Annotated in this window: 69 protein-coding genes and 4 tRNA genes (2 of these 73 running past the window's edge); 27 read left to right on the forward strand and 46 right to left on the reverse strand. The window is 71.3% G+C overall.

What is annotated here, in order from left to right:
- Positions 1-26, forward strand: the 3' portion of a protein-coding gene (locus AMO33_RS00855; protein WP_060589814.1) for a hypothetical protein. 547 nt of this gene lie to the left of the window's left edge; 26 of the gene's 573 nt are visible here — the last part of the coding sequence; its start codon lies beyond the left edge, outside the window; it ends in the stop codon at positions 24-26.
- 22 nt (positions 27-48) lie between these two features.
- Positions 49-966, forward strand: a complete 918-nt coding sequence (locus tag AMO33_RS00860) for a LysR substrate-binding domain-containing protein (RefSeq protein ID WP_082668542.1) — start codon at positions 49-51, stop codon at positions 964-966.
- A 13-nt stretch (positions 967-979) separates the two neighbouring features.
- On the opposite strand, the gene AMO33_RS00865 is transcribed toward AMO33_RS00860, so the two are convergent.
- Both AMO33_RS00865 and AMO33_RS00870 read right to left on the reverse strand, forming a co-directional pair.
- Positions 980-1,675, reverse strand: a complete 696-nt coding sequence (locus AMO33_RS00865; protein WP_060589818.1) for a response regulator — start codon at positions 1,673-1,675, stop codon at positions 980-982.
- Positions 1,672-3,099, reverse strand: a complete 1,428-nt coding sequence (locus AMO33_RS00870) for a sensor histidine kinase (RefSeq protein WP_107103073.1) — start codon at positions 3,097-3,099, stop codon at positions 1,672-1,674. The genes AMO33_RS00865 and AMO33_RS00870 overlap by 4 nt, the downstream gene beginning before the upstream one ends.
- 142 nt (positions 3,100-3,241) lie before the next feature.
- Between AMO33_RS00870 and AMO33_RS00875 the strand changes: the two genes are divergently transcribed.
- From AMO33_RS00875 to AMO33_RS00885, 3 genes are read left to right on the forward strand one after another with little or no spacing between them, the layout of a single operon-like run.
- On the forward strand, positions 3,242-3,916 hold the full coding sequence (locus AMO33_RS00875; protein WP_086840819.1) for a phosphatase PAP2 family protein: 675 nt from the start codon (positions 3,242-3,244) through the stop codon (positions 3,914-3,916).
- On the forward strand, positions 3,913-4,821 hold the full coding sequence (locus tag AMO33_RS00880; protein ID WP_060589821.1) for an ABC transporter ATP-binding protein: 909 nt from the start codon (positions 3,913-3,915) through the stop codon (positions 4,819-4,821). The genes AMO33_RS00875 and AMO33_RS00880 overlap by 4 nt, the downstream gene beginning before the upstream one ends.
- A gap of 5 nt (positions 4,822-4,826) precedes the next feature.
- A complete protein-coding gene (locus tag AMO33_RS00885) occupies positions 4,827-5,555 on the forward strand; it encodes an ABC transporter permease (protein WP_220276481.1) in 729 nt (242 codons plus the stop codon).
- 59 nt (positions 5,556-5,614) lie between these two features.
- Here the strand turns inward: AMO33_RS00885 and AMO33_RS00890 are convergent, their stop codons facing one another.
- On the reverse strand, positions 5,615-6,469 hold the full coding sequence (locus AMO33_RS00890; protein ID WP_060589824.1) for a hypothetical protein: 855 nt from the start codon (positions 6,467-6,469) through the stop codon (positions 5,615-5,617).
- 2,932 nt (positions 6,470-9,401) lie between these two features.
- Here AMO33_RS00890 and AMO33_RS00895 point away from each other — a divergent pair.
- On the forward strand, positions 9,402-10,358 hold the full coding sequence (locus AMO33_RS00895; protein WP_240327363.1) for a hypothetical protein: 957 nt from the start codon (positions 9,402-9,404) through the stop codon (positions 10,356-10,358).
- A 9-nt stretch (positions 10,359-10,367) separates the two neighbouring features.
- Here AMO33_RS00895 and AMO33_RS00900 read toward each other — a convergent pair whose 3' ends face one another.
- Positions 10,368-11,576: a hypothetical protein gene (locus tag AMO33_RS00900; RefSeq protein WP_060589826.1), complete on the reverse strand. Its 1,209-nt coding sequence runs from the start codon at positions 11,574-11,576 to the stop codon at positions 10,368-10,370.
- A 131-nt stretch (positions 11,577-11,707) separates the two neighbouring features.
- Between AMO33_RS00900 and AMO33_RS00905 the strand changes: the two genes are divergently transcribed.
- Complete coding sequence (locus tag AMO33_RS00905; protein WP_060589828.1) at positions 11,708-12,106, forward strand: DUF1304 family protein; 399 nt, start codon at positions 11,708-11,710, stop codon at positions 12,104-12,106.
- A gap of 101 nt (positions 12,107-12,207) precedes the next feature.
- Here AMO33_RS00905 and AMO33_RS00910 read toward each other — a convergent pair.
- The 3 genes from AMO33_RS00910 to AMO33_RS00920 form a co-directional block, all read right to left on the reverse strand.
- Positions 12,208-12,282 (reverse strand) — tRNA-Val (locus AMO33_RS00910).
- Between the two features lies 1 nt (position 12,283).
- Positions 12,284-12,354: transfer RNA gene (locus AMO33_RS00915), tRNA-Cys, on the reverse strand.
- Positions 12,355-12,397: 43 nt separating this feature from the next.
- A tRNA-Gly gene (locus tag AMO33_RS00920) sits at positions 12,398-12,470 on the reverse strand.
- A 380-nt stretch (positions 12,471-12,850) separates the two neighbouring features.
- Between AMO33_RS00920 and AMO33_RS00925 the strand changes: the two genes are divergently transcribed.
- Positions 12,851-12,925: transfer RNA gene (locus AMO33_RS00925), tRNA-Val, on the forward strand.
- A gap of 337 nt (positions 12,926-13,262) precedes the next feature.
- On the opposite strand, the gene AMO33_RS00930 is transcribed toward AMO33_RS00925, so the two are convergent.
- Entirely contained in the window at positions 13,263-14,231 is a 969-nt protein-coding gene (locus AMO33_RS00930) for a peptidoglycan-binding domain-containing protein (RefSeq protein ID WP_159005655.1), read from the reverse strand.
- Positions 14,232-14,441: 210 nt separating this feature from the next.
- Here AMO33_RS00930 and AMO33_RS32410 point away from each other — a divergent pair, with 210 nt between their 5' ends.
- A complete protein-coding gene (locus AMO33_RS32410; RefSeq protein WP_107103074.1) occupies positions 14,442-14,849 on the forward strand; it encodes an AlpA family phage regulatory protein in 408 nt (135 codons plus the stop codon).
- Positions 14,850-14,864: 15 nt separating this feature from the next.
- Here the strand turns inward: AMO33_RS32410 and AMO33_RS00940 are convergent, their stop codons facing one another.
- Complete coding sequence (locus AMO33_RS00940) at positions 14,865-15,092, reverse strand: DUF7240 domain-containing protein (RefSeq protein WP_060589832.1); 228 nt, start codon at positions 15,090-15,092, stop codon at positions 14,865-14,867.
- A 41-nt stretch (positions 15,093-15,133) separates the two neighbouring features.
- Positions 15,134-15,808, reverse strand: coding sequence for a hypothetical protein (locus tag AMO33_RS00945; RefSeq protein WP_060589834.1), 675 nt, complete (start codon positions 15,806-15,808; stop codon positions 15,134-15,136).
- Positions 15,809-15,903: 95 nt separating this feature from the next.
- Between AMO33_RS00945 and AMO33_RS00950 the strand changes: the two genes are divergently transcribed.
- Positions 15,904-16,164, forward strand: coding sequence for a hypothetical protein (locus AMO33_RS00950; RefSeq protein ID WP_060589835.1), 261 nt, complete (start codon positions 15,904-15,906; stop codon positions 16,162-16,164).
- An 8-nt stretch (positions 16,165-16,172) separates the two neighbouring features.
- Here AMO33_RS00950 and AMO33_RS00955 read toward each other — a convergent pair whose 3' ends face one another.
- Positions 16,173-16,763 carry a hypothetical protein gene (locus tag AMO33_RS00955; protein ID WP_139337561.1) on the reverse strand — a complete coding sequence of 197 codons (591 nt, stop codon included), beginning with the start codon at positions 16,761-16,763 and terminating at the stop codon, positions 16,173-16,175.
- Between the two features lie 84 nt (positions 16,764-16,847).
- On the opposite strand from AMO33_RS00955, the gene AMO33_RS00960 reads away from it, so the two are divergent.
- On the forward strand, positions 16,848-17,231 hold the full coding sequence (locus AMO33_RS00960) for a helix-turn-helix domain-containing protein (protein ID WP_139337562.1): 384 nt from the start codon (positions 16,848-16,850) through the stop codon (positions 17,229-17,231).
- A 13-nt stretch (positions 17,232-17,244) separates the two neighbouring features.
- Here AMO33_RS00960 and AMO33_RS00965 read toward each other — a convergent pair whose 3' ends face one another.
- From AMO33_RS00965 to AMO33_RS01015, 11 genes are read right to left on the reverse strand one after another with little or no spacing between them, the layout of a single operon-like run.
- Positions 17,245-17,853: a DUF7172 family protein gene (locus tag AMO33_RS00965; protein WP_060589840.1), complete on the reverse strand. Its 609-nt coding sequence runs from the start codon at positions 17,851-17,853 to the stop codon at positions 17,245-17,247.
- Entirely contained in the window at positions 17,850-18,437 is a 588-nt protein-coding gene (locus AMO33_RS00970) for a DUF7172 family protein (protein WP_060589842.1), read from the reverse strand. Before AMO33_RS00970 ends, AMO33_RS00965 begins: the two co-directional genes overlap by 4 nt.
- Positions 18,434-19,054, reverse strand: coding sequence for a DUF7172 family protein (locus AMO33_RS00975; RefSeq protein ID WP_060589844.1), 621 nt, complete (start codon positions 19,052-19,054; stop codon positions 18,434-18,436). The genes AMO33_RS00970 and AMO33_RS00975 overlap by 4 nt, the downstream gene beginning before the upstream one ends.
- Positions 19,051-19,716, reverse strand: coding sequence for a hypothetical protein (locus AMO33_RS00980; protein ID WP_060589845.1), 666 nt, complete (start codon positions 19,714-19,716; stop codon positions 19,051-19,053). Before AMO33_RS00980 ends, AMO33_RS00975 begins: the two co-directional genes overlap by 4 nt.
- Positions 19,713-20,720 (reverse strand): hypothetical protein, encoded by a 1,008-nt coding sequence (locus AMO33_RS00985; protein WP_060589847.1) that lies wholly within the window; start codon positions 20,718-20,720, stop codon positions 19,713-19,715. Before AMO33_RS00985 ends, AMO33_RS00980 begins: the two co-directional genes overlap by 4 nt.
- Positions 20,717-21,967 (reverse strand): hypothetical protein, encoded by a 1,251-nt coding sequence (locus tag AMO33_RS00990; protein WP_060589849.1) that lies wholly within the window; start codon positions 21,965-21,967, stop codon positions 20,717-20,719. Before AMO33_RS00990 ends, AMO33_RS00985 begins: the two co-directional genes overlap by 4 nt.
- Positions 21,968-21,977: 10 nt before the next feature.
- Positions 21,978-27,671: a hypothetical protein gene (locus AMO33_RS00995; protein WP_062954255.1), complete on the reverse strand. Its 5,694-nt coding sequence runs from the start codon at positions 27,669-27,671 to the stop codon at positions 21,978-21,980.
- Positions 27,672-27,707: 36 nt separating this feature from the next.
- Positions 27,708-28,112, reverse strand: coding sequence for an HK97 gp10 family phage protein (locus AMO33_RS01000; RefSeq protein WP_060589853.1), 405 nt, complete (start codon positions 28,110-28,112; stop codon positions 27,708-27,710).
- A 2-nt stretch (positions 28,113-28,114) separates the two neighbouring features.
- Entirely contained in the window at positions 28,115-28,363 is a 249-nt protein-coding gene (locus AMO33_RS01005) for a hypothetical protein (protein WP_139337563.1), read from the reverse strand.
- Between the two features lie 11 nt (positions 28,364-28,374).
- Positions 28,375-28,926, reverse strand: coding sequence for a hypothetical protein (locus tag AMO33_RS01010; RefSeq protein ID WP_060589856.1), 552 nt, complete (start codon positions 28,924-28,926; stop codon positions 28,375-28,377).
- 4 nt (positions 28,927-28,930) lie between these two features.
- Positions 28,931-29,623 carry a hypothetical protein gene (locus tag AMO33_RS01015; protein WP_240327364.1) on the reverse strand — a complete coding sequence of 231 codons (693 nt, stop codon included), beginning with the start codon at positions 29,621-29,623 and terminating at the stop codon, positions 28,931-28,933.
- Positions 29,624-29,839: 216 nt separating this feature from the next.
- Between AMO33_RS01015 and AMO33_RS01020 the strand changes: the two genes are divergently transcribed.
- From AMO33_RS01020 to AMO33_RS32280, 4 genes are all read left to right on the forward strand, one after another.
- Entirely contained in the window at positions 29,840-30,391 is a 552-nt protein-coding gene (locus AMO33_RS01020) for a hypothetical protein (protein WP_060589857.1), read from the forward strand.
- A 58-nt stretch (positions 30,392-30,449) separates the two neighbouring features.
- The gene (locus AMO33_RS01025; protein WP_060589858.1) at positions 30,450-30,902 is read left to right on the forward strand and encodes a hypothetical protein; all 453 of its coding nucleotides are present in this window, start codon (positions 30,450-30,452) and stop codon (positions 30,900-30,902) included.
- On the forward strand, positions 30,899-31,501 hold the full coding sequence (locus AMO33_RS01030; protein ID WP_060589860.1) for a hypothetical protein: 603 nt from the start codon (positions 30,899-30,901) through the stop codon (positions 31,499-31,501). The genes AMO33_RS01025 and AMO33_RS01030 overlap by 4 nt, the downstream gene beginning before the upstream one ends.
- Positions 31,502-31,708: 207 nt before the next feature.
- Positions 31,709-31,864, forward strand: coding sequence for a hypothetical protein (locus tag AMO33_RS32280; RefSeq protein ID WP_197657712.1), 156 nt, complete (start codon positions 31,709-31,711; stop codon positions 31,862-31,864).
- Between the two features lie 60 nt (positions 31,865-31,924).
- On the opposite strand, the gene AMO33_RS01035 is transcribed toward AMO33_RS32280, so the two are convergent.
- From AMO33_RS01035 to AMO33_RS01090, 12 genes are all read right to left on the reverse strand, one after another.
- Complete coding sequence (locus AMO33_RS01035) at positions 31,925-32,320, reverse strand: hypothetical protein (protein WP_060589863.1); 396 nt, start codon at positions 32,318-32,320, stop codon at positions 31,925-31,927.
- Between the two features lie 9 nt (positions 32,321-32,329).
- A complete protein-coding gene (locus AMO33_RS01040; protein WP_060589865.1) occupies positions 32,330-33,034 on the reverse strand; it encodes a hypothetical protein in 705 nt (234 codons plus the stop codon).
- Positions 33,031-33,426, reverse strand: a complete 396-nt coding sequence (locus AMO33_RS01045; RefSeq protein WP_139337564.1) for a hypothetical protein — start codon at positions 33,424-33,426, stop codon at positions 33,031-33,033. The genes AMO33_RS01040 and AMO33_RS01045 overlap by 4 nt, the downstream gene beginning before the upstream one ends.
- 15 nt (positions 33,427-33,441) lie before the next feature.
- Positions 33,442-33,945: a hypothetical protein gene (locus tag AMO33_RS01050; protein WP_060589869.1), complete on the reverse strand. Its 504-nt coding sequence runs from the start codon at positions 33,943-33,945 to the stop codon at positions 33,442-33,444.
- Positions 33,946-33,954: 9 nt separating this feature from the next.
- Positions 33,955-34,737 (reverse strand): LtfC-like domain-containing protein, encoded by a 783-nt coding sequence (locus AMO33_RS01055; RefSeq protein ID WP_060589871.1) that lies wholly within the window; start codon positions 34,735-34,737, stop codon positions 33,955-33,957.
- Positions 34,738-34,739: 2 nt separating this feature from the next.
- Positions 34,740-35,858 (reverse strand): hypothetical protein, encoded by a 1,119-nt coding sequence (locus AMO33_RS32155; protein ID WP_076573989.1) that lies wholly within the window; start codon positions 35,856-35,858, stop codon positions 34,740-34,742.
- A gap of 91 nt (positions 35,859-35,949) precedes the next feature.
- Positions 35,950-36,393 (reverse strand): hypothetical protein, encoded by a 444-nt coding sequence (locus AMO33_RS01065; protein ID WP_060589873.1) that lies wholly within the window; start codon positions 36,391-36,393, stop codon positions 35,950-35,952.
- A gap of 4 nt (positions 36,394-36,397) precedes the next feature.
- Positions 36,398-36,676, reverse strand: coding sequence for a holin (locus tag AMO33_RS01070; protein ID WP_060589876.1), 279 nt, complete (start codon positions 36,674-36,676; stop codon positions 36,398-36,400).
- A complete protein-coding gene (locus AMO33_RS01075; RefSeq protein ID WP_060589878.1) occupies positions 36,666-37,085 on the reverse strand; it encodes a hypothetical protein in 420 nt (139 codons plus the stop codon). Before AMO33_RS01075 ends, AMO33_RS01070 begins: the two co-directional genes overlap by 11 nt.
- A 3-nt stretch (positions 37,086-37,088) precedes the next feature.
- Complete coding sequence (locus AMO33_RS01080; protein WP_060589879.1) at positions 37,089-37,823, reverse strand: hypothetical protein; 735 nt, start codon at positions 37,821-37,823, stop codon at positions 37,089-37,091.
- A gap of 115 nt (positions 37,824-37,938) precedes the next feature.
- Positions 37,939-39,978, reverse strand: coding sequence for a major capsid protein (locus AMO33_RS01085; protein WP_060589881.1), 2,040 nt, complete (start codon positions 39,976-39,978; stop codon positions 37,939-37,941).
- Positions 39,979-40,139: 161 nt separating this feature from the next.
- Positions 40,140-40,358, reverse strand: a complete 219-nt coding sequence (locus AMO33_RS01090) for a hypothetical protein (RefSeq protein WP_060589883.1) — start codon at positions 40,356-40,358, stop codon at positions 40,140-40,142.
- On the opposite strand from AMO33_RS01090, the gene AMO33_RS01095 reads away from it, so the two are divergent.
- Positions 40,357-40,680 (forward strand): hypothetical protein, encoded by a 324-nt coding sequence (locus AMO33_RS01095; RefSeq protein WP_060589884.1) that lies wholly within the window; start codon positions 40,357-40,359, stop codon positions 40,678-40,680. The two genes, AMO33_RS01090 and AMO33_RS01095, sit on opposite strands and share 2 nt — an antisense overlap.
- A gap of 77 nt (positions 40,681-40,757) precedes the next feature.
- Here AMO33_RS01095 and AMO33_RS31235 read toward each other — a convergent pair whose 3' ends face one another.
- Positions 40,758-40,928, reverse strand: coding sequence for a hypothetical protein (locus AMO33_RS31235; RefSeq protein WP_159005653.1), 171 nt, complete (start codon positions 40,926-40,928; stop codon positions 40,758-40,760).
- Positions 40,929-40,965: 37 nt separating this feature from the next.
- Positions 40,966-41,211 (reverse strand): hypothetical protein, encoded by a 246-nt coding sequence (locus tag AMO33_RS01100; protein ID WP_060589886.1) that lies wholly within the window; start codon positions 41,209-41,211, stop codon positions 40,966-40,968.
- A 111-nt stretch (positions 41,212-41,322) separates the two neighbouring features.
- Here AMO33_RS01100 and AMO33_RS01105 point away from each other — a divergent pair, with 111 nt between their 5' ends.
- The 10 genes from AMO33_RS01105 to AMO33_RS01145 all read left to right on the forward strand — a co-directional run bounded on the left by AMO33_RS01105 (position 41,323) and on the right by AMO33_RS01145 (position 45,686).
- On the forward strand, positions 41,323-41,739 hold the full coding sequence (locus AMO33_RS01105) for a hypothetical protein (RefSeq protein ID WP_060589888.1): 417 nt from the start codon (positions 41,323-41,325) through the stop codon (positions 41,737-41,739).
- 58 nt (positions 41,740-41,797) lie between these two features.
- Complete coding sequence (locus tag AMO33_RS31240; RefSeq protein WP_159005651.1) at positions 41,798-41,962, forward strand: hypothetical protein; 165 nt, start codon at positions 41,798-41,800, stop codon at positions 41,960-41,962.
- A gap of 121 nt (positions 41,963-42,083) precedes the next feature.
- Complete coding sequence (locus AMO33_RS01110; protein WP_060589890.1) at positions 42,084-42,326, forward strand: hypothetical protein; 243 nt, start codon at positions 42,084-42,086, stop codon at positions 42,324-42,326.
- Positions 42,319-43,128, forward strand: a complete 810-nt coding sequence (locus tag AMO33_RS01115) for a hypothetical protein (RefSeq protein ID WP_159033813.1) — start codon at positions 42,319-42,321, stop codon at positions 43,126-43,128. Before AMO33_RS01110 ends, AMO33_RS01115 begins: the two co-directional genes overlap by 8 nt.
- A complete protein-coding gene (locus tag AMO33_RS01120) occupies positions 43,121-43,684 on the forward strand; it encodes a hypothetical protein (protein WP_060589894.1) in 564 nt (187 codons plus the stop codon). Before AMO33_RS01115 ends, AMO33_RS01120 begins: the two co-directional genes overlap by 8 nt.
- Positions 43,677-44,093 carry a hypothetical protein gene (locus AMO33_RS01125; RefSeq protein WP_060589896.1) on the forward strand — a complete coding sequence of 139 codons (417 nt, stop codon included), beginning with the start codon at positions 43,677-43,679 and terminating at the stop codon, positions 44,091-44,093. Before AMO33_RS01120 ends, AMO33_RS01125 begins: the two co-directional genes overlap by 8 nt.
- Positions 44,094-44,197: 104 nt before the next feature.
- Positions 44,198-44,395: a hypothetical protein gene (locus tag AMO33_RS01130; RefSeq protein WP_060589898.1), complete on the forward strand. Its 198-nt coding sequence runs from the start codon at positions 44,198-44,200 to the stop codon at positions 44,393-44,395.
- Entirely contained in the window at positions 44,392-44,604 is a 213-nt protein-coding gene (locus tag AMO33_RS01135; RefSeq protein WP_060589900.1) for a hypothetical protein, read from the forward strand. The genes AMO33_RS01130 and AMO33_RS01135 overlap by 4 nt, the downstream gene beginning before the upstream one ends.
- On the forward strand, positions 44,601-45,077 hold the full coding sequence (locus AMO33_RS01140; protein ID WP_060589902.1) for a hypothetical protein: 477 nt from the start codon (positions 44,601-44,603) through the stop codon (positions 45,075-45,077). The genes AMO33_RS01135 and AMO33_RS01140 overlap by 4 nt, the downstream gene beginning before the upstream one ends.
- A gap of 231 nt (positions 45,078-45,308) precedes the next feature.
- Entirely contained in the window at positions 45,309-45,686 is a 378-nt protein-coding gene (locus AMO33_RS01145) for a hypothetical protein (RefSeq protein ID WP_060589903.1), read from the forward strand.
- A 52-nt stretch (positions 45,687-45,738) separates the two neighbouring features.
- On the opposite strand, the gene AMO33_RS01150 is transcribed toward AMO33_RS01145, so the two are convergent.
- From AMO33_RS01150 to AMO33_RS01165, 6 genes are all read right to left on the reverse strand, one after another.
- Complete coding sequence (locus AMO33_RS01150) at positions 45,739-45,969, reverse strand: hypothetical protein (RefSeq protein ID WP_060589904.1); 231 nt, start codon at positions 45,967-45,969, stop codon at positions 45,739-45,741.
- A 160-nt stretch (positions 45,970-46,129) separates the two neighbouring features.
- Positions 46,130-46,267: a DUF7196 family protein gene (locus tag AMO33_RS31245; RefSeq protein ID WP_159005564.1), complete on the reverse strand. Its 138-nt coding sequence runs from the start codon at positions 46,265-46,267 to the stop codon at positions 46,130-46,132.
- Between the two features lie 35 nt (positions 46,268-46,302).
- Complete coding sequence (locus AMO33_RS01155; RefSeq protein WP_060589906.1) at positions 46,303-48,351, reverse strand: structural protein; 2,049 nt, start codon at positions 48,349-48,351, stop codon at positions 46,303-46,305.
- Positions 48,348-50,174, reverse strand: coding sequence for a hypothetical protein (locus AMO33_RS01160; RefSeq protein WP_060589908.1), 1,827 nt, complete (start codon positions 50,172-50,174; stop codon positions 48,348-48,350). Before AMO33_RS01160 ends, AMO33_RS01155 begins: the two co-directional genes overlap by 4 nt.
- 42 nt (positions 50,175-50,216) lie before the next feature.
- Positions 50,217-50,381 (reverse strand): hypothetical protein, encoded by a 165-nt coding sequence (locus AMO33_RS31250; RefSeq protein ID WP_159005562.1) that lies wholly within the window; start codon positions 50,379-50,381, stop codon positions 50,217-50,219.
- Complete coding sequence (locus AMO33_RS01165) at positions 50,378-50,707, reverse strand: hypothetical protein (RefSeq protein WP_060589910.1); 330 nt, start codon at positions 50,705-50,707, stop codon at positions 50,378-50,380. Before AMO33_RS01165 ends, AMO33_RS31250 begins: the two co-directional genes overlap by 4 nt.
- 257 nt (positions 50,708-50,964) lie before the next feature.
- On the opposite strand from AMO33_RS01165, the gene AMO33_RS01170 reads away from it, so the two are divergent.
- Positions 50,965-52,089, forward strand: coding sequence for a helix-turn-helix domain-containing protein (locus AMO33_RS01170; RefSeq protein WP_060589911.1), 1,125 nt, complete (start codon positions 50,965-50,967; stop codon positions 52,087-52,089).
- Here the strand turns inward: AMO33_RS01170 and AMO33_RS31255 are convergent.
- From AMO33_RS31255 to AMO33_RS31260, 4 genes are all read right to left on the reverse strand, one after another.
- Entirely contained in the window at positions 52,086-52,241 is a 156-nt protein-coding gene (locus AMO33_RS31255) for a hypothetical protein (RefSeq protein WP_159005560.1), read from the reverse strand. The genes AMO33_RS01170 and AMO33_RS31255 overlap by 4 nt on opposite strands.
- Before the next feature lie 78 nt (positions 52,242-52,319).
- Complete coding sequence (locus tag AMO33_RS01175; protein ID WP_139337541.1) at positions 52,320-52,823, reverse strand: hypothetical protein; 504 nt, start codon at positions 52,821-52,823, stop codon at positions 52,320-52,322.
- Positions 52,824-52,896: 73 nt separating this feature from the next.
- Positions 52,897-53,355 (reverse strand): hypothetical protein, encoded by a 459-nt coding sequence (locus AMO33_RS01180; RefSeq protein WP_060589914.1) that lies wholly within the window; start codon positions 53,353-53,355, stop codon positions 52,897-52,899.
- Positions 53,356-53,474: 119 nt separating this feature from the next.
- A protein-coding gene (locus AMO33_RS31260; RefSeq protein ID WP_159005558.1) for a hypothetical protein crosses the window boundary here: on the reverse strand, positions 53,475-53,512 show its final stretch. Its footprint extends 106 nt past the window's final position; 38 of the gene's 144 nt are visible here — the last part of the coding sequence; its start codon lies off the right edge, out of view — the gene reads right to left on this strand; its stop codon occupies positions 53,475-53,477.

Here is a 53,512-nt window from a genome sequence, read left to right on the forward strand (position 1 = left end):
CCGAGCGCAATGCCGGGGATCGATGATTGCGTCTGTGATAATCCGGGAGTGGCGCCCCTCGACCTCAACCTTCTGGTTGCTCTCGATTCGCTGCTGGACACCGGCAGCGTGACCGAGGCGGCGCGCCGGCTGCACACCTCGCCGTCGGCGATGAGCCGCACGCTGGCCCGGTTGCGGCGGCTGCTCGACGATCCGCTGCTGGTGCGGTCGGGCCGCCACCTGGTGCCCACCCCGCGCGCACTGGCCCTGCGGCCGGAGGTGGCGGCGCTGGTCGAGCACGGCCGCGCGGTGCTCGCGCCGCGCGGGCGGGTCGACCCCGCGACCCTCGCCCGCGGCTTCGCCGTGCGGGCCGACGACCTCGTGCTCGCCCGGCTCGCCGGACCACTGGTGCGTGCGGTGCGCGCCCACGCGCCCGGCGTCACGATCCGCTTCCTGCCCGACGCCGGGAAGGGGGCGGCCGACCTGCGCGACGGCCGGGTGGATCTGGCGGTCGGCGTGCTCGAACCGGCCGATCCGGAGATCGTCGTCCATCGCGTCTTCGGCGATCGGCTGGTCGGCGTGGTCGCGCCCGGTCATCCGCTGGACGCCGACCGCGTCACCGTCGCCGCCTACGCGGGCGCCGCCCATCTGGCGGTGACCCGGCAGGGCCGCCCGCGCGGGCCCATCGACGACCGGCTCGCCCTGCACGGGCGCACCCGCCGCGTCGTCGCCACCGTCCCCGACCTGCCGTCGGCGCTGCTCGCGGTGCGTGGTGGTGAGCTGGTCTGCCCGGCACCGGCGCACCTGGCCGCCGACGCGGTGGCGGCGCTCGGCCTTGCCACGTTCGAGATCCCGCTCCCGCTCCCCGAGATCCCGGTCGGCCTGACCTGGCACTCCCGCAACACCGCCGACGCCGCCCACCGCTGGCTGCGCGAACTCGTCGAAACCCTGCTGGCGCCACCGGGTCCGGGCCGACGACGCCGCTGACCGCGCCGATTGCTCAGCAATTGCGGTGCGGCGGATCTCCGGGGGTGTCGAGCTCGTCCGCGTGCACGGCCACGAGTGCCGCCTCCACCCGATTGCGGGCGCCGGTGGTGCGCAGGATCGACGACACGTGCACCTTGACGGTGCCCGGCGCCAGGTGCAGGTCGGCGGCGATCTCGGCATTGGACCAGCCGCGGCCGACCAGCCGCAGGATCTCCTGCTCGCGCGGGGTGAGCGCGGCGAAGCGGCGCCGCGCGGCCACCGCCCGGTCGAAGCGGGCGGTGGGTCGACCGTCGAGGAGCCGGCGGGCGATGGCCGGGGAGAAGAACGCCCCGCCCGACGCGACGGCATGCACGCCCAGGATCAGCTCGCGCGGGTCGCCGGACTTGAGCACGAACCCGTCGGCGGCCAGGCGTACCGCTTCGGCGATGTAGTCGTCCTCGCCGAAGGTCGTGACGAACAGGCACCCCACCGGGTGCCCCGCGCCGCGTAGTTCGCGCAGCACCTCCAGCCCGGACAGGCCCGGCATCCTGATGTCGAGCACCACGGCGTCGAGCGCGTGGGCGCGGGCGGCGGCCAGCGCGTCGGGACCGGTGCCCGCCTCGGCGACCACGGCGATGCCAGGGTCGGTGCCGAGGATGCCGGTCACGCCCGCGCGCACCAGAGGTTCGTCGTCGGCGACGAGTACCCGGATCGGCGCGGGTCGGCTCATCGCCCACCGGCCACGATGTGCCGGGTCGACACGACCACCGCACCGGCGAAGCACACCCGGTAGACGTCACCGGCGGCGTCGTCGAACATGTCGGCGGTGACGGCGTAGTCACGGCAGTCGGTGCCGGGGTCGGCGGGCGGACGGGGCGGCAGGTCGTGCTCGGGGAGCATCGGTTCGACCCGCGCGCGGGGGTCGCCGGGCCGGATCTGCGCGAAGGTCTCGGCGGGCAGCAGCGCCCGCCGGGCCTGCGCCGTCGTCAGCGCTTGGACCACGGCCAGTGCGGCGACGACCGCCACCGCCGCGGCGGCCAGGATCAGCCGGCCGCGCCGCCTGGCCTGGGCGGCCAGCCTCGCCTCCACGGTGTCGTCGTCGAGGTCGTCGGCAGGATCGTCGGCGGCGAATTCCGCGGGGCCGGGGACGGTCTCGTCGTCCGCATCGTCGGCGGGGCCGGTGCGCGCCGGGAGCCGGACCTGCACGCCGAACGCGGCGCCGTCGTCGTGTATGTCCACCTGCCCGCCCGCCGCCGTCACGTGCCTGCGCAGCGCCGCGAGCCCGGTGCCGGATCCCGCCGCCCGACTCCGGGTGGGCACCGGATTCCGAACGGTCAGGCACACTTCGTCGCCGTCGTCGATCACCGCGAGGCGCACCGGCTGGCCCGGCGCGTGCTTGGTCGCGTTGGTCAGCGCTTCCCGTAGCACCCGGGTCAGGAGCGCGTGATCGAAGCGGGCCAGCCGCGCGGCCGGTGGCAGTTCACCGGTGAGGTGGACGCCCGCGCGGCGGGCCTGCGCGACCAGGTCGGCGAGGTCGTCGCGGCGCGGCAGCCCGGGTGCGGTGCCGTCGCGCAGCGACACCACCGACGCGCCGAGCCGGGCCACCGCCGTGGACAGTTCGCGCCGGGCCGAGCCGACCGCGGCGAGCGCGGGTGCGGGCAGGGTGGGATCGACCTCCAGCCGCCCGAGCGTGAGCGCGACCAGGCTCAACGCGTGGCCCAGGTCGTCGTGCAGCGCCTCGGCCAAGGCCAGCCGCTCGGCGTCGCGCTCCTGATGCAGCCGGGCGCGTCGCTGCCGGCGCTCCTGGGCGGCGCGTGCGGCGGCCTGCCGGTTCACCTCCGCGCGCAGCCGCAACGCGACGCCGATCAACCACGGCACCCCGGCCCGCGCGAGCGCGGACGGCAGACCAGCGGCGCCGGCCTGCCAGTCGACCGCGCCGACCGCGACACCGGCCGCAGTGAGCAGCGCGAACAGCACCAGCGCCGCCGCCCCCCGACGCACGCCGTCGGGGCCGAGCCCGACCAGGAACGCCACGACCGTGACCAGCAGCGCCGTCCCCAGCCCGGTCTGGGGCACTGCGGTCACCACCGCGAGCGCCACCACGGACACGACCGAGACCACGGGGTGGGCCGCGGTAGAGCGAATATCGGGCATTCCACGATTCTCCCGGGACGGTCGCCGCGATTCATCAGCCGTACGGCCGATCCGCCCGGCGGGCGGCTATGACCACGGGCATAGCCGATTCCCGTCGTCGGGCAGATTCGGCGCGAGCGGCAACTTCCTAGCGTCGAGCAGCATGATCGCTCCTCACCCACCCGGGTCCACCCGTAGCACGGGGACCGCCCGCCTCGTCGGCCTCGTCACTGCCGTCCTCGCGCTGCTCGCGGTCGCCGCCTTCCCGGTCCGCGAGGCCCTCTACCTCCGGATCGCGGGCACGGCCGAGAGTTCGGCCGCCGCACCGCTGGTCGGACTCACCGCCCGTGCCGGTCTGCTCGTCCTCGTCGCCACCACCGGTGTACTGGCGGTCCGGTCGTGGCGGCGCGACCGTCCCGCCCTGGTGACGCTGACCGCCGCCGGTGTCGGCGTGGTCGGCGCGTACCTCCTCAGCGAGGTCGTCAAACTGCTGGTCACCGAGGAACGCCCCTGCCGGGCGGCCGGGCTGCCCACCGTGCTGGGCTGCCCGGCCGCGGGGGACTGGTCGTGGCCGTCCAACCACGCCGTGCTGGCCGCCGCCTTCGCCACCGCCTGCGTCCTGGCCGCGCCGCGGGTGGCCTGGTTCGCCGTCCCGGTCGCGCTGGCCGTCGCGGCCGCCAGGGTGGGCGCGGGCGTGCACTACGTGCACGACGTCCTCTCGGGGCTGGCGCTCGGCGTGGTCGTGGTCGCGCTCGTGGTCGCGCTGGTCCGTCCGTCGCTCGACCGGTTGATCCAGCAGCTCGCCGGTCGATTCACCCGGGTCGGCGGTGACCGATGATCGAGGTCGCCGGTCTCACCAAGACATTCGGCGCGGTCGTCGCGGTCGACGATCTGACGTTCACCGTCCCCGACGGCGCCGTCACCGGCTTCCTCGGCCCGAACGGCGCGGGCAAGTCCACCACCATGCGCTGCCTGCTCGGTCTCGACCTGCCCGACGCGGGGCGGGTGCTCGTCGACGGACACCCGCTGCGCGACCACCACCGGCCCGCCCGGGTCGTCGGCGCGGTCCTCGACACCGCCTGGTATCACCCCGGCCGGACCGGCCGCGGCCACCTGCGGGTGGTCGCCGCCTCCGCCGGGCTGCCGCCGACCCGGGTGGACGAGGTGCTGGCGGCGGTGGGCTTGACCACCGCCGCCGACCGGCGCGTCCGCGGCTACTCCCTCGGCATGCGGCAGCGCCTCGGCCTGGCCGCGGCGCTGCTGGGCGACCCGCGGAATCTCGTTCTCGACGAACCGGTCAACGGCTTGGATCCGGAAGGCGTGCACTGGATGCGGTCGGTGCTGCGGCAGGCGGCGGACGCCGGTCGCGCCGTGCTGGTCTCCTCCCATCTGCTCGCCGAGATGCAGGTGATCGCCGACCGCCTGGTGGTCCTCGGCCGCGGCAGACTCCTCGGCGAGGGCACGCTCGCCGCTTTCCTGGACCGCCACGGCCACGTCCTCGTCCGCACCGACGGCGACGAGCTGCTCGCGGCCCGCCTGCGGGAACTGGGCGTCGTCGCGGAACGGACCGCGGCCGGGCTGCGGGTGGAGCTCGATCACCGAATTCCCGATGCCCCTTCGCTATCCCGGCTGTGTCGCGACCTCGGGCTGCTCGTCACCGCGCTCGGGGAGGCGGCCCCCACCCTCGAGGACGTCTTCCTCGACCTCACCGAGCGCACCGCCGAATTCCGCGGCGAACGGTGACCGCCATGCGCTCCGCACTGACCGCCGACCTCGTGCGCCTCACGACGCTGCGCACCACGCCGGTGTACGCCGCGCTGCTGGTCGGCGCCTGCGTCGGCCCGATCGTCCTGATGACCCTGCTGTACGACATCGAGTACCGTGGCCCGCTCGACGCGGGCGACCTCGGCAAGTGCGCGAGCATCTTCCACGTGCTCGCCGTCGTGTTCGCCGGGGCCACCGCGGCCGGCGAGATCCGCCACGGGGCGAGCGCGGTCGCCTTCCTGACCCAGCGTCGGCGGTGGACGTCACTGCTGTCACACCTGCTCGTGGTGGCGGGATTCCTCGTCGCGTCCTATGTCCTCGGCATGGTGCTCGCGCTCCTCGCCGCGCGGTGCTACCCGGACGGCCTCGCCATGACCGGGCGCGGCTGGGCCTATCTCGGGGTGTACCTGCTGATCATCCTGGCCTGGGCCGTGGTCGCGACGGCACTGGCCGTGCTGACCCGCTCCGTCGCCGGGGCGATCGCGGGCCCGCTGGTGTGGATGTTGCTGCTGGAACAGCTGATGGCGATGGTGCCGATGCTGGACCCGGTGCTGCACTGGATGCCGTTCACCGCGGGTCTCGACCTGGCGGCCATCGTGCTCGGTGAGCAGTCCGGGCCGCCGGTTCGTGCGATCGTGGTGCTCGCCGCGATGGTGACGGTGTTCGGCGCGGCCGCACTGGCCGGTCACACCCGGCGGGACGCGGCCGGGTGAATACCGCCCGGCGCGGCCTCGGAGGTGCACCCGAAGGCCGCGCGGGCTCGGTTGTCCAGTTAGTGGCCGGGGTTCTCCGGTGGGGTGTGGCGGCCGAACGGGCCCGCGGGGTTGCGTTTGAGTTCGTCGAGCATGGCCTGCAGCTTGTCGACGTGCGCGTTCTCCTCGATGGTCGGCCGCCGCGGCGGCGACACCGCGTCGTCCACCACGGGTTCCACCTGGAACGGGATGTCCCCGCTCGGTGGCCGGCCGGTGGCGGGCGGCTCCGGCGTGAGCGCGGCGGTCGGCGGCCCGAACGGGTTGGCCGCCTCCGGTCGACCGGGCCGCGGCGTGATCCCGGCCGGTTCGACCCCGCCGTTCGACTCCCCCGGATCGCCGTGATGCGGCGCCGGGTTCGGCGGCAGCGGATCCATCCAGTCGTGCAGGGCGGGCGGCACCTGCGGTGTCCGCATCGGCGCCGCCACCCGTTCGGTGGCGATCTCGGAACCCGTCCGCGGGGTGGCGGTGCCCGAGGGGGATTCGCCGGCCGGCGGCGTGGGCTCGTCGTCGATGTAGGCGGTCTCGGCGGCCAGTCGCTCCAGGTCGGCGTAACGCGACTCCGGGAACGACGGTGCCGGTGATTCGACGAGCGGACCGCGATCCGCGGCGATCTCCGGCAGCGGGTCGCGCCGGGGCTCGCTACCCGGCCGTCCCGGGGTGTGGTCGTCCGAGCCCGATCTGGTGTCTCCGGTGATCGCCGCGAGCGGGTCACGGTGGGGGAGCGGCGCGTTCGGCTGTTCGGGCGCACGGCCCCGCTGCGGCAGGCCACCGCGCGCGACGTCCGGGCCGGTGGTCTCGGCGGCGGTGTCCCTGGCCGGGCGGGAGCGCTGCGGGAGTCGCACCGGCGCATCCGGGTGCGCGGTGTCGGCGGGCACGGAACCCGCATCGGTGCCGGCACCGCTCGGCGCGAAGGGGCCGGGGAACCCGGTTGCCTCGCCGGACGGTGCGGCCGATTCGGCCCCGGTGGCGCCGTTGTCCGGCGCCGCTGCGGTGGCCTGCGATGCCGATTCCGCACGGAACCGTCCCGGACGGCGAACATCGTCCGAGTGCGGGTCGGGTCCGCCGGGCGGGGGAGCGAGCGCTGCGTCCGGCCGCGGTGTGACACCCGAGGGCGCCGCGCCGCCGAACTCCGGTGTGGGCGGGCGGTTCTCGGCCGCACCGCCCGCGCCTCCGGACGCACTCCACGCGGTCCCGCTGTCGGCCTGGCGTGCCCGCGCGGCCCGCGGCAGCGGCCGGGCCCCGCCGCGCCCTCGGGGCGCTCGACCTGGGCGTGCGGCACGGCCGCCCCTGGCCCGTCGGCACTCTCGCCCGCGCGCCGGCCGCGCGCCGGGAGCTCCACCGCCGCGCCGTCGGGCCGCTCGGTCTGTGCGGCGGCGGCCTCCTCCCGTGTCTCGATGTGCTGGTCCGCCGCGCGCCGGGCTCTCGAGGGGAGGGTGGTCGGCGCGGCCGGGTGCCCACTGTCGGGGTGCGCGGCCTGCGGGCGTCCTTCTCCGTCGGGTGCGCGGGTGTTGTCGGCTGCGCGCCGACCGCCCGCCGAGAGTTCCGCCTCGGCGGCCAAATACCCGCCCTCGGACGGCTCGCCGTGTCCGTGCGCCACGCCCGCTGTTCCGTGTGCGTCAGCGCGCTGCCCTGCGGCGCGCCGGCCACCCGGCGCGGGTTCCGTCACCGCGCCCCGGGGTGGCTCGGTCCGTGCGTGTCCTTCGGCTGCCGTGTCGTGTGCGTCGGCGCTCTCGTCCGCGGCGCGGCGGCCGGTCGGCTGGATGCCCGACGCCGCGTCCGCGGATGTCCAGGGACCGGGGTCGGCCGACCGGTCCGTGGTGCGCCCGGCTCCGCCCGCCGGACCGGCAGCGTCCAGCTCGTTCTGCTCCGAGCCGCCCGGTCCTGCCCACGTCGCGGACTGCCCGGCACTGTCGACGTCGCCCGGCCCCGTCGATTCCGCGCGGCGGCGCGCCGGGCCCATTCCCCTGTCGGCCGCCGGGTCGATGCGTGGCCGTGCCGCCGCATCCCCGTCCCGTGCGGTAGTGCCTGCGCCCGGCTGCGTCTCCGCGCCGATTCCTTGCCGGGCCGCGAGGGTGTCGCCCTGCTGTGCCGAAGGGACCGCGCCCGACTGAGCTGTCCAGTCGGCGCCCTGCCGAACCTCGGCGGTCGGGTCTTGCCGGGCCGCCGGGCCGGTGCCGGCCGGATCGGTGTCGCGCCGCGCCCCGTCGGCGCCCTGCTCTTCGACGGCCGCTCGACCGTGCCGCGAAGACGGGTCGACGCCGTGGCGTGCGGTCGGCTGACTCCCGAGCTGCGTGGCGGCATCCCCGTCGTGTCGCGATGCCCGATCGCCGCCGTGTTCCGCGGTGAAGCGCGCACCGGGGGAACCCATGCCGTGTTGTCCGGTGAAGGCCGCGCTGTGCTGTCCGGTCGAACCGGTGGCGTGTGGTGCGGCGGTGCCTGCGCTGTGCTGCGCGGCCGAATCGGTGGCGTGTGGTGCGGCGGTGCCTGCGCTGTGCTGGCCGGTCGATCCGGTGCCGTGTTCTCCGGCCGAATCGCCGCCGTGCGTTTCCGTGGCGCCCCCGCCGCGCTGTCCGGTCGAGGCGGCGCCATCCGGTGCCGCGGAGTGAACGTTCACCCCGGCGACCGGTTCCGCCGCTGCCCCGTCCCCGTGCCGCGGCGGGAGCGCACCGGCGCGACCGGGCTGCGGCGGCGTATCCAGCCGGCTCTCGGGTGCGGGATCGGCATGCGACACGGTCGAATCCGTCTCGCTCGCGGCTGCGCCGGAGGAGGTGAGTCGTGGCGTGTCGGTCCGGGACGTTTCGGCCTCGGCGCCTCCGGAGTTCGTCGCCGCGCGCGTGGGCAGTTCCGTCGAGGCCGTGCTCGCGGTGGCCGAGGCGCGACCGTTCCGGCCCGCCTGCGCGCCTCGCCCGGGCCGAACCCCGTCATTCGCGTCGGGTGACAGGTCCGCGGCCTCCTGCCCGCCCGCGGGGCGCGGGAACGGCTGGCGGCCGGGTGATTCCGTGGCGTCGAGGCCGGGCCGAGCGGTGAACGGAACCACGTCGGCGGTCGAGGAGTCACCGGTCGCCGCCGAGCGCGAGGGCCCGCCCTGGTCGGCGGCTGCCAGCTCGGCGCGTTCGGCCGCTTCTCGCCGTTCGGCGCGGGTCCGCCGAGCCGTCCCGGCCGGGCGGGCGGTCCCCGTCTCGACCTTGTCCATCCTGGCCTGCAGGTTCGAAATGTCCTGGCCGGTGCGGAAAGCCCACGATTCGAGTTTCTTGAGCCGGGTCTCCAGACCGGTCTCGTCGTCCAGTCTGGTCGCGGCGGCGTCGAGCTGGTCACCGAGCTCGCGAAGGAGCGTCGCGATGCCCGACAAGATCGCGCCGATCGGCTCGGCGTCCTGTTGGCCGTGCTCCATCCGTGGCTACCTCTTCTGCGATCGTGTGCCCGAACCGGGCGGGTGGCCCGGCGATTCTATCCGTCGGTTCCTGCCGTTGCCCGGCGTGCGCCCCCGCCCTGACGGGCTGTCCGAGGCGCGCGCACCGCGAGCCGGACCGACCGGGACCGGTGCCGGCGCCGCGGAACCGCCGACGCTACTCGTCGTCGCGCGGCCGCGAGTGGCCACCCCGGGCGCCCTCGCCGGTGTGCCGAAGATCTCGCGTGTCGCTACCGGAAATCGTTGGAACGCAGTGCGTGTCGCGAGACGCGCCGTGCGGCACGCCGTAATGCCCCCGACTGCGAGTAAAGGGGGCTGGCGGGCGCGCAAAGTTAGGAGCACTCTGGATTCCATGGAGTAGGTCGCGAGACCGGCGTGTCGGGTAGGGGAGTGATCGCGTGCGGACCAAGCAGCGGACGGAGATGGGTTGCGGGCGCCGGGCGGTGCTCGCCGAACTCGGCATCGGAGAGGCCGCCGACGCGGCGCGCGGCACCGCGATAGGCAGGTCCCAGTACAGCTGCCGCTGCCCGGGATGCGCGGACGCCCAATGGGATGTGCAGCGGCTCAAATACTGGCTGTGCGCGCGGCTGGTCGAGTTCGGCGCCGACGAGGCGGAGGTGGATCAGCGCATCGGCGGCATCCTGGTCGACGTCCGGTGGCGGCGCGGCGACCGCTGGTACGCCATCGAGGTCCGCAGCGGCGCCCTGGAGTGCACCCTGGCCCGCGAGCACACCGACCGGTTGCGCGCCGCGGGCTGCGCGGGCGTGCTGTGGTTGTGCCCGCCGGGCTATTGGGTGCGGCATCTGCCCGCGCTCGGTGTCGCCGACCTCGGCCCGGACGCCTGCGACTACCTGATCGACACCGGCATGCTCGACACCGACCAGCGCGGGCTGGCCGCACCCCGGCGCACGCCCTTCGAGCTGCGGGAGTTCCTGCGCGGGTGGGTGTCCGGCGATATCGTCTGGGGTTATCGCGACGAGAACACCGGAGGTTGGGCGCGCGTGATCGACTGGGAGCAGCACACCAGGTCGCAGGCAACCATCATCGCCCGGCAACGTCAGGAGCTGGTCAATCAGCGGACGGCGCTGGCGGTGTCGCGCACGCTGGTGCGGGACAAGCAGAAGCAGATCGCGAAACTGCACTGGCGGCTCGACCGCGCCGAGCAGAAGGCCCAGGAACAGGCCGACGCGGTCGCCGCGGTCAATCGCACCCTCGCCGAGCGGCACCGGGTCGAGGACAGCCTGCGCGCCACCATCAAGGGCCTCAACCGCACGATCGAACACTGGCAGCTGATCACCATCTGCGCGATGCTGCTGATCGTGACGTTTCTGGCCGCGGCGATGATCGTCCGCTGACCGGCTCGGTCAGTCCCCGGTCGGCGGCGGCGCGCTCAGCCGGAACGGGGCACGGTCCCACCGCCAGCCGTGGCGCAGGGTGAGAGCCGCGAGGTCAAGCAGCTCGAGCCCGGCCTCCCGGTGCAGGCGGCGCACCGCCGTCATCGGCGCCGGGCCTGCGGCCAACAGGTCGCCGAGCCGCTGCTCCAGCTCGGCATCGACCCGGCGGTCGCGCAGCTGCGCGACACCGGTTCGGCTGCCCGTCCAGATCAGCAGGCCCCACCCGTTGGCGTGCGCGTGCTCGCGCAGCGCGGCGGCCTTCACCCGATTGACGTGGATGCCGACCTGCCCGAGCGGCTGCACGTCGACGAGCACGATCCGCCCGTCGGCGAGCTGGGCGACCACGTCGGGATGGTGCAGCCCGGTCTGCCCGTCGACGGTGTAGCGCACCGCCGCCGGTTCCTCCTGGAAGGTGCGCACCTGGTCGGCGGCGTTGAGGGTGAGCAGCAGCCGGGCGCGCAACGCGGAGTCGAAGCCGACGTCGCGGCCCACCTTCGCCAGGTAGAACCGGCCGCGCTGGTCGTCGTCACCGTCGACCACGCGCGCCGACGCGCTCGGCAGCGGCGCCGGGTCGCTCGCCCGCGCCGGCCACTCGATCTGGTCCGAGAGCGCCGTGAGCGCGGCGGCGGCCGCGGATTCCTCACGCAAGGCCGCCAGCCGCCGGTTGGTCTTCTTCTGCCACCCCATGATTCGCTGCACCACGTAGCCGGCGACCCGTTTGGCGTCCTCGGGCGCGTGCCCGGCCAGCCGCAGCTTGAGATAGGTGAGTTCATTGGCCGCCAGGTCGGTGTCGGTGGCGTAGGTCTCCGCGAGCAGCGTCCGCACCAGCGCGGAGTCCCTGGCCTCGAGGGGGTAGCGCCGGGTGAACGCCGCCCGCTCGTCGCCGCCGAGGTGCGTCTCGCGCAGGATGTACCCGACGGTGCGGGTGTGCAACTGCCGCACCCGGTCTCGCGCCAGATCGAACCGTGCCCCGATTGCCGCCAGCGTCTGCGGTGGCTCCCCGCCGATCCCCAGCCGCGCGGCCAGGATCTCCGCGTCGCGCCGCCGCCGCTCGGCATGCACCGCCACCAGCCCGGCGATCACCTCGTTGACCTCTTCGAGCCCGAACGCCACCTCCCCGGCCACGTCGTCGCCGAACGCCGACTCCACCCCGTCCCCCGACACCGCCACCTCGGTCACGCAAGCAGCGTAACCACGCCCGCCGACACCACCGGGCACGATCACCCTGGACAACCGCCCCGACCAGGATCATTCTGAGAATCCCGCTCCGGAGGTGACCCGATGGACCACCACGCTCGCGGCGGTGCCCGGTGAACGGCATCGCCCAGGTCGCCGCGCTGCTCAGCGGCATCGTCTACGTCGCGGTCTCGCCGCTGGAGATGTTCTTCTACGACCGTCCCGCCGTGCGCCGCTGGCTGCACGTCGACACCACCGACGTCGCCGACGTGCGAATGTGGGCGTTCGTCGTCGGCGTCCGCAACCTGCTCGGCGGCGCCGGCGCCCTGATCGGCCTGCTCATCCTGCACTCGGGCAACGAGCCCGCCGGTCACGCCGTCGTCCTCACCGCCTGCTGGTACATGCTGCTCGCCAGCCTGGCCATGGGTCTGGCCGACCTTCTCGGCTTCTGGCGCCCGCGCGGCGGCAGCGTCCTCGGCACGATCGGCTCCAGCGTGCTGCCGCTCGTCGCCATCATCGCGGCGAGTGTGTGAACTGCCATCATCGCGGCGAGTGTGTGACCTGCCATCATGCGGCGAGTGTGTGAACCTGCCCGGACAGCAGAAAGACCCCGGTTTCCCGGGGTCTTTCTCGGTGGTGCGCGATACTGGGATTGAACCAGTGACCTCTTCCGTGTCAGGGAAGCGCTCTCCCGCTGAGCTAATCGCGCGAGGTGGAGACGGGAATCGAACCCGTGTGCACGGCTTTGCAGGCCGTTGCCTCACCACTCGGCCACTCCACCGCGCAAAGGGGGAAGGCTTGTTACTGCCTGGCCCTACCTCTCGAGCGGATGACGGGATTCGAACCCGCGACCCTCACCTTGGCAAGGTGATGCGCTACCAGCTGCGCTACATCCGCATTCGCACTTCCGGGGGCTTTCCGGCCTCCGTGGTGCGAGACAGAACATTAGCCGACGCCCGGTGAAAGGTACAAATCCGCTGGTAGAACGCCCGGAAACCGCGAAGTGTCATGGGGTGGGCGTGATGGATGGTGCGGGAGGGGCCCGGCACGCGGCGAAGCGCCGCCCGCGCACGCGAGCGACACCGCCGGAGCCGGCGACACTGCCGCGGTGGCCCGGCGACCGCGTCCCGGGGCGTCGCACACCGATCACGCACGGCACGGCTCCACCCCTCCGTCCCGCCGCGACCCTGTCCAAGTGGCGATTTGGTGACCGGCGGGTGACCCGTGCTAATGTTCCATCTCGTTCGGACGGTGCGAATCGCCCGGGCGCCCGCTTCGGTCTCATAGCTCAGCGGGAGAGCGTCCGCCTCACACGCGGAAGGTCGCTGGTTCGATCCCAGCTGGGACCACCACCAGAAAAAGGCCCTGACCAGGGAATACCCGGTCAGGGCCTTTCTCGTGCTCGGGGGTGCTGTAGCCAAACCTGTAGCCAACCCCGATTTTCCGGTGCCGCCTCGGCTACACCAGGAACGCGGCGATGATGGTGCCGATCGCACCAAGGATCTTCACCACATCACCACCATCGAGCCGATCGAGAATCGCGCTCACTCCGATCACCTCCTTCCCGCCGCAGCAGCGGCAGCGCTCACTACTGCTCGAACTCGATGCCCTCGAGCCACGCACCCAACCGGCGCGCCGCCGACTGCACCCGCCGATCCACCGCGGCCCGCAGCCGCCGCCAACCCCGCCTCACTGCCCGCGCCGCAGCAGTTCCCCGAGAACGTCGACCGGCAGCCTCCCGGTCCCGTCTGCCTTCTTGCCCAGGATTTCCGGCCAGCCCGGGAACGAGCGGGCAACGTCCACCGTCCTCCGCTCAGGGTCGAGGTAGTGGGTATCGCGCGAGCCCGTCAACTGCTCGCGGATGTCCTTCACGTCCGAAATCAGCGGACCCAGGTAGCCCTGCATGAACTCGGTCAGCGCCTTGTACAGATCGGTGTCGCTCATCCTCGGTGATCCAATCGCCAGGGCCCACGTCTTGGGGCCGATCAATCCGTCCGGCATCAGACCGGCCGGGATCTGGTACTCGATGGCGCGCCGCCGGGTCGCCTCCCCGTAGATGCCATCCGCTGGAATGCCTGCGGCGGTCTGCCACCGACGCAGGCCGTCCACCCACTCGGTGGGCTCACCGGCCCGGCCCGAGATGGACTCCTCCGGCCCCTCATAAGGGCCGTAGTAGTAGCCGGGCGGTAGCGGGAAGGCGCGCGGGTCGGGCTCGCCGACCGGACCGGGGTAGTACCAGAAGTCATGGAACAGACGGTCGTTCCACGCGCGGGCGCCGTTGTTGAGCAAGACGCCCGGCCAGCCCCGCGATTCGAAATCGAACTGACGGCCGTCGATGAAGAACGAACACGCGGTGTGCGAGTTCGGGCCGCCACCGCCGTGCTGCACGCCAACCCGTAGGGGAGCGTCGGCGGGGATCGCCGCGGCGGAGCTGGCGGGCAGCAGCCCGCACGGTGCCGGGGTGCGGTTCATCCGCGCGAGACGCAAGGTCTCGGTCGACCCGTACCGGCGGTACGGGTCGATGCCGTGCACGATCGCGGCGGCCGAGAACACCACGCCCGAGCAGTCGGTGGAGTCGCGCGGGTCGCGGGTGAAGCTGCCGCCGTAGGCGTAGGGGAGTCCGTGCCGGGCGCGGGCGAACGCCAGCAGCTCGGCCATGCGGGTGCGGGTGGTGGCCATGCCCGGGGAAGGTAGAGACCTGGGGTGCAACAGCCTGGACTATGCCTAGACACGTCCAGCCCCGGCCGTCGCCGAACCCGCTGGTCAATCGGTGTTTCCGGTCACTTCGCGGCAGCCCGACCAGGCAACCGCGTGGACTGTACACACACACGATTGATACGGTGGAGGGAGACAGGAAGGAGGTGCGCCATGACGCTCCACTACATCGGCGTAGGTGACGTCGCCGCCCGGCTCGGAAAGTCCCGATCCACGATCAACGGCTGGATCGCCGACCGGAAGCTCCCGCCGCCGAACGCCCAGATCGGGCCGAAGATCATCGGGTGGCTGCCCGAGCTGATCGACCAGCCCGACAGCTGGCCGACCGCGGTGCACAACACCGTCCGGTACCTGTCGGCTCCCGAACTCGCCGAGCGGATCGGCGTGCAGCGGACCACCCTCAACCGGTACAAGCTGCCCGTCGAGGACGCGCTGATCGGGGACGTGCGGGGATGGCTGGCGCAGACCGTGGATGACTGGAACGCCCGCCGCCCGGGCAAGCGGGTGCCCCGAGACCAGGAGGACTGGAACCTACCGCCTGCCCTCCAGGGGCGCCGATAGGCCAGTCCTCCCGGTTCACTCGCCCGCGAACGCCGCGAACGCCTTGAACGACTGCTGCTGCTCCTCGACCTCGAACCCCGGCGGCGGTGTGTCGTCCTCCAGGTCCGGCCGGTACAGGATCTGATTCAGCCGCTCCAGCGCCTTCGCGTGGGCGTGCTCGGTGAGCATCACCTCCACCACGTCCAGAACGGCGTGCATGTCCGGGAGCATACGCAGCGGGTCGGGGATACCGGCCAGGATCAACCGGCCCCGAACCCGCCGCCACTCCCGCGCCGCGTACTCCGCTAGGGCCGCGACGGCCCGGTAGGGCGGGCAGTGCCCAGCGTCGCGATCTTGCGCATCAGGTCACCGAAGTGCTCCATCGTGAACGAATCGTCCGGGTCCATCATCGCCATCAGCAGTTCGTTGTAGGACCGATCGGAGATGTGGCGTCGCACGAACAGCGCGATCATGTCGTTCTGCGTCTTCACCGGGGTGAACTTGGAGACCGCCATCGAGAACGCTTGCAACGCCGCAGGCTGCGGCACCCGCACCTGCACGGTGCGGCCGTTCAGGTCCACGGTCTCGTGCGGCCACACCGGGTACGGATTGCCGTCGTCGTCCAACACCACGCGGCCGTGCTCGTCGCGGTCGTACTCGCCGACCGGGATCGGCTCACCGCGGCCATCGCGCACCAGCTCCCCATGCTCGTCCCGCTCGAACTCCCGGCCCGCCGGGTCGATCACCGCGGGCGCGCTCACCACCTCGGCGGGCGCGGACTCGGCGAGCCCGACCGCGCCGGGGATCGCGTCGGCGCCGGGGATCGGCACCGGCGAGACCGGCGGACGCTGGGCGCGCCGCTCACGCACCAACGCCTGCGCCTCCGCGAGCTCGGCGCGCTCCCGCTCGATCTGCTCGCGCTCCAACCGCGCAGTCTGCGCGGCCAGATCGTCGTTTCCCCTGGGGGTCTCGTACACCATCAGGCTTCTCCATCCCGTCGCTGCCCTGGTCTGACAGCGCGCCACCGTAGAGAGCGGGGGTGCAGTACCAGCGCGATCGATGCTTGGATCGATGCATGGACCGGCGACCCAGGCTGTACCGCACACCCAAGGGGTGGGCCGAGGAAGCACCCTCGCACTGCCCGCACGGCCACCGGTTCACCGGCGGGTGCGTGCTGGTCGGGCACCGCTCCTGCAAGACCATCGGCCGCCACCGCACCCACACCTGCCTGACCTGCCTCGATGAGGGCCGACCCGACAGCGACGCCACCGTGTACACGCCGCCGCTCACCGCCGACTGCGACCACACAGCGTTCGATGAACGGTCGGTGATGTGACCGGCGCGCTACTTCCACACGTCGTGCGGCTCCACGGATTCCGGGTCTACCGACACGCCAGCGCCCATGGCCTCGTCTCGCTCGACCAGCTGTAGGCCGCCGTCAGCGGTGGCCCTCGGGGTGAACCAGTACCCGGCGGGCCGGCCGAACCGCAGGAGCCGGTTCCGGTTCCGCCACCGCCACACCTGGTACTCCTCCGTCCTCATGTTCACTCGCACCGCGTATTCGCGCACACTGCGGCCGTAATGCTCGAACCAGGTCAGCCCGACCCACGGCGCGGTCACCGCGTCCGCGGGGTAGGAGATCGCGACCTCGATCGGGTCGGACTCGCAGGTCATCTTCGGCAGGTGATGTGGCGTCTTGAACAGCACGTTCCCTGCACCCCAGACACGAGCGCGGGCCTCGTAGCGGACCGCGGCACCCATCGCCCGGATCAGCACATCCGCCTCAGCCTCGCCGTTGGTGACGATCTGGCTCCGGCGGGTGTTCACATTTACCCCCGGTACGGGGGCCTCTCGTAGTTTCAGGTACACCGAGTACGCCGAAACCCCCAAGGCCGCAACAGCGACCGGCGATCCGATCAGCGCGAGCATGCTCATGCCCGCAGATCGTACGAGCGGCCGCCGACACCCACGCCCTCCGATACGCCTACGCAGCCGACTGCTCGTGGATAGCCTGAGGTGATGACAGAGTGGCAGCATGTCGGCGAACTCACCCGGCAGGTCGCGGCTGAGCTGCGTGTGCAGCGCGCCGCGTTGGACTGGACTCAGCAAGACCTCGCCCAGCGAGTAGGCATCCCACACGATGCGCTCGCCCGGATCGAGGCGTGTGGCAGCTCGATTGACCTCGACCTCCTGACGAGGTTCGCGGCGGTGTTCGCTCTGGATCCCCCGGACTTCCTCGCCGCCGCGATCCGCAACTCCGAGCAACGGCTGAGGGACGGCAACCTGTATCTCCCGGACGGATCATTGGACCCGGTGCAAGTCTCGGTCGCGCCGCCGTCGAAGGAACACCTCGCCATGCTGCGAGCCACGAGGGAAGAACGAAAGCGGCAGCGAGGCGAGTAGTCGTCTCCCGGCGCTACGTGAACGCGGGCGTGGTGAATACGTCCAGGCGGACGGGCCCGATCTTGAGCAGGCGCAGCGGGGCCGGGTCGCCGTAGATGCTGGCCCAGTCCAGTCCCCACGCCAGCGTCGACCACGACACCTGCACTTTCGCGCGGATCGCCTCGCCCGGTGCCAGCGCGACCAGGTCACCGATCGGCACGCTGTGGGTGGGGTGCCGGTCCTCCATCAGATAGAACACTCCCACCGTCTGGCCGGAGACGGTGCCGGTGCCGAGGTCGCCGTACCCGCGGACCCGCGATTCCTCCGTCAACGCGGGATCGGCTGGTGCCACACCGGAGGACAAGCCCCACTGGTAGCGGACTTGCAGATGCTTGAGGTTGTCGATGGAGTACCGCACCGGCCCCTGCGTCATCAGCACGTACGCCCGCTGAGCGATCGGCGTGTTGTTCGTCCACGTCAGGTTCGTGGTGAACAGGGTCGTCCCGCCCGGGTTGGCGACCACGGTCGGGTTCGCGCCGCCGGCCTGGGCGGTGGCGCGGTGCGCGAACTGCCAGTGCCGCAGCGGCGACACCGCGCCATCGGTCACCTCGAAGAACTCGGGATCGATGCAGGGATTGGTCACGGTGTGTCCTCCGGGATCGCCCACAGCCGCAGCCGGACCCAGAACGCGCGCACCACCTGCAACGCGTTCGACGGTGCCCGCCACTGGCCGGGTGTGGTGTACAGGGCGGCGTAGCGGATGTGCACGGTGTCCCCGGCCGGGACGGTGCCGATGCCGTCGAACCGCACACTGTCGTCCCAGCCACGGAACATGCGCGCGTAGTGGACCTGGTTGTAGGACCACGGGGTGCCTTGGCCTTTCGCGCCGATACCGTCCTCGGTCAGGTACGGCTCCGGCGCGTTGGGGGACAGGCCCACATCCCAGGTGATCGCGTCATCGAGCACGTACGTGTTCGGGTTCGCGGCCACGATGGTGCGCGGCGCTCGATGCGTGCCAAGCCAGCATTCCTGGTCCACGCCGGTCGTGTTCGTCCACGACAGCTCGGCCTGGATGAACGGCACCGGGTCGGACGCGCGTTGCACCTCGCCGTCGCGGGTGGAGGCGACGAACCGCTCGGCCGCGATCCGCGGAAGCCAGCCATCACCCAGCCCGGTACCGCGCGGGCTGGAGAACATCCATTCGCTCGAGCAGATGGCCAGGGTCATCGGATCGCTCCGTCCATCATCGGGAACGCCCACAGGCGCAGCTTCACCCCGCGCGCGTGCGCCTCATGCAAGGGCTGGTTCGCCGATGCGTTGTTCGACCAGGGCGGCGGCGTCCACACGTACGCGCGATAGGCGACATCGATCTCCGAGCCCGCGGGCAGCTCCACCCATTCCTCGGTCGCGGTCGTCGGGTAGTCCTGGTGCACGCGCGCGTAGTTCGGCAGCGCGGACTGGTTGGTGCCGTGGTCCACCCCCAACGTGCACAGGCTGTTCACGAGCCCGTAGCTGTTGGGTACCTGCGCGAGCTGGTCGATCCCGATCCGCCACGAGTCCCAGATCTGCACCACGTTCGGGTTGCTGGTGACGATGGTGCGGTAGGAGCGGATCACCTGGAGCCGCATCATCGACGGCAGCGGCGAATCGGACACCCACGACAGGCCGGTGTCGATCATCAGCCGGCCCGGCGGGCTGGTGAGTCCGGCGCCGGTGATCGCGCCGTCGCCGGTGGAGGTGGCCGACACCTGCGCTACCATCCGCGGCACCGACCACGGCTGCAACCCCAGCGCCCCGCCCGCGATGGACAGGTTCCGACTGACACAGACCTGCGGCATGGTCATTCACTCCTCGAGGTCATCGACAGCGACAGCGACGTGGGGATCGGGGTGGTGAAGACGCTGGCAGCGCCGACGTTGCGGGATGTGCCCGCGGCCACCACGAACAAGCCCACGGCTTGCCCGGCGTTCAACGCCAGCTGCCCCATCGCCAGCACCGGCAGCGTCGTCGCGCCCTGCGCGTCGTAGAGTCGGCCGCCGACGCGGGTCACGCCGTCGACCAGCACGACCGCGTGCAGGTACGCGCCACCGGCGGAGAACCACGCCGTGGCCGACACGTCGTAGACGCCGGTCTCGGGAACCCGCATCGTGTCGAAAGTGGTGAGTCCGCCGGTCCATTCGCCGATCTCGTGCGCGACACCGTCGAACATCACCAGCGCCCCGGACGAACTGATCGACTGCGCCGCTGACCGGGTGGCGGTCACCGACGGCAGCGCCGAATCGGTGATCGCGTCCGGGTCGTTCTCCCCGGACGCGGGTTTCCGCAGGATGATCGCGCTGCCGCCGTCGACGTGGGAGCCGATGAGATGCCCCTCACTGGACGCCGACAGCACCCACGGCCCGATCCGCTGCGCGGTGGGGTTCTCCCGCTGCTCGATCCGGCGTTCGGTGCGGCGCGCCCACTCGGCGTTGTTCTTCGGCTGCCGGACCGGGTCGGTGTCGCTCACTGCACCTGCCCTCCCGCCTTTTCCAACTCGCTGAGGTTGTCCGGCGTCGCCAGGGTCACCGCGACCTCGGTCCCCGACGCCGACCCGGACACCTGCACCTGATCGATGCGCAGCACCGTACGCAGGCCCAGCGCAGACACCGCGATGTTGATGCCCGGCATGAGCATGTCCAGCTCGACCGGCGCGTCGGGGGTGAGCGTCGCCGAGGACGGCACCACCAGTTCGTCCCGAATCCGTGCCGTCCGGGCGACGTACTGGGCGGCAGCACGCTGAATGTTCGACACCCCGAAAAGGTCATCGAGGTTCACGATGCCCTGGAGCTGGAGCCCCGCCAGGTTCACGCGTTCGGTGTGGGCGCCGTTCTTTCCCTGCACCCGCACATCAGTTTTCACCCCGCGCCCGGACCGGCGAATCTGGATCCCCGCGGACATGTGGCATTCCTCGAGCTCGGCGGCCGGGGCCGCCGGTTGCGTGCCGAGCACCGGCCGTCCACGCATCACCGTCCACCGCAGCCCGAGCTTGGTCAGCTCGGCCATCTCCTGGTGCACATACTTCAAGTTCGCGGAGACGGCGAAGTCGAAGCGGGATTCGGTGCGCGACGGCAGCACCACCGGCGCGGCGTCCACCCTCTGGAGGGCCAGCATCTCCCGCCACATATCCGCCGCGATCGGGGCCACGTCGAGCTGCGACCACTGCCGCGTCGTGAGCGTGCGGGTCTCCCACATGAAGGCGGCCACGTCGCGGGCCTCCAACTGCATCGACACCCGATCCCGATTGACATCCGCGACCGGCCCGAACCACTGCAACTGGCCGCCGTGCCAGGCGCTCACCCAGTGCGTCCACGGCGTGAGCACCGGCGACAGCTCCTGCGCCGGAGCCGACAGCGACAAGCGCGAGACCTCGTTCAGCTCCCGCGACCAGGAGAACCGGTCAGGGCACTCGATCACGCCGAGCTGCGCGCCGTCCTTGTCGTGGATCGCGAACGCGGGGGTTTCCAGCTTCACGCCTGCCTCCCGCGCACCGACACCTGCACGGTGAAGTCCAGGCCCGGCTCATGCTGGGCCACCAGCTCCCAGCACTGCCCGGCGTCGAGAATGATCGGCGTCCACGGCGCACCCGTGGGCGTGCCGACAATGCCGACCTGCCGCACCTGCTGCCCGGCCACGATCCCGTACGGGCGGCGCGCCACACTGTCAGCCACCACCGTCGCCCCCGCCGGCAGGCCCGCGATCGACAAGAACCCGGTCCGGTCACACAGCGCGGTCGACCCACACGGGCGCAGCCAGAAGTTCGCCGACACCGGCGCCGCGCCCGCGGTGACCGTCACGGTCACGACCTCGTCCACGCACAGCACCCCCGACGCCACGGGCAGCGTGGCCACGCGGGTCTGCACCTCGCACACGGGGACACAGCCCGCGCACACCGGCGGCTGCACCGGCCGCACGTCCACGGTGTTCGGCACACAGGTCACCGACGCCAGGACGGGAATGTCGGTGCAGGTGTCGGGGGATTCGCAGTCGGGGGCGTGCGCCCAGGTGATCGCCTCGACCACACTGGAATCCCACGTCAGCGTGGCGTGTGTGGCGGGACCGTAGGTGTAGGGGTCGAGTACCGCCAGCTCGAAATCCACGTTGAGCACCGCGCCCTGCCGGTGCTCGGCACCCCGCAACCCGAACGCCCGCGTGGTGCGTGGCTCGCGGGTGAGGACCACCCGGTTCATCGTGCGCCGCAGCGTCGCCGGATCGGCGGCCGAGTTCTCCGGGTGGGCGGCCAGGAACTCGAGTGTGGTCCCGGCGAGGGCGGTGCCGTCGCGCAGGCGGCAGGCCAGCCACTCCCGCCCGTACTCCGCGCCCGCGTTCGTGCAGCCGACAATCGAGACCTCGACCCGCAGCTGCCGGTGCTGGTCGCGGTGCGGGCCGACCACGCCACCGGAGCAGATAGCGTCGGCGACCTGCCGGTCCACCGGCGTCGCACCGAATCCCTCGACCGCGGTCACCCAGAACCCCATCAGCTCCCGCGACTGCGGCAGCTGCGGGTCGTACCAGGGCGCGTTGAGGATGGTGTACGGGTCGTCTCCGAGGAAGGCTTGCAGGCCCGGCCACGAATCGTCGTACTGCACATAGTCGTTCGCGCAGGAGCATTGCGCCTGCGCTTCCTCCCACGACTGCGGCACGCCCGGCCGGGCGTGCGCGATCAGCCGCGAGGTGTTGGTCAGCTCGGCGTCACCGAGCTGGAGCCAGCCGCGAAACACACACCCCTCCTCACAACAGGGACATCAGATCGTTCTGGATACGGGCGCCCGCGCCGGCGCCCTCGTACACGGTCATCGGCGCGTTCACCGTCCGGTTGCCGCCCTTCTCCAGCGCGGCCACCAGCCGGTCGAACGCCTCGGTCTGGCGCGGCGACAGCACCCGCTCCGGGGCGATGGTGTCCTTGACCATCACGCCCTTGCCCAGCGCCACACCACCGGAGTCGAACGCGTCGATCGCCGCGCCCGCACCGATCGCCAGCGCCGAGGTGAAGACAGCGGCGGCACCGGCCAGCGCCGCACCGACCACCGCGCCGATGGCCGCGCCGATCGCGGTACCGATACCGGGGATGATCGAACCGATCGCCGCACCGATCGCGGTGACCGCGAGCTGGATCATCACGCCCAGGATCGCCGACAGGATCGGGATCACCACCGAGGTCATCAAGTAGCGCAGCAGCGCCTTGATCAACTCCCGGTTCAACCGGTTCTGCTCGCTGATGACCAGCTCTCGGCTGGACTCGTTGCGCTGCATCAGGTCTGCGGTGTCAGCGACGATCCGGCCCGAGGTGTCGAACGCCTTCACCAGGTCGCCCCGGAACGACCGGATCTCCTCCCACGTGTCCACCAGTGTGTCGCGGATTTCGATCTCCACACCGGTCAACCGGACGAGCATGTCCACCAGCGGGCCGCCGGAGATGTCGCGGCCCAGCACACCGCGCGAGTTGTCCACCCGCGACGCCTGCTGCGCCAGCGCCGCGTTCGCCACATCCTGCGCGACCTGCTGGAACGCCTGCTGCGCAGTCTGCGCCACCGACACCACCGCATCCGAGATCGCGGTCACCGCGTCGAAGGCGCTACCCGGCGCACCGAACGGGGCGGGCGCGGTCGCATCACCGCCGGTGTCCAGGTTCTCGACCGCCTGCGTGGTCTGGTCGGTGGAGGCGGTGATCTGATCCGCCGCCGCCCCCAACCACTGCTCGATGAACCGCACACCGGAGGTGACAGCAGATTCCATGATCGGCATCAGCACGCCGGAGGTGAGCCGCTGGCCGATGTCGCCCAGCACCGCCTGCATCTGCTCGAACTGCTCAGCCAGCACCCGGTCTTGGCTGGACTCGGTGCGGTCGGCCAAGTCCCGCACCGTGCCCAACACCCGCCCGGTCTCATCGACCGCCGCCCGGCTGGACTCCATCGCCGCCGTCAGCTCCGGTGTCACCGGCTCCTGCGCCACACCGAGCACCCGCGCGAGATGATCGATGCCCTGCTGGAACACCGCCGCCGTCAATGGCTCCGGTGCGCTGTCCACCACGCGGTGGCCGGCGAGCTGTTGCAGCGACAGCACCAGCGTCTCGAACAGGCGGGTCTGCTCGGGGGAGAGGACGCGTTCGGGGGCGATGACGTTCTTCGGCATGAACCCGGTCCCCGTCGCGATACCGCCGGAGTCGAACGGGTTCAACGCATCCAGCACCGACCCGGCCAGGTCGCGGGCTTTCGCCCACGCCGCGGGCAGCGTGTCCCCGAGATTGGTGACCAGCCCGGACAGGTATTCGACGGTCTTGTCCTCGGCCGTGGTCAAGAACTCCGGCGGGATCTCCTTCCACCGCGGTGGTGGAGGCCCGATCACCGAGGTCATCGTCTCCCGGATCGGGTTGGTGAACCGCTTCACCGTCTCGGCCACCATCCGGGCCACAAAACCGCGCTGCTCATCGGTCGACGGACCGACAGTGTCGCCGCCGGTGGACGGCTGGAAGAACCCGTTCGCGCCGATCGGCAGCCCGTACAGGGACGCGAAACTCGTCACCGGCGTGCCGAATCCGTAGTGCACGCCGCGGCTGCCATCGGACTCCACCCGCGCGGTCGGGTATCCCAGCTCCGGGATGCCGCGCAGCTCGCCCGCAGTGTGACCGCCGCCCGGGCCGCCCGGGTCGTCGGTGATCCCGACCAGCATGCCGACGCCCTCGCGCAGGCCCTTCACCAGCCCCTGCGCGCCGCGCGCCGGGTACCCGGCGAACGTGCTGGTCGCCCAGTACCGCGTCCACGGGTTCAGTCCCAGGATCGCGGCGATGATGCTGCCCATGAACCCGGAGCAGTCGAAGCTGTCACCGACCCAGCGTGGGCCCGCCCACTGATACGGCTTCCCGTGCTGCGAGCGGGCGAAGTCGTGGCCGCGCGCGAGCTGGTGCATCCACGGCATCACCGCGCCGCCGTCCCGGAACTTCGGCAGCAGCGCGTCGAACAATCCTTCCGGGGAGACGTTGCCGATCCCGCGTTCGCGCACCGCCGCCCCGTAGGCGGCCAGGTTCTCCCGCCCGAGCAGGGAGATGACCCGCCCGCCGTCCCAGGTGAAAGGGATCCCGCGCGCGATCATGTCGCGGATCGCATACAGCACGTTCTGGCCGCCGGCCTTCAGCACCTCGGCGGCGGTGACGACGTGCTCGCCCGCAGACAGCCACGCGGGGATGCTGTCGCTGGTGCCCGTGCCGGGACCGAAAACCCCGCCACCGCGCCTGAACCCCAGCGTCACCGGCTCCATCGGCTCGACGCCGGGCAAGAACTGGCGCACCGCGTTCCAGGCCTTCAGCAAGCCCTCGTTCCAGACCGTGTTGACCACGTACCGGACCGGCTTGGCCGCCGATTCCTTGAGCCGATCCCAGGCACCGGTGATGCCGTCGACGCCCTTCTCGAACCAGCCCTTCACGGTGTCGATCGCGTTCCCGAGCGACGGGAAAAGCTCGTCCTTGACCCAGCGGATCACGTCACCGATCCGCTCCATCGCCGTCTTGAATTCGTCGGCGAGCTGGCGGATCACCGGCATCACGATCGGGATCAAGACGTTCTGGACCAGCCAGGTGAAGGCCTCGATCAGCTTGACCAGCACCGGGGACAGCTCGACCAGGATGTCCAGCAGCGGCGGCAGCAGCTCCGCGGCGAGCCGCACGAGTTCGGGCAGCAGCGGCAGGATCGCCATCAGCAGATTGGTGAAGGCGGTGACGATCTGCGGCAGCACCGGCGCGATCTGACGGATGGCGTCGGCCAGCGCCCTACCGATGGTCATGGCGACCTCGGCCAGGATCGGCGCGACCTGCGCGATCACCGGCCGCATCTGGTCGGCGAACGCCGCGATCACCGGCGCGAGCGCGGTGGCCACTTCGGTGAGGGCGGGCGCGAGCGCCTGCAAGACCGCCGACAGCGATTCGGCGAACAACGGGATCAACGGGGCGACCGCGGTGACCAGGGCCGCAAACGCCTCACCGAGCGGGCCGATGGCGGGCGCGAGTGCCTGGATGGCCTGCGCCAGCGCGGAGCCGACGACGACCGCGACCTGAGCCAGCGGCTCGATCAGCGGCTGCAGCGCGTCGAGCAGGACGCCGAGCAGGCTCGCGATCACCGGCAGCACCGGCGCCAGGCCCGCGGTCAGGTCGGCGATGAAGTCGCCGAGAATCGGCATGATCAGGGTCAGCGACTGCGCGAACACCGCGCCGACCTGGCCGAGCGCGGGGGCCATCGTGACCAGGGCCTGACCCAGGGACTCCAGAAGCGGCCCGAGCGTGGGCATCACGTCCGCAGCGATCCGCGCGAGGGATACGAACAAATCACCCAGAAGCGGGCCCAGCCCTTGCAGGGCGACGGTCAGCCCGTCGAGAACATCGCCGAGCAATCCGGATTCGGCCACGAACGAGAACGCGTCTCCCAGCGCGGTACCGATGGACCCGAACGCGCGCCCGATCTGCTCGGCGAACGGAGCGCTGGCCTCCGCCATCGCTGATAGCCCCGCGAGGAACCCGTCGCTGCCCTCGCGCAGGCCACGCAGCCCGTTCGCAGCGATCGCGAACGCCGCTTGCAGCCCCTCAATACCCTCCGTCGACTTCAAGAACGCAGCGAAACCGTGCGCGCCCGCGTTCATCTCGGCCGCGACAGCGGTCATGCCGTCGCGCAGCGTGGGAAGCACCGTGTCGGCGAGCTGCCGCAGCCCCTCCCCGGCACCCTGGAACGCGGTGTCCTGGACGGACTTGCGCACCTCTTCCCACGCGGGCGCGAGCTCGCGGGCAGCGAGCACGAAATCCTGGGCGTTGGGGGCGAGCTTGGCCATCGCCTCGGCCAGCTTCTGCGACGACGCAGTGCCCGCGGTCTGCGCTTCGGTGAGTGCAGCGGCAGCCGCAGCCACCTGCCGCTCGGCTTGCTCGGCGGCCCGGCGCGCCTGCGTGACCCGGTCCTCGGCGTCGGCGGCAGCCTTGCGCGCGGCCACCACCTTGTCGCTGTTGTCGAGGCCCTTACGTTCGGCGTCGGCGGCCTGCTCGGCGACATCGCGGCCGTCAGCGACGGCCTTGTCGTAGTTGAGTTGTGCCCGCTCGACCCGCAGCAGTGCGCGTTCCCGCTCCTGCGGTGTCTTGGCGTCGAACACGTCGCGCTGCGCGTCCTTGAGCGCGAGCGCGGCCTCTTTCTGGTCGAGGACGCTGCCGCGCAGCTTGAACTGCCAGTCCTCCAGCTCATCGGCCGCGGCCTGGTAGGCGTCTCCGATCGCGCGGGTCGCTTCCTCGGCGTCGGCTTGCGCGTCGGTGAGATTGCGTTGCGCGTCGGCGGCGGCGTCGGCCGCCGATTGCAGCTGCTGCTGTGCTGCCGCTGTCGCCTTGGCTGCGGCGGCAGCCTCACCGGGGCCGGCTTCGGCGGCTGCTGCGGCGGCGTCGAATGCGTCCTTGACCCCGGCGAGTGCGACGGTGGCTGTGCCGACCGCCGCCGCGATTCCCGGGCCCAAGGCTGCTGCCGCCACCACGAGCCCGCCGACCGCACCGGCGGCGAGCCCGGCCGCGCCACCGATACCGGCGATGGCTGCGGCGACGGCCGCCATGCCACCGGCGCCGATGCCGACGCTGCGCAGCGAATCCCGCAGCCGGTCGACACGCGATGCTTCGGTGTCGGCGTTGGAGTTGAACCGGAAATTCGCGTTCCCAGAACGCAATTCGCGCAGGAGGGCGGCGATGCGCTGCAACTGCGCCTCATCGACCTGGATGTCGATCTTGATCTTGACGTCCTTGTCGGACAGTCCCCGCAGACTCCGCAGCGCGGGCGCGATCTGCGTCAGCCGCTCGAGCTCCGCCGGGGACATGTCCAACTTCACCCTGACCCGGACGTCCTTGTCGGTCAGCGTCCGCAGCGACCGCACCACCGGCCCGATCTGCTTGAGCCGCTCCAACTCGGCCGGGGACATGTCGAGGTTGACCCGCACCCGCACGCTCACATCGGTCAGGGCCTGCATCTGCCGCAGCGTCGACGCGATCGACCGCAGCCGCTTCGCGTCCGCCTCCGACATACCGAGCGCGACGTCCACGCGGATCGTCTTGTCCGGCATGGACTGGAGCTCACGCAACGCCGCCAAGTCCGCGGCGTCGACCTGGATGTCGGTGTCGAACTTGATCGTCCGCCCCGCACCAGCGACCGCGGTTTCGATCTCGCTGATCAGCCCGGCCGAGTCGAACTCCCCGCGCACGCTGATGTGCGGGTCGGTGCGCTGGATCGCGCGCAGCTCGGATTGCAGGTCGGTCGCCAGGCTCGACCCGTCGAACGCCGCCCGCACGCTGACGGTGAGCGGATCGATGTCGAGCTGCCGTTGCATATCGCGCATGGCGTCCACGACGACGCGCCGCAGCTCGTCATCGAATCCGCTTCCGTCAGCGGTGATGGGGATGGAGATGCCGGGCGCCGTCACGCCGCGCACCGTGCCAAACCGGGGCGCAACGCCCTGCTAGATGCCGCGCTGGATTTCCTCGTGCGCGGCGTCGGTGAGGAACGGGTTCGGGCGGGTGCCCGGATGCCAGACCCTGGCAGCGAACACGAGGCGCGGACCCATCTCGAACCGCAGCGCCCGCACTCGGCGGGGCCGGATTTCGTGCGGGCGGGTGCCGTCGTGGACGAACTTCGCGTGCGGTGCGGTCGCCGACACCAGCAGGCGCACCTGGTCACCGGCCACGGTGGTGCGGTGCCCGATCGAATCCCGCAGCGCCCCGGACCGGACAGTGACTCGGCCGCGGGCGTTGGTGACAATCCGCGCGCCGAGCCGATCCATGCGCGGCGCGGCCAGCGCCGCCGCCTGCTCACCCGCCCCAGGGATCGGGGTGTAGACCAGGCGGGCGCGCAGCTGCAACGGCACGGCTACTCCTGGTCGGCGGCGCGGCGACGCGCCCGCTTCGGCGCGGCCTGCTCCACCGGCTCCGGCTCGGGCGCGCCGGCATCATCGGGGTCGGGCTGCGCCACCTCGACCGGTGCGGGGTGGTGCCATTCCACGACCCGCACCAGACCCGCCCGCACCAGGCCCCGCAGGTAGTCGGTCCACTCCACCGTCGTCTGCTCGCCGCGCTCGAGCACGTCCGTCGACGCCACGCCCTCGATGGTCACTCGCATTCCGGTTCTCCTCACTTCGCCAGCTGGGCGTGCGCGGTCTGCACCCACACGATCACCAGCCCCTCCGGCCCGTCCGGCACCCCGGCCCCGAGCCCTGTATTCACCGCCACGTCAGCGCGTTCGGCGTCCTTCATGGCCGCGCACAGTGCTGCGTCGATGCGCCACGAGTCATCCCACAGCACCGCGGCGCGCTGCTCCATCTCCTGCGCGGTGCCGTCGAGCGGATGACACCGGGCGATACCGGCCTCGATGGTGACGGCCTTACTCGTCCCGCACGTCACAGCGCCCCCGCTGCCCGTTCCGGTGGCGGCCTCGTGCGGCCAGTTCGCCGTCCGCCACCGCCGCGCCAGACGCACCCACAGGTACGGGCCGCAGCCGCCGCAGCTGCTGTGGTCCTGCAAATCCGGATCACCGGTCAGCCAGTACGGCACCACCACCTCGCTACCGGCCAGCAGGTGCACCGTGTCCGTGCCGCCACCCAGCGGCGGCACCGCCGCAGTGGGGGAGAAGAACCCCCGCAGCCGCTCGACCGCAAGCCCGATCACCGTCACCGCCGCATCCACGCCCTCACCCCTCGAAATCCGGGGACGACACCGCGCCCGGCGCCGACAGCCGATGCGGATTCACCGCAGCCACCCACATGTCCACCTGCGCGATACCGGTCTGGAAGTGCTCGAACAGCACAGCGGGATCGGCCATCCTCACCGACACGCCGCGGCGGGCGATCTGCTCCACCCGCTTCGGCAGCGCGCACGCTTCCCCCCGGCACGCGCTCCAGAACTCCTTGGCCAGCAACGCCACCGCCATCCCCGCACCCGCCGGTGGCTGCTGGCCTTGCAGGTACTCCACCGTCCACGTGCCCGGCGAACCGGCGGGCCGGGTGAGGTCTTGATCGGGCCATTCCCCGACCGCCGAATACAGCCGATCACCCTCCAGCACATACGCACTGGACGGGATGACCGCGCCGTCGATGGTCACCGACGTCACCGAGCACACCGGCCCCGGCAGATGCACCACCCCCGGCCCGCCGGCCCGGCACGTCGGCCCGCACGAGCACGAGATGTTGCGCCACACACCGCCGTCGAGCTCGGGGAACCAGGACCAGCCGGGCAGGAACCAGCGCGGGCCGTCGAGGTCGCGCGGGCACGGCCGCACGATCCGCGGGCAACACCCGTATTGGCGGCCGGTGAAGCTCCACAGGACCGCGACCGCGGTGTCCACCGCCTGCTGGAGAATCGCGACGTCTTCCGGTGCTTCCACGTCCGGGAGGCACGTGTAATCCACGGGCCAGGTGCAGGGTGCCGACATGGGCCGGGACGGTACGAGCACGGGGTGCAACCATCTGTCTGCCCGAGAGCTGATCGCCCGCGCCCTCGGCCGCGGCAGATAAGCCTTGCGTATGGCGGCCATACGTGCGTATGATGTTCATACACCGAGCGGGAGATGGTCCCGCACCCGAGAACCGGAGGACTCGCCATGTACTACCTTGCCGAAAAGCGCGTCGCGGAGCTGCTGGAGCTGGGCGTCGACATCGACACCATCGTCGCCAAGACCGGCGTCACCAAGCTCAGCGACGGCTGGCACGCGCAGAACCGCCGCGGCGACGACGCACTCGACGCGCTGCTCGCCGAAGCCCACGAGCGCAAGGCCCTGCTCGACCGCATCGAGTTCTTGGCTGTGGCCATCGGCGAGGACGGACCCGCCCGCCGCGCCGGCGCCGACGCCAAGAACCCGACCTTGGACGGGCTGCGCGCGGTCATCGCCGGTGTCGAGAAGTACGCCCGCGCCAAGAACATCGACATCCGCACCGACGCGGAGAAGGCCGCCCCCGAACCCACCGCCACCCCCAGGCAGATCTACTACATCACCAGCCTGCTGGAGGGTCGCGCCGCCGCGGGTGAGGGTGGCGGGTTCTTCTCCACCAAGGGCCTCTACCGCGGCGACGGCAGCGTCGACCGCGACGCCGTCGCCGCCCTGACCCGCAAGCAGGCCTCCGCCCTCATCGACAGCCTGCGCGGCACCTACTGACCACCTCCCACCGGGCCGCGCACCGAGCGCGGCCCGGTCCCATCATCGAGAGGACGCCATGTCCACACACCGCGACCCCGGCCAATACTGGTGGGTCGGCGTCGACACCGACCGGCTGCTGTCGCTGACCGGCTGGATCGGCGACACCCCGGAGGGCCAAGCCGCTTTTCTGCTGCTCTACCCCCACGCGATGGACGCCGCCGCACGGATGCGCAAGCTCGCCGAAGTGCTGGAGCTGGCACCTGGACCCACGAGCCCGCCCCCAGACACCCACCAGGTCGACGCGGTCATCGACGGCGACCGGCTCACCCTGCGCCTGCCCGGCTTGCAGGTCAGCATCCCGATCCACGCCGACTACGCCGCCGCAGCAGCCCGCGGCTGGGGCGTGCTCGTCATCGGCCAGGACGGCTGGGACGGACGCTGGTCCGGCATCGACACCTACCTGTCACGGCGCGGCTTCACCCGTATCCACCACGGCCGCATCGTCATCCACCCGGGAGACCCGACATGACCACCGACGCCACCACGACAGCAGCCGCAGCCGCACGCATCCGGGCGGCCCGCGACGCAGCCGGTGCCGCACAGGCGGCTTTCGAGCAGGCCATCCGCGACGAGGTCGCCGCCGACCGCATCACACCCTCCGACGTTGCCCGCGCGCTTGGCACGAAGAACCGGCAGCGCGTCTACGCGATACTCGGCCGCGGCGACGATGGCGCGGCACCCACCAATCCGCCCCTGCGCCCGGTCGTGTACCTTCGCGGCGCCGGCCGCCCCGACGCCGTGTGGACCCGGGTCCGGGAAGCCATGTGGGCGCGTGGCTGGACGACCATCAGTGACCGCACCAGCGCATGGCACCTGGCGCGCGGCGGAACTCCCGTGGTCCTCTGCGATTTCAGCGCGGACCTCGACCACCCCAGCCCAGCACCCGGCGGTGGCACATGGTTCGGCTACGACCGATACGTCGTCGTGGGCAAGGTCCGCGCCAAATACGGTGACGACGGCGAGGCGATGCTGCCGCGCATCAACGGCTGCGAGCACCCGATCCGCCTCGGTGACGATGTTGACGAGCACGCCCTGGCCCGATGGGTAGCGGAAGCCTTCGCCGACTGATATCGTCTGCCGTGGTCCCCGCGGTGCGGGGATGACCCCCGTTCTGCCTTTGCACTGCAATTTGAACGGGTGTACACCCTCCCCGCGCACGCGGGGATGAGCCAAGTCTGGTTCTAGACCCTCCCCGCGCTGGCGGGGTGTGAAGACCCCGGCACTTCGGTGCCGGGGTCTTCCTTCCTTCTGTCACCCACTTGCACCACTCGACATGTGTGTGCCGAGCAGGCCCGCAAGATGTGCGAGCAGGACGTGACCGCGCAGATCATCGACGCCGCCGAGGACCGGCGCGCCGCGCTGACCGCCGAGCGGGACCGCCTGCTGGCCCGGCTCGCCGAAATCGACACCGAACTCGCCGAACTCGCCTGACCCCCCGGACACGGACAGCCCCGCCACCACACGGTGCCGGGGCTGTCTCCGTCGACAGGCTCAGGCCCCGCCGGTGACGCTCACGTGCACGTCCACCCCGGCCACGCCCACACCCGCCCCGTCGAGCACCCGCACCACCGCGCCCGTGCTCGACACCGACTCCACCACCACCGAATACGCCACCACCCCAGCCGGGACCGCTGACACCACCGGCACCGCCAGCTCGGGGAACGCCACCGCCGCACGGCCGTCCTGCCCGGTGGTGGCCACAGCGGCGTGCACGCGCGGTAGACACGCCTCGAACGCGGCGAAGGTGGTCACCTTCAGCTCGGCGTAGGGCACCGGCGGCGGTTCCCAATCCGGGTAGATCAGCCGGTATTCCTCGATGTTGCGGGCGGTGATCATCTGCTCGATCAGCTCCACCAGCTCCTCGAACTGGGGCATGGTCAGCGACAACGGATCCTCCTAGACGGTGAGGTCGCGGGCGCGGACCTGCGACAAGGCCGACGAATACTGGTTCTGCAAGAAGTTCGGGAAGTTCGCCTCGGCGCCGATGAACCAGCGCCGCCGAAAGACGTCTCCCGCCGGCACCACACCGGCTGTGTCGTCCCAGGTGAGGGAGGGTGCGCCGTTGATCAGCAGCGTGAACATGCTCTGGGTCGCGCTGTACATGCGTCGCCGGAAGGTGATCGTCGCGGTGGTGGTGGAGGCGGTCCCGGTCGTGGCCCGCGTGGTCTGCCCCGTCAAGTTCGTCGCGGTCCCCGGAGCCGGTATCGAGGAGGACTCCCAGGTCATGATGCGGGTGCCGCCAGCGGGGCCGGTCGTGCGCGATGTCGTCGCGTACACCAGCACCATGCCGGGGCCGGGCCCGTCCTCGAGCATGCCGACGCCGAAGCTGGTGAAATTGGCGACCGACCCGGTGCCGACCGGCGGCTGTATCGGTACCTCCAGCTCCCAATTGTCGGTGAAAAGGCGGCCACCGTAGTCGCCGACATAGGTCTCCCACGACCCGGTGCGCGCGGTGTTGCTGGGTAGCGGCCGGGACTGGGCCCGGTTCGTGGCCACGACCAGATTCCCGAACTCGGGCCGCCACGCAGGGCCCAGGTCGGCACTGTCGGGACGGTCGAACGTGTCGCGGTAGTCGGCCAGCGCGGGCGGCCCGGTGATCATCGCCGCACCACCCGCAACTCGGCTTTCATCTGCGCGCCCGGCGTGGCGTTCACGCTGGTGAAGTACGCCCACAGCAGCGTATCGGCGTCGAGGTCGATACTGGCCGCCGTCCACGCAGGCGACACCGCGGGCGTGGCGGCGGTCCCGGCGAGCGGGGTGAGCGGGTCACCCACCCGCAGCTCGGCGGCGATGGTCCCGCCCGAACCCGCGGTGTGGATGCGGTACCGGATGCCGGTGACGGTCAAGTTGTAGGGCACGACGATCGGCATGTCCTGCTGGCCGACGCCCTGCGCGTGCAGGGTGTGGGTCTGCCACCACTGCAACACGTCGACCTGCGCGCCCGCGGACCCGCCACCGGCGCGCAGGTCACCGGTGGCGTCATCGAGGTACACCGGGCGGATCATCGGCTACGCCAGAACGATCGGCTGACCGGGCTCGAAATTCACCGTCGTCGCCGAGGTGGCGACACCCAGCCGCTGCACCACCTGACCAGTACCGGCCGGCGGCGTAGACGTCGCCAGCCCCGGCGTGGTGGACAGGAACACGTCACCGGGGGTTTGGCTGGTGACCTGCGTGTTGGTGGCCTCCAGGTAGACCGTGGCCATCGCGCCGGAGGCGACGGCAGCGAGCACGAACCCGTGCGCGTGCTTGCCCGCGGTCGACGCGTCGGCCTTGCGCACCCGCGCGCCGCCGGCGTTGTGGATGTTGACGAAATCCCCGGCCGCGAGCGCTTCGCTGGCCTGGATCTGTTGGGTGTCGGCACCGATACCGACCGGCATCAGCGAGGGATCGAGTCGGCCGGTCGGGTCGAGGGCGGGGATGTCGCCGGCGTTCGCCGCGCCCGCCGAGGCGACGGTGGCCTCGATCTCTGTCAGCGTGCCCGCGACCTGCCGAATGTACTTGTCTGCCATCGAGTTCTCCTACGTCAATGCGATGGGTTGGGTCGGCGCGTACTCGACCGTGACCGGGTCGACGGGCAGCGCGGCGCGCCGCACCCACACTGCGCCGGGCGGAATGGTGTGGGTGAGCATCCCGTTCGTGCCGACCAGCAGCGGCACCCCCGGCGTCCACGTCCACGACAGCTCGGTCACCTCCCCGCCGGTGACGAGGTCGGCCACCGCGCCCGCCGCCCACGCCGAGGTCGTCAACCACACAGGCCGGTTCAGGTGCGCGGGGTCGGTGGCGTCCGCGTACTCCACCGTGCCGTCGTCGCGGGGCACGACCAGGCGGTGCCCGCCGAGCGGGTGCGCGGCCACCGCCTGCACCACGCAACACCCGCCGCCGCCAGGGCCGGGAGGCCCCGGCGGGCCCGGCACCGGCACCGCGACAGCGCCGGTTTCGGGGACCGGCACCGCGGCGATGTAGCCGAGCCCGCCGACCGGCCCGCACCCCACCGCGCCCTCCACCCACAGGATCGGCTCATGGTCGGGGTAGTCCAGCCACAGCTGCGCCCACGCCCGCGACGGCACCAACGCCACCTGTTCGGCCGGGACCGACCAAGCCATGAGCGCGCCGGTGATCGTGGCAGGCCATATCGCTTCGAACGCGGTGCCGCGCATGGTGAGCCGCAGCCACGCCGACGTCCCGGCAGGCCACGGCAGCGGGGTACCGGCCTGCGTGCGCAGCTCGATCTGACCCTGAAACGCGGCATCGGCGTTCAGGGTCAGACGGAGTGTGCCCGCAGGCCAGCCGAGGGTGAGCACGGTCAGTAGATGCCGCCCTGCTGCGTCTCCACCACGGTGACACCGGGGTTGGTGCCGCCGGTGAGGTTGTCGGTACCGACCAGCAGCGGCAGGTTCATCCCGGCCAGCGCGCCGACGAACGTCACCGTGTACGGGCCGCCCGCCGAGCCGGTGACGGTGACGTTGTCCTCACCGATGGACGGCAGCGCCTCCAACGCGGCCTGCACCGCGGTCGGGGTCGCGTCGAACGGCAGCGCGGTGGTGCTGTCGGCCTGGAACGCCAGGTTGAACGTCCCACCGGTCGGCGTGCCGGTGAGGGTGACGGTCTGAATCTCGTTGGTGCCGACCGCATCGCAGGGCGGCTGCGACGGCGCGATCGGTGCGGCGGTCTCCCCGTAGTAGGGGCTGGGCAGCACCAGCGGGCACGCGCCATCGGTCGGCTCCGGCGGCGCGATCGTGGTCTCGAAAATGCGCAGGTGCTGGCCCGGCTTCATGGGCGCGAGCATGCGGCCCGCCGTGTTGGACGAGTCGATCGCGACCACGTTGTACGGGCCGCGACCCCACCGCACCGGCGACGACGTGCGACCGGTCAGCGAGAACGTCGACACCTGCGCCCCGATCTGCAAGTCGCCCGACAGCGCGAATTCCTTCACGACACCGAGCAGGACGTACCCGTACTTGGTGATGCCGGCCCCGGCACCGCCGACGAGGATGTCGTCGGTGGTGGGAATGTCGGTGCACTCGTCGTCCGCGCCGACACCGGTCCACAACTCGAGCGCCACACCGCGGTTGTCGGGCTGGGTCTTGCGGTCGGAGAAGCCGATCGGCTTCCCGTCGAAGCTGGTCACCAGCTCCCAGTCCAGCAGCATGTTGTAGAGCGCGGTGCTGACCTTGCACAGCTCCAGCGCGGCGTTCCACCATTTGCGCTCGGCCTTGTTGCGGTCGGCCACGCAGATCGCACCGTCGGCGTTGGTCTGCTCGATGTCCTCTGCCTCACGCATCTGCGGAGACAAGGTTGCAGTCACGAAACCGTTGGTCACGAGCCGCGAGCGCGGACCCGCCAGGGGCATACCGCAGGAGTCGACCAGGGTCGCGCGCAGCCGCTTCCCCTTCACCACGCCGAATTCGGCATCACCAGCCACGACAGTTCTCCTCGAAAGTCAATGTGAGGTTGTGTGCGTGGCTGCCCAGGCCCGTCGACAGCGCAGAGTAAAGAGGCGGGGTGCAGTGGGGTCAGTTCGTCCAATCCCCGAGCGGCGCCTCACCGCGCAGCACCCGCTGAAGGTCTTCCTTCACCGCGGCGAGCTTGCTGTTCACCGCGGTGAGTTGGTCACGCAGAGCCGCTATCTCGGTGCGCAACGCTTGGTTGTCGGCGTGCGATGCCCGCAGCTCCTCGCGCAGCATGCGGCGTTCCTCGGCCATCTCCGCGCGCAGGCTCGCCCGTTCCTCCTGCATCTCGTCCACCAGCCGCCGGTACGCCTCGGCCACCGTGCGTTCCGCCTCCGCGCGTACGTTCTCCGCCTCGGCCTGCGTGCGTTCCGCCTCCGCGCGGGTGCTCTCGGCCTCGGCCGCGGTGCGTTCGACCTCGGCGGCCCGCCGCTTGCGCTCCACGACACCGGTCACGACAGCACCGAGGGCGCCGGACCCGAGCGCGGCCACCCCGAGTTCGACAATCACCAGATCACCCCAGATCCGTTGGTAGGCCGTGCCGGGCGCGGGGTTCGGGGCGCAGCAGTGACGGGGACTCCGGGTCACCGACCGTGGTGGAGACGACGGAGGACAGCAGCGACAGCGCCGCCGCCCACGCCGCCACGCCGACCGCGCCGACGACGAAAGCCCACGGGATTCCGCCGGTGATGAGCGCGCCGGTCGAGACGGCGGACAGCAGCGCGAGCAGGGTTTGCGCGAACGTCTTCACCGCGCGCTCGGCCGCGGCGTGCCAAAACTGCCTACTCAGCATCGGAGGCACCCTCGGCGACGTCGCTGGTCGCGCCAGCGGCGGTGTCGGCGTCAGCATCGGAGGCACCCTCAGCGGCGTCCGCGTCGCCGGTCACGCCCACGGCGTCGCCGGTCTCCGGCTCGGCCGCGCGCCGACTGCGCTTGGCGCGCGGTTTGCTCGCCGGCTTCGGCTTCTCCACCGGGGGTACCACCTCCACCGGCTCGGGCGCGTCCTCACGGATCAGGCCCGCGGCGCGCGCCACCTCCACCGGCACACTGAACGCCAAGCCCTCCCCGCCGGTGACCGTCTTGACCAGCCCGGCCCGACCGGGCCCGGCGGCCTCGATCAGCCGCGACGCCAGCAGAGGACGGGACCGCTGGCCGGTACGCACAGTGGCGGTGTCGCCGTCGATTTCGATGGTGACGTGCATGAATCAGGCTCCGATCGTGATGGCGTCCGCCCAGCACTCCCAGGTCACCAGGACCTCGCGCTCGGCGACCGTGAGGCGGTCGTTGTGGGGATAGTCCGGGCCGTGCGTGCGCGCGATCGAGGACCGATGCACCACGACCGGCCCGGTGGACACGATGGTGTCGCCGAGCGCGGCGTATCCCGCGCCGAACGCCCACCTGTGCCCCAGCGGCGAGAGCCGCTGGCCGCCCTGGACGATCACCATGTCCGCGGCGACGAGCGCGGCGGCCAGGTGCGGGGCGGCGTGCAGCACACCAGGGAAACCGTGCCCGGCCACGCTTTCCTCGAGCGCGCCGACCGCCTCGACCAGGGACGCGGCGGACGCGGGGGTGCCGGCGGCGGAGAGCAGGCGCGGAACCAGCTGCTCCTCCACGCGGGTCGACTCCTGCAACCGGAGCAGCTGTTCCGCGCGGGCAGCCGCTTCCGCCTCGGGAACGGCGGCGGCGCAGTCGTCGTCGGCGCCGATCACATCGCCGGTGAACTCGCCGCTCAACGGTGAACGCGGGGTGCCCTTCGGTGACGGCTCAGGCAGCACGGGAGAGCAGTCGATCGGCCACACCCACGTGGTGCCGCAGTTCCACGAGTCCACGATGATCCCGTGCGCGAGCCGCGACGGGTCCGGGACATCGAGGACGGTGGCCGCGGCGTACAAGCCGACGACGGACGGGTTCGCCAGCGGCGGCCGGAAAATCTCAGCCACGGCCGAACCTCCTTCGGGGGGTTGGGGTCCGGCCGGGGGCAGGGTGAGCGGGGCAGCCACACAGGGACTACTCACCCCACCCCCGGACCGGAGTCTTTCAAGGGGGGTGGGCCGGTCAGGCCGCAGCGGTGTTCGGCGCGCCGGCGGTCGACTGGGCCACGGTCACCCCGGGATCGGTGCCGCCGGTGAACGTGTCCGCCGCGACGAGCTCGGGCAGCGCGGTCGCGCCGAGCACGCCCTGGAACGTCACCGTGTACGGGCCGCCCGCGACACCGGACACCGCCACGTTGCCCGCACCGATGGACGGCAGCATCGCCAACGCGAGCTGCACGTGCGCGGCCCCCGCGTTGTGCGCGATCGGGTCGGTGGTGTGCCCGCGGAAGGTGAGCGTGAAGTGCCCGCCGGTCGGGGAACCGGTGATGGTGACGGTCTGCACCTCGTTGGTGGTGGACGAGCACACCAACTCGGCGCGGGCGCCGACCGCGCCGTTCGCGCACAGCGGGACGGTGATCACCTCGGAGGTCAAGCACCGCTTGTCCACCAGGTACTCGTCCTCCACGAAAAGCTCGGTGTACCGGTTCTTCTGGAGCATGGCCTTGTCGTAGAGGGTGCCGACCTCGATCACCTGGGACAGGTGCCGGTACCAGGTGCCGCGCGGGTACAGCAGCACCTGCACGCTGGTCGGCCACACCACCGACGCCTCCGGCAGCGGCTGCCAGTGCTGCACCCACTGCATGAAGATGTTCCGGTCCGCGAGCCACTGATCGACCTGCTGATCGGTCACGCTCTTGACGTCGCGGCCTTGCTGATTCGCCATGTCGGCCTTGGCGACATCGAGCATCCACGCTTCGGTGACGCCCTCGATGGGGGCGTCGTGGGCCTTGCGCTCCTTCTGCCGGATCACCGCAGCCCGCAACGCCAAGCTGTTGAGGAACGAACCGGTCGCGCCGAGCACCGACGCCGGAGGCACCACACGGGAAGTGGAGCCGGCCACCATGTCCAGGATCGACCAGACCGACAGCTTGATCTGGTAGGCCTTCATGACTTCCTTCATGAAGCGCTCGATCAGCTCCGGCCAGCCGCGCCGCTGCAGGATGCCCGCGGTCACGCACAGGCCGATCGCCTGGAGTCGGATTTCCTCCATGTCCACGCACGGGATCTCGATGCAGGGCTTGGTGGGATCCTCCATCAGCTCTGCTTCGGTGAAACGCCACGGCAGCGTGTTGTACAGCGCGGAGAAATCGGGTTCCTGGGGGCGGCGCAGGCCTCCGCGGGTGATGTTCATGTCCGGCAGCGACAGCAGCCCCGTTGCGGGGTCGACGTCACAGAAGCTGTAGATCGTTTCCGAGGGGGAGCACCAGTGCGCCGACGCGACCAGCGCGCCGTCATCGGCGTATCGGGCGTCCGCGTACTCGGTGGCGGCGATGATCCGGTCCACCTGGTCGGCGAAATCCTTCTCCGACTCGGCGGTCACGATCTGCTCGGGCGCGAACTCGCGCTCGAGCGTCGCCAGCGACAACGGCACCAGCGCCTGCCGCATCCGGTGCGGTGCCCTGTTCGGCACGATCTGGTTGCGCGAGTTGACTTTCTCGATCGCGGCGGCCAGCTCCCGGTAGCCGACGATGCCGTCGACGTGCCCGTGCACCTGGGGGCGCATGTGGAAACCGATCTGGGTGGGCTTGGGTGCCGACTCGGCGGCGGTCTTGCCGGTGCGGGCGGCCAGGCCCTTGAACGTCGGCTTGCCGGCCGATGCGGTGACGGCAGGCTCGACGGCGGCGTCGGCGGCGATGGTCTCGGCCTCCGCGACAACCTCATCCGCGGCGGTGTCGGTGCTGTCGGGCTCACCGCCGCCGGTGTCGTCGCCGGTGGTGGTGTCCTCGGCGGGTGCCTGCCGGGCCGCGCGCGCGTCCACCAGTGCCTGCGCTTCGGCCAGGCGCTGCTGCTCGGCGGCGGCCTGCTCGGCGAGCAGGCCGTTGATCTTCTCCGCGGCCTCGTTGAGCGCCTTCATCCGCGCCAGGGCTTCGGCCGAGACGGTGGCGTCCTCGCCCGCGACGTCCTTGGCGATCGCGTCGAACTCGGATTCGGCCCGGGTCAGCAGCTCCTCGAGCTGGGTCTTGGTGAGCGCGCCGAGGTCGGCGGGCAACTCGAACTCCATGTCTGTCCTCCCGTAGAGGGTCCGGTGTGTCGCCGGGAGGCCCGCAGCCATGCCCCGATTCGCGCGGAAACGTAGATAGGTGGGGTGCAACGCCATACGATGCGAACCGGAAACGGGGGGTGAGCTGCGTAAACCCCTCGAACATGTGATCGAGAAGGGGTTTATGGGATGCGGGTAGTCAGAACGGCGGCCGTGGTGGCCGCGGTGTTGGCGTTGGCGAGCTGCACAAGCAACGGGGACGACACCCCGCGCGGGGACGCGACCCCGATCATGCCGGGCACGACAGCCACGACGGCGAGCGCGGCGACGACCAGCGCGTCACCGGGGGTACTGGCACCCACCGAGACCGGGCTGAGCACCAGCACCGGCATCGAAACCATGATCGTGTCCGTCGAAGACGTGAACGGCAGGTATGGGCCGGTCACGGTGTTCACGTTCCAGCTGGTCAACACCGGTCAGAAGGTGTTCGAGGGCTACAACTGGCCCACCCCGACCGTCGTGTACGGTCCCGCCGGCACCCCGGCCGAGCACACCGTGTCGCTGTCGGAGGGGTACGGCGACGGTGTACAGGGCGCGATCCCGCCGGGCTCCCGCCAGACGGTGCAGCACGCCTACAAGGTGACCAAGGCCGAGCTGAATCCCGCTGTCGTCACCGTGGGTTCGCTGGTGTGGCAAGGCGATTTCGCCGCGTTCCAGCGGTAGGGGACCGCGAGTCGAGACCCCGGCCGACACGGCTGCTCCGCGCCAAGCGGTGAGCCGTGATCGTCCGGGGTCTCGCGCTATTCGGGTGCCTCGACCGGCCGCAGGTCGGCCACGCGCGCGGGGAACGGGTACCGGCCGGGTGCGTCCTCGATGGTCTCGACGGTCGCGGTCGGGCCGTCGATTTCCAGCACCCGGAAGCGGGACACCCCGCCGTCGCCCAGCTTCACCACGTCGCCCACGTCCACCACACCGCGAACGATACCCGCCGGTCTGATCCGGGTTGCGTCACACGCGCGGCGGCCAACTCCAGTGCCCGGCCTTGGGGGTCTCCGAGAACGGGACGGCTCTCTTGTGGCTGGTGCCGTTGGGGTAGATGACGAACAGGTCCACACGGGTCTCGGGGTGCTGGCTGGTGCCGTCGTGGTCGTGGACGCCGGTGATGATGGCGGCGGTGGGCTCGGACGCGTGCTCGCCGCCGGGGGTGCCGTAGGTCTGGAAATGGACGATGCGGCCGATGCTCGGTGTGCTCATGGCGGGGGACGGTAGGCGTGGTGGGCGCAACGACTTGCACCATCCGGCGGTGTGTGTGTATAGTTGTGGGTGTCAGAGGGACAAGCCCTCACCAACCCGGAGGAGCCGGACATGACCACCACCACCTACCGCCGCGCCCGCGCCGCCCGCAAGGCCGCCGCCCACCTCATCCGCACCCGCATCACCGCCGCCCAGGCCGCCCGCCTGGTCCGCGCCCTGCGCAAGCTCAACGGCTACGTCATGACCGGCCTGCTCGAGCGCGGCGAGTTCGTCACCGTGAGCCAGGTGCTCGCCCAGCTCGGCGCCGACGCCGACCTGATCCGCCGCTACGCCTCGCAGGCGGGCAAGGCGATCAAGCGCGCCTACCTCGCCGCCTACGACGGCCGCGAGCCGGTCATGGTGTGGAAGCTCGTCCACGACCGCCCCCGCCAGGTCGCCGCCTACCTGGCCGACGAGCCCGCCGTCCGCGAGGGCCTGGCCGCCTACGCCCGCACCGCCCACCTGGTCGCCGCCCCCGCCGCCGCCTGACCGACCCCCAGCCGGGCGGAACCCCCGCCCGGCCCCCGCCTCCCGAGAGGAGCACGCCATGCGCGAACTGATCCACGACACCGACCAGCTCGACGCCCTCCCGCCCGGTGCCCGCATCGTGGACCAGGGTGTCCGAGCCACCAAGACCGACGACGGGGCGTGGCTGTACGAGACCGGCATGTTCTGGGAGCCGATCCGGTTCCCGGTGCGCCGGATCAAGTAGCCGCCCGCCGCGGGCCGCCCATTCCCGGGCGGCCCGCAACGCTTGCGCTGTTCGCTTACGTGTGTATAGTTGGATTGTTCGAGGGATTGCGCCCTCACCCACCCGGAAGGAGCCGGACCCCATGCTCATGCCCCACCCCATCACCACGACCGCCGTGCCCGTGCTGGTGCTCGTCACCGTCCTGACCCACGCGCTCGCGCTCGCCCCCACCCACGGCATCCAAGCCCGCATCGGCGTCGCCCTGGCCGAGACCGCCGACGCCGCGCTCGCCGCAGGTGCCACCCGCCCCAAGCTGCTCGCCGCTGCCGACGCCGGACTCCGCGGCGCGGCCCGCGCCCCCCGTGAGGAGACCACCCATGCCTGACCAGACCAGCCCGGTCGGTGACAACTTCCCCATGAGCACCTACACCGAGGGCGACCTCGTGATCATCGACGGCCGTAGGTGGCGCGTCGCCCGGATCAGTGACGACGGCCGACCGTCCGTCCGCCTGGTCAGGATGCCGACATACACCCGGATCGGCACCACGGTCTACGCCGACGTGCTGGATCGGATCGGCACCCGCGTCCCGCCCACGCCTGAGCTGTCGCGTGAGCACCTGGCGGTGTTCGCCGTCGACCCCCACGCCGCAGCCGAGTCGGAAGTCGCGGCGATGGCGCAGGAGCTGGTGGCCGCCCGCGCCCGGATCGCGGAGATGGAGAGCGAACGCGCCGCCGCGACCGCCGCGTCCCTGGGCGGCGGCGTTTACAGCTTCGCGTTCGACCGTGCCCGCGCCTCCGTAGAGCACATCGTCACGACCGACGCGTGGCGGGACAAGCTGTCGGCGGCCGACCGCGCCAGCCTGGTCGACCAGCTCGACACGGCCATGCGCGCAGGCATGGAACCCGCCATCGCGAACGCCGTCGTCGCTGGGTCCGTGCTTGCTGGGCGCGCCCGATTCGCCGAGCTGGAGAAGCGCGTCGCCGAGCTGGAGGGCGAGCTTGGGCCACTGCGCACGCAGCGCAGCGCCGCCTACGCGATCCTCGCCAGCATCGCGGCCGAGCTGGGAGCGGAAGAAGAGACCCGGTGGGAGTGCCTGCCGGAGATGGCGCGCGCCCTCGCCACGCGCAAGATCAACCCCGACACCGTCCTGTGGGCTCCCACCGAGGAAGGGCAGGCCGATGCCTGAGCGGACGCCGCGACTGACCGCCGAGGAGCTGGAGGCCCTGCGTGAGGCCACGCTCCAGCACTACGAGGCCGCCGGCTACCCGGACGAGCTGACCGACCGTCTGCGCGCCTACACCGACGAGCCGGACGGCGGGCTGATCAACCTGATCGACATGGCCAGCTCGCTGGCCCGCAGCCACGAGGCCGCGCTGGAACGGATCGCCGAGCTGGAGGCCGAGCGCGCCCGCCTGGTCGAGGGCGTGGCATCGACGGTGCGCAGGTTCAGCGCGACCCTGGATGAGCGGGACGCCCTGCGCGCCCGCCTCGCCGAGCTGGAGGCGCAGCAGCAGCCGCGTGTCATCGCCGACCCCGAAGAGCTGTCGGCACTGCCGGGTGGTGCTCTCGTGCACGACGGGACCGCGGTCTTCGATCACCTCGGCGCCGGGTGGTGGGTCACGACCGGCAGCGCCGACCCGATCCATAGCGAGGCCATCCTCGAGGCCGAGCCGGACGGGACATGCGGGTGCACGGTCATCGTCCTGCGGACGCCCCGGCAGGAAGGACAGGCCGATGCCTGAGCGGATCTCCGACCACATCCTCGTCCGCGTGGCGCGGCCCGATGGCGGCTACGACGACCGGATCGAGTGCGTCGCGCCCGAGACCTGCGAGGGCTGGCAGGAGTGCTGCGAGCGGCACGAAGTCGACGGTCACAATGCTGACGTTGGGCCGTACGACTGTGACACCGACGTGCCGTGGTTCGACGAGGAGGAGTTCAAGTTCCACGGCGTGATCCACACCTACCGCTACCCACACGGTTGGACGGTCCCGTTCCAGGGCTGCATCGTGGCCCATCACCACCGGTGTTGGGGCTCCGACGTGGACGGCATCGACGAGACCACGCCACCCGGCCGGTACCCCATCCGCGCTGAGTGGGATGACGACGAGTGCATCCTCTCGCTCGCCGATCAGGCGGTGGCCGATGCCTGACCGCTACCTGCGCGCCACCCGGCGCCCCCACGACTACGCCGAGACCATCCCGTCCCGCCGCGCCCAGGAGGCCATCGCGCGGGCCGACCGAGAGGACCACCGCCGTGCCTGATGTCCGTACCGAGACGCGTGTCGCGGCCCTGCAGATCCCCGTCGAACTGCTGCGTGGGCTGGACGTCCTCGACCGCGAGATTCGAGGCGGGAAGTTCGCGGCGGCACGCGAATCCGTGCGAATGCTGCGCGATCTGGTGCATGTCCAGGAGCGCGCGATCAGGAAGCTGCTGAGCGAGGCGACCCGATGAGCGCGGGTCAGCTGTCGCTGTTCACGGTGCCCGGCGAGGTCACCGTGGACCTCGCGCCAGACGGTGAGCGCTGGATGGTGCAGATCCCTGGTTGGTCGGTGATGTTTCTCGGTCGTCGCATCTGGCCGACCGAGCGCGCTGTCCGCGCGGAGGTGGGGAAGCTCATCGCCTACAGGGAGGCGCTGCGCGGTGAGGACAGGCGGCGGTGAGCGGCGTCCGGTACCCGTTCACCCCGGCCGAGTTGGCGTTGCTGCGGTGGCGCGTCGATGACATCGGGCCTTTCCTCGCTGAAGGGGAGTACGCGGTGGAGGGCTGGCGGCGCAGCGAAGGCTGTGGCGGTGGCCACGGCTTCCACTACGAGCACACCAAGACCGCGCTGGTCGGTCGCCGGTGTGAGTGGCTGGAAGACGCCTGGTACCCGGACGGGCGGGTGCGGCGGTGGCGGGACGGTCGAGTCCTGTGGGAGGCCCGCATCACCTACAAGCGGCTGCTGGCGTGGCGGGAGTCGTTGCCGTTCCCGGTGATCCACGCCGCCCGCGTGTGGTGGCGGACCGCGCCGGTGTGGACCCGCGACCTGCCCCGCCTGAAAGCGCTCACGCTGCAACAGCTGGACGCGCTCGAACCCCCGCCCACCGCGCCAGCTGATCTGCTCGACCTACTGGAGGCCGCTGATGTCCGTTGATCGCCGACACCCGCCGAAAGATGCTCGCGCGGCGAAGAGCGCGCGAGCGCTTGCCCGCTATCTCGGTCTCCAGCCCAGGAACCCGCGATTCGACGTGTGCGACTGCGGCCACTACCGCGGCGAGCACGAGCGGGGCGGCCGGGGGCGTTGCCGCGAAGACGACTCGTACGGGGTTCGCTGCGCGTGCCCGTCGTACGAGCCGTGGATCGACCCCGACAATGAGGAGGGCGGGTGGTGATCGAGCATCCGCCCGCGGTGTGCTGTGCGTTCTTCCTGCGCGTCCCGGTCGAAGAGGTGCCGGGCCGGTACCGCTACATCCGCCTGCACGTCGAGAGCTGGCGGGAGGACGGCTATCTGGAGACACCGCACCCGCCCGCGGTCGGGGACCGGATCGCCCTCACCGATCAGCTCGCGGGCATTGACGGCGTGTTCGTCGTGCTACGCCGGGAGTGGTTCCACACCGCCTACGAATCCCCGATGTGGCCTGCGGGGACGGGTGCGCCTAAGCGGGGGCCGCTGCTGGAGATCGTGGTGGAGGCCGCGACCAGCGAGCTGCTGGCCGACGAACTCAACTGGGCAGACGAGGCGGAGGATCACACGCAGGTGTAGCCGTGCGACTGCGGCCACCGCCAGCGAATGGGGTGGCCGCAGTCGTTACGGGTCAGACGAACATCGCGGTGCGTTCCTCGGCCGGGGTGATCTTCTCCAGCGCGACCGGGATGCTCAAGGACAACAACAACGCAAGCCCGGTGCCGTTCGCCAGCGTGGCAGTGACCAGGCGGGGCCGCGAGTCTTCCATGAACCGTGCCAGCTCGCCCTCAAGCGCGAGACCGCCCACGCCATCGAGCAGGAATTTCGTTCCGCCGTAGTGCAGCCAGTAACTCGTTTCCACCCGTGTTCCTCCTCTGATAGGCCCCGACCGAGCGCGATCCTATCCGCGAGCGCCGACACGCCTGGTGGAAGCGTTGAGCGGGCGGGGGACACGCTGAGTGTCTAGTCCCCTCAACGAGTTCGGCCCCACCAGCGTGTCTGCTGGTGGGGCCGCGCCTGTGTCACTGGGCGGTCTTCACCTCGGTGATGGTGCCGCCGCCCTTCTCCTGCAACTTGATCCTCGCCTCCGTCACCGTCAGGAACGGACCGATCTTCTCCCCGGTGACCGTGGTGACCAGATAGCCGGCCACCTTCCTCACCGAGGATCGTGCGCCGCCGCCGCAGCAACTTCCCATCAGATGACCGCCTTCCGTCGTGCGTGCTGTTCCCGGATCACGTCGGCGAGGATCCGCCGCCGCCTGCTCGCCGATGCCACCAGTTCCCGCGCGGTACGGGCGCGGTCGAGCGCCGCCTGTCGTTCGGCGTAGGCGGCGACCGCGCGCTGAGCCACGTCATCCAGGACCGCGGAATCCACGACCGGGCGGGATTGGCGGGGGGAGAACGACGCCACCAACGCCAGATCCCCGTCCCGGTCCCTGCGGCGGGACAAGATCGGGAAACCGGGTGTGTTCACGGCGTGGGCGGCAATCAGCTCGGGCCGCCCGCCGACGCGTTCCCAATGCCCGGAATGCGGGGCGCCCAGGGCTTGGCGGACCATGTCCTCGCTGGCGTGCGGGTTGACCGCGCCCGACACCCAGATACCGATGTCGTTCTCACCGGCGCGGACGAAAGCCCACGCTGTCGCCACGTTGTCGTAGTGGTCGAGAGCGGCGCGCATCCCGTTGCCGGCGGGGGCGTGGCCACCGCCCACGGTGAGGCGGCCGACGCGCAGGATCTCGCCGTTGTCGAGGTAGACGTGGGACTGGTGGAACTCTGCGTAGCCGGAGTGCGACCGGTAGGGGGTGACGGTCCGGTTGCGGTAGCCCATGTGCTGGGTGTCCCAGGTGGCGAGGTAGCCGACCACGCGGCCCTCGCTGGTGAGGTGGATCGGGGTGGGTTCGTCCAGTCCGGGATCGGTGAACCAGTCGGCGGGGAACGTGTCGGGCTTGACCGTCATGCCGGCGGTGAGGGCGGGCATAGTGGTGTCGTCGGTGGTGTCGCCCAAGATCATGTGCGCGTCCCGGAACTCGGGCACGCTGACGAGGGTCGCGGCGACGACCTCGGCGACGTCGATGCGCATCACCACCTGCGCGCCGTCCATCATCATCTGCTCGGCGGTCTCGGGAGTGACGGGATTGCCGGAGGGGTCGGACAGCACCTCGGCGCGGGCGACCAGTTCGACAGACGGGCGGGTCACACCGGCCTCGATCTGCTGGATCGCCTCATCGGCTTCCGGGCTGTCGAGCATCCTGCCGGTGCCCCACACCGCGCCGTCGCGTTCCTCGATGGTCTCAAGGACACCGACCGTGTACGCGCCATCATGGCCCGGGTCGGCGGTCTTCTGCCATTTGAGGGCGAGGGGCAGCGCGCTGTCCACGAGCTGCACGTTGTTGGCGAGCATCCAGCCTTGGGAGCGGCCGGGCACGCCGGTGGGGATGATCATGGCCTCGAATCTGCGTGCCATTGTGGTGCCTCCTGCGGGTGGTGATGCTGACGCTACTCGAGCCGGTGCCTGCACCTGCGCGGGGACGATGGTGACGATGCACCGGCAGCCCATCACCTCATCGGGTGGGCCGGACGGGTCGCCGGGCCGGTCGAGACTCGCTGTCCCGACCTCGAACCTCGCGGAGAGCGGGACGCGTTGCCGGTCGGCGGCGCGATGGGTGGGGCGGGTGCGGTCGTCATGCAGGCACCACCACACCTTGTCGAACTGGGCGCCGGTCTCCCGGGACTCGATGGCCGCCAACTCGATCCGGGACGCGTTGAACACCGCCACCGCCTCATGCCGGCCCAACTCGTCCGCGGCAGCGCCCCATTCGGTCGGGGACAGCACGCGGGCGACAGCCTCCCGAGCGCCGGTGACCGTGGCGGCGTTGCGGATGGCGGTGCGGACACGGCCGAGCGCACGCCCCGGCACGGCGGCCATCCGCTGCCGCACCCCCGTCAGGTAGCGGTCCCGCCAGGCGTTCGCCTTCTCCCGCGCCCCACCCAGCAGCCGGTCCACCAGGCCCGCGAATCCGGCCATGAACCGGGTTTCCAAGATCCTGTCCCAGACGGTGGCGGCGGTGCGGGTGATCGCGTCCGCGTCCGGCGGTACCGGGCCCGGATCGCTGGCGGCGGCGGTGAACACCGGCAGGACCGCATCGAGGGCGACGGGCAGCCACTCAGCCAACGCGGCCGTGGTGAGCGCGGCCACCTCCTGCTCCAGAGTCAGGACCGCGAGGAAGTCAGCGCGCGTGCTCATGTGAGCACCTGCCGCACCACAGCGACCGGCACCACCGGCCTCGACTGCGACGTCAGCGCCGCGCGGGATATCTCGGTGACGGCGGCGGCCAGGCGGGCACGATTGATGCCGAGCTGCACGCACAGCTCCTCGTCCAGCACCTCATCCCAGCCGGTGATGAGACGGTCGATATCGGCTGCCGCGCACCGCAAATGCAAGTGCGTGTCTCGGGCGGGGACATCACGCAGGCGTCCCTGATCCTGGCGTGTGCGCCTGCGTTTGCCGGCCAGCCGCAACGCTTCGTTGACCGACATGCGCACAACCGTGGCTGCCGCGGCCTCGCGGGTGTCGGGTTGGCGGCTGGTGTCGATCGCGGGTGGTTCGGGTGGCGGCCCCGATGTAGGCGGGGCGGGTGCGAGTTCGGGCAGGTCGGAGAGTGCGGGGACGAGCGTGCGGAGGACGGGGGCGAGGGTGGGCAGCAGTTCGGGCTTGCGGCGGATGGTGTCGGTGGCCCAGTCGCGCCAGCCGTCGCGGGTGGACAGGTCGTAGCCGTCGGTGTCTTGGGACAGGCCGAGCTGCTGGAGGTAGGTGGTGGGGCGGGCGACGCCGTCCATGAATGCTTGCCGGGTCTTCTCCACGCCATCGGGTTCGGCGTCGACGTCGCTGGTGTCGTACCAGACGACGACGTCGCTGCCGGGCGGGAGGAGGGGGCGCAGGAGTTGGGTGGTGAAGGCGTCGCAGATGACTTCCATTTCGGGGGCTGCGTGCCAGCGCACGCCTTCCTCCTCGACACCGGCCAGCGACCAGTGGTTGAGGTCGGCGAGTCCGAGCAGTACCTCGGGTGGCATGTCCAAGGTCATCGCGAGGCGGCGGACGGCTTTCTCGAGCGCGGCCAGTGCCTTCTCCGACACTTCGCTGTCGAACTTGATGTGGCGGATCTTGTCGACGTACTCGCCTGCCACGGTGATGATGATCGGCACCAGCGCCTCCGCGGAGGACGGGTCTTCGATCGCCTTGCTCATGGCGGCCTGCAGGGCTTGGCGTAGCTCTCCGGCGGAGACGAATCGGCCCGCGGCCGGTGGTGGGGGCGGCAGGTTGGGGGCGTCGGGTGATTCGCCGCGTGGGGGTTCGGTGGTGGGCATGGAGATTTCGCGGGGCAGCACGAGCACGCCGTTGCCGGCCTGCCGGGATTTGCCTGCCGCCTCCACGTTCTGGGTCATGCGGACGATCTGCCGCAGGATCGGCAGGGCGGCCTTGACCGGGGACCAGGGCAGCACGGAGCGGCGGGGGTCGCGTCGCCAGATCCTCGACAGGGTGTCGGTGTCGGGCTGGACCTCGTACTTGGTGCCGTCCTCGAGCTCGAGTTCGACCTTGTCGCCGCGGGTCTTCACCTCGTCGCGGGACAGGATGTGCCACTGTTCTTCGCCGCCGGGGTAGATGATCGCCAGCCATGCCTCCCCGGGGATCATCATCAGCGGGGCCAGCCGGGACAGCAGCTGTGATTGGCCGGTGGCGCCGCCGGCGATGGCGCGGACGATCTGCTTGGCGAGTTCGTTGTCCGTGCTGCCGGTTGGTTTGCCGGTCTCGGGGTCGAGGTCGGAGGCGACGAGCCGGAAGCGGGACAGCAGCGCGGTTTTCCACAGCAGCGCAAAAGACAGTTCGCCGACCAGGTCGAGCATGTCCCACGCTTCGGCCTGCCAGTCCCCGCGCGCCCCGTTGGCGGGTTTGGTGATCTTGCCCCACCGGTCGGGCGGTACGGGGGCGGCGGCGGCCGACAGCGCGGGAAGGGCCGGCGCCTCCGTGTCGGTGGTGCCGGTCTTTCGTTTACGCCAGATGATCGCCATCGCGCGGCACCGTAGAGGCCGGGGGTGCAGCGCGGCGGCGGGTTATCGGGGGTGCTGTTCCCGGTGGATGCGGTCGCGGATTTCGTAGGCGGTGGGGCCTCGGCCGGTGCGGTGCGTCCGGTATCCGGCCACGCCGATCCAGGCTAGGGCGAGTGCGGACAGCACGGTGATGACGGCGAGCCCGGCCGCGAACACGTGGGCGGTCACCAGGTGCGCACCGCGTCCGGCAGGGGCCAGCGGTGCCGGTGCGGCCACGCTTGTTCGGGGCGGGCGATGACCATTTCGGCCTGCTCGGTGATCGCGCGGCGGTGCGACCAAATGTGTTCGGCGGTGGGCGCGATCACCACCTGTGCGTGGACGGTGTGCATGCGTTCGAGCAGCACCAGCAGCGGCATGAACTCCTTGAGTTCGGCGATGTAGATTTCGGCGAGGTCGAGGCCGCGGCGCTGCGCGCACGCCTCGATCAGTGCCCGCAGCTGGTCGGTGTCGCGTCCAGCGTGCTCCTGGCGGATATATCCGATAGCGGTCGTCAACGTGGTTCCCCTCCGTATCGTGTGGTTGGTGGGCGCCCGACGCCGAGGGCCTCCCCTGTGGGTTGGTCGCTGGAATGCTGGCGGGGGTGGCGCGCCCCGGCGTCGGGGCTGTCGGGGACGTTACGGCTGGATGAAAGGCCGAATGTACGAAGAATGTTCGATGGTTTTCGGGGTAGGTTGTGGGCGTGACTCGCAATGCCGGGAAGGTTGACCCAGCACAGAACCATGTCGGCGCGGCCATCGCGAAGTATCGGCGGATGCGGGGGTTGACGCAGCACCAGCTGGCGGCTGCCGCGCACGTGTCGCGGTCGATGCTGGCGCAGGTGGAGACCGGTAAGGCGCAGGCGTCGACGGTGTGGATCGGGTCGATCGCGAACGCGTTGCGCGTGGATTCCTCGCGCCTGTACGGGACCGGCAGCGAACCCGAGCAGCTGGTGGATGTGCTGCCGGTGTTGCGCCGGTCGCTGGCCGCGGTCGACCTGATGGACGATATCGAGCCGGCCCCGCTCGAGCAGCTTCAGGTGATGGTCGCCGAGGTGTCGGCGTGGCGGCGTGACGCCAAGTACAGCAAGATCACCGCGGTGCTGCCGGACCTGGTGGATCAGCTGCTGGTGTCCGGGCGTGAGGCGGGCCGTCCGGCGTACACGCTGCTGGTGGACGCCTACCGGGCGGCGAACACCGTCGCGCACAAGCTCGGATACTCCGATCTGTCGATGACGGCGACCGAGCGGATGGTGTGGGCGGCGCAGCAGTCCGGTGACCCGCTGCTGCTGTCCACCGTCCACTACGTGCAGGCGGCGACGCTGTCGCGGATCGGCGCCGACCGGAAAGCCCTTCGGCTGCTGGCGCGTTCGATGTCGGACATCGAGCCGCTGGCCGACGAAGACGCTACCGCGGGCGCGGTGTATTCGATCCTGCACATGCGGGCCGGGACGATCGCGGCGGCGGCCGGGGAAGGCGACACCGCGCGCTCGCACCTGGCCGAGGCTGAGCAGCTGGCCCGCCACATCGGCGACCGCGTCGTCTACAACACCCCGGTGGGGCCGACGAACGTGAAGCTGTATCAGGTGTGCGCGGAGGCTGATCTGGGGGAGCCGGGCCGCGCGATCGAGATAGCGAAGACCACGCGGATGCCGAGCGGTTTCCCGGCCGAGCGCAGGTCGTATTTCTGGGTGGACACCGCGCGCGCGTTCCTGGCGGCGGGCCAGCTGGACGCGGCGATGGCGGCGTTGCAGGAGTCGCGGTTGGCCTCGGCGGAGCACTTCCGGTCCTCGCGTGCGGTGCGGTCCACCATCGAGACGCTGGCGACGCAGCAGCGGCGACCCAGTGAGACGCTGCGGAGTCTCGCGCACGCCGCCGGCCTGGACGCGCTGCTGGTCTAGGGGCTGATGTCCCGCATCACCGAGCGCAGCACCTCGGCCAGTTCGTGGAGGCGTTTCGCGGGAATGTAGGTGCCCCGTAGAGAGGTTCGGTCCAGCTCGGCGGCGACCGCCTCGAGGCGTTGGGTCGGTGTCGGGGGCGCGGGTGCCGTCATGGCTGGTGCCTACCACATGCCACCGACAAGCGGTGTTGCCCCCGCGCCCCATCCCCCCAGGGCGCGGGGGTTGCGGGGTTAGCGGGGCAGGTGCTTGGACTTGGACGGGTCGGGATCGGGCACGTCGTCGTGGTGGTCATCCCCACCGCCACCCTCGCAGAGCGGGCACCACGAGCGAGCGTGCCATTGCGTCGCCCCGAGTTCGAGCCCGACCACGACCGCCAACGCGAACGACACCGGGATGAGCGGGCCGCTGCCGGCGATGATGTTCCACACCAGCGTGAGGACGAGGCACACGAACGCCAGCGGGAACAGCACTGCGAGCACGGCGCACCAGCGGTGATAGCGGCGTCCCGCGTCTCGGCTGTGCTGGGTGGGGCCCTCGAGCGGGTACCGGTCGAAGCACGTGCCGTGGCAGCGCTGCCGCGACAGGTGGCCCAGTGCCAGCGCGATGATGGGGAGGGTGCCGAGGTTGACCAGGGTGACCCACCCTGATCCGAACAGGGGCGTCACCACGTACAGGACGGCGCTGAGCAGGAACAGGGCGGGCAGTGCCCGGTAGGCGAGACAGGAGATGGACAAGGCGGGGGCCTCCTCGCGGTAGCGGATGAAAAGGGGGGAAGCGCCCCGCCAGGGTGTGGCGGGGCGCTCGGCGTCACTCGGCGGTGACGGGCTCTGCGGGTCGGGCTCCATCGGTCAACGCCCATTCGATCTGGTCGATGGCCTGCTGTGCGTGCTCGAGGGAGAAGACGGCGACCCGGCCGTCCGGGGTGTCCAGGCACCACAGGCCGTAGCGGGGGGTGCCGGGCAGGTAGCGGCTGACGGTGTACCGGTGGTTGCAGGCGTGCCACACCTGGGTGGACAGGGTCGGCCGCAGCCTGGTCGCGTCGTGGGTGATGACGTCGCGGACGGTGGGGGCGGCACCGTCGAAGGTGGCCGCGAACGCGTCCTGGGCGGCGTCGTGCAGGCGTTCGAGGACGGCGCGCGTGTCGTCCCAGGCCGCCCAGGGCGGAGTGAAGTAGGTGGGTTCATCGGCCAGGTGCGCCGCGAGCGCGTCATCGCTCGCGGCGACGAGGTGCGCGGCGGCGATCTGGGCGGGGGTGTAGGCGGTCATGTCCGGTCCTTCCGGGGCGGGTGGGGCTTGGTCCCCAGGGCAAGGGCCGCCGCGGGGTGGCGGCGGCGGTCCGTCGTGCGGGGGGTGGGGCCCGCCCCGTGGTGAGGCGGGCCGGTGGGTCAGGCGACCTCGGCGGGGGCGTCGGCCCAGAGGCAGA

This window comes from Nocardia farcinica, from assembly GCF_001182745.1.
GTDB lineage: Bacteria > Actinomycetota > Actinomycetes > Mycobacteriales > Mycobacteriaceae > Nocardia > Nocardia farcinica.

Bases quoted from the DNA above. Each gene is read 5' to 3' on its own strand.
- AMO33_RS00865 (WP_060589818.1), bottom strand. From the start codon at position 1,675: ATGAGCCGACCCGCGCCGATCCGGGTACTCGTCGCCGACGACGAACCT.
- AMO33_RS00870 (WP_107103073.1), bottom strand. From the start codon at position 3,099: ATGCCCGATATTCGCTCTACCGCGGCCCACCCCGTGGTCTCGGTCGTG.
- AMO33_RS00875 (WP_086840819.1), top strand. From the start codon at position 3,242: ATGATCGCTCCTCACCCACCCGGGTCCACCCGTAGCACGGGGACCGCC.
- AMO33_RS00880 (WP_060589821.1), top strand. From the start codon at position 3,913: ATGATCGAGGTCGCCGGTCTCACCAAGACATTCGGCGCGGTCGTCGCG.
- AMO33_RS00885 (WP_220276481.1), top strand. From the start codon at position 4,827: ATGCGCTCCGCACTGACCGCCGACCTCGTGCGCCTCACGACGCTGCGC.
- AMO33_RS00930 (WP_159005655.1), bottom strand. From the start codon at position 14,231: ATGGCCGAGCTGCTGGCGTTCGCCCGCGCCCGGCACGGACTCCCCTAC.
- AMO33_RS32410 (WP_107103074.1), top strand. From the start codon at position 14,442: ATGACGCTCCACTACATCGGCGTAGGTGACGTCGCCGCCCGGCTCGGA.
- AMO33_RS00945 (WP_060589834.1), bottom strand. From the start codon at position 15,808: ATGGTGTACGAGACCCCCAGGGGAAACGACGATCTGGCCGCGCAGACT.
- AMO33_RS00950 (WP_060589835.1), top strand. From the start codon at position 15,904: ATGGACCGGCGACCCAGGCTGTACCGCACACCCAAGGGGTGGGCCGAG.
- AMO33_RS00955 (WP_139337561.1), bottom strand. From the start codon at position 16,763: ATGAGCATGCTCGCGCTGATCGGATCGCCGGTCGCTGTTGCGGCCTTG.
- AMO33_RS00960 (WP_139337562.1), top strand. From the start codon at position 16,848: ATGACAGAGTGGCAGCATGTCGGCGAACTCACCCGGCAGGTCGCGGCT.
- AMO33_RS00970 (WP_060589842.1), bottom strand. From the start codon at position 18,437: ATGACCCTGGCCATCTGCTCGAGCGAATGGATGTTCTCCAGCCCGCGC.
- AMO33_RS00975 (WP_060589844.1), bottom strand. From the start codon at position 19,054: ATGACCATGCCGCAGGTCTGTGTCAGTCGGAACCTGTCCATCGCGGGC.
- AMO33_RS01005 (WP_139337563.1), bottom strand. From the start codon at position 28,363: ATGCGAGTGACCATCGAGGGCGTGGCGTCGACGGACGTGCTCGAGCGC.
- AMO33_RS01020 (WP_060589857.1), top strand. From the start codon at position 29,840: ATGTACTACCTTGCCGAAAAGCGCGTCGCGGAGCTGCTGGAGCTGGGC.
- AMO33_RS01025 (WP_060589858.1), top strand. From the start codon at position 30,450: ATGTCCACACACCGCGACCCCGGCCAATACTGGTGGGTCGGCGTCGAC.
- AMO33_RS01030 (WP_060589860.1), top strand. From the start codon at position 30,899: ATGACCACCGACGCCACCACGACAGCAGCCGCAGCCGCACGCATCCGG.
- AMO33_RS01040 (WP_060589865.1), bottom strand. From the start codon at position 33,034: ATGATCACCGGGCCGCCCGCGCTGGCCGACTACCGCGACACGTTCGAC.
- AMO33_RS01050 (WP_060589869.1), bottom strand. From the start codon at position 33,945: ATGGCAGACAAGTACATTCGGCAGGTCGCGGGCACGCTGACAGAGATC.
- AMO33_RS01070 (WP_060589876.1), bottom strand. From the start codon at position 36,676: ATGCTGAGTAGGCAGTTTTGGCACGCCGCGGCCGAGCGCGCGGTGAAG.
- AMO33_RS01075 (WP_060589878.1), bottom strand. From the start codon at position 37,085: ATGCACGTCACCATCGAAATCGACGGCGACACCGCCACTGTGCGTACC.
- AMO33_RS01085 (WP_060589881.1), bottom strand. From the start codon at position 39,978: ATGGAGTTCGAGTTGCCCGCCGACCTCGGCGCGCTCACCAAGACCCAG.
- AMO33_RS01095 (WP_060589884.1), top strand. From the start codon at position 40,357: ATGATCGTGTCCGTCGAAGACGTGAACGGCAGGTATGGGCCGGTCACG.
- AMO33_RS01090 (WP_060589883.1), bottom strand. From the start codon at position 40,358: ATGGTTTCGATGCCGGTGCTGGTGCTCAGCCCGGTCTCGGTGGGTGCC.
- AMO33_RS01100 (WP_060589886.1), bottom strand. From the start codon at position 41,211: ATGAGCACACCGAGCATCGGCCGCATCGTCCATTTCCAGACCTACGGC.
- AMO33_RS01105 (WP_060589888.1), top strand. From the start codon at position 41,323: ATGACCACCACCACCTACCGCCGCGCCCGCGCCGCCCGCAAGGCCGCC.
- AMO33_RS31240 (WP_159005651.1), top strand. From the start codon at position 41,798: ATGCGCGAACTGATCCACGACACCGACCAGCTCGACGCCCTCCCGCCC.
- AMO33_RS01110 (WP_060589890.1), top strand. From the start codon at position 42,084: ATGCTCATGCCCCACCCCATCACCACGACCGCCGTGCCCGTGCTGGTG.
- AMO33_RS01115 (WP_159033813.1), top strand. From the start codon at position 42,319: ATGCCTGACCAGACCAGCCCGGTCGGTGACAACTTCCCCATGAGCACC.
- AMO33_RS01120 (WP_060589894.1), top strand. From the start codon at position 43,121: ATGCCTGAGCGGACGCCGCGACTGACCGCCGAGGAGCTGGAGGCCCTG.
- AMO33_RS01125 (WP_060589896.1), top strand. From the start codon at position 43,677: ATGCCTGAGCGGATCTCCGACCACATCCTCGTCCGCGTGGCGCGGCCC.
- AMO33_RS01135 (WP_060589900.1), top strand. From the start codon at position 44,392: ATGAGCGCGGGTCAGCTGTCGCTGTTCACGGTGCCCGGCGAGGTCACC.
- AMO33_RS01155 (WP_060589906.1), bottom strand. From the start codon at position 48,351: ATGAGCACGCGCGCTGACTTCCTCGCGGTCCTGACTCTGGAGCAGGAG.
- AMO33_RS01160 (WP_060589908.1), bottom strand. From the start codon at position 50,174: ATGGCGATCATCTGGCGTAAACGAAAGACCGGCACCACCGACACGGAG.
- AMO33_RS01170 (WP_060589911.1), top strand. From the start codon at position 50,965: ATGCGGGGGTTGACGCAGCACCAGCTGGCGGCTGCCGCGCACGTGTCG.
- AMO33_RS31255 (WP_159005560.1), bottom strand. From the start codon at position 52,241: ATGACGGCACCCGCGCCCCCGACACCGACCCAACGCCTCGAGGCGGTC.
- AMO33_RS01180 (WP_060589914.1), bottom strand. From the start codon at position 53,355: ATGACCGCCTACACCCCCGCCCAGATCGCCGCCGCGCACCTCGTCGCC.